The sequence below is a fragment of the Paenibacillus oryzisoli genome (genome assembly GCF_001653565.1).
Classification (GTDB): domain Bacteria; phylum Bacillota; class Bacilli; order Paenibacillales; family NBRC-103111; genus Paenibacillus_E; species Paenibacillus_E oryzisoli.
Window position 1 is genome coordinate 1 of the sequence record NZ_LYPB01000093.1, and the last position, 57,671, is coordinate 57,671.

Consider the following 57,671-nt stretch of genomic DNA (forward strand, 5'->3'; position numbering starts at 1 on the left):
CCCATCAAAGTATGTCTTATATACTTCAACAGAGGTATCTGGAAATCCTTGTTAGTCGATTGGTCAGTCGTAGAAAAAAAAAAAACGACATCCCTAGGATGCCGAAAGTAGATTTGCGTATTTACATCAGATAAACAATTAAAACAACGACTAGGTTCACAACATACAGGGCATTCAAAACCCGACGGCAAAAGTGGCTAGAATGGAGATTACAGACTCTACCTTTCTGTATTTACAAAAAAGTAAGCTGGGCCTTTTAACCGGTCTATAATAATGGCACGCACTTCATTTGAAGGAACAACTTCCTCAAGTGCACTTTGCATGCACGCAAGCCAAGCATCTGCATGATCCCTGGTAATGGGGAAAGGCGCATGCCGCGCTCGCATCATTGGATTACCATGTTGGTCTGTATATAGAGAAGGCCCGCCAAAAAATTGGGTTAAGAACTGAAACTGCTTATCTATCACAGGTTCTATGTCCTCTGGAAATATTGGGGCAAGCAAAGGATGGGCCAGAACTTTGGGATAAAAAGCATTCACAATCTTTCTTATTGTCGTTTCTCCACCGATATAATCATACAGTTCCATACCTGTATTAGCCTCCCTTATCACTGGTTTCACTCCAGTAGTCGGCCTTCTATGAACCGAACTCGACTTTATACACCAATTGAGCCGCTATATCAAATGATCTGAGGACGGTGCCATGCTCTGTACAAGTTAAACTCGTATGCTCTCCCTTGAGGGGGATAGCCAGAAACTGATGTTCATTCATATACATTAGCATGTATTCCCTATCTTCGGAAATGCGTATCTTCTCAAGCTTTATTTTCTTCGGAGGTGCTATAGGATCGAGTCCTACCTGATCCTCGATGTGCACTTCAATGTGAGAACCAAGCCATTTTGACAAGGTTTCTTCCCATTTCATACTGATGCCTCCTTCTTCAAGCGGCAGCAGCCCGCATCTGCTTTGGGCATGACTTTCACTTGATACCCTTGGAGATGAATCCAGCAGTCCAGTTCAGCAGGCAACCCACTCCCCGCGTACTCTTCGATATAGCTCAGAACGTCATCTTCGCTTTCCCAAGTTGACAGCCCTTTGACTTCAGCAACCGCGATGTCGAGTCCCTCTTGTTCCCGATGATCCACATACCAAGTCCCTTTGCCTGCGAAAAGCTCACTCATCTGCTGCTCGATAATCATATAGAAGGGAGACTGCGCATGTTCACGGATGAAGCATAAATCTAAAGCAAACTCACTCGGCATGTCACATCCCCCTCTCTATTTCGCAGATCTTAGTTTGGTGATATCGCTAAACATGCCCGAATAATAGACGACATCTCCCGCATCATTCTTGACTGCGCTGATCGTGAGCCATTCGAGATATACATCGCCGTTCTTCTTACGATTCCAAATCTCACCCTGCCAGAAACCGCGACCGCGAATGTCATCCCACATCCCATCGTAGAAAGCGCGATCCTGTTTCCCGGATTTCAAAATGTTAGGCGTCATCCCCATGACTTCCTTGGCTTCGTATCCTGTCAGCTCCGTGAAGGCAGCATTCACAGAATGAATCTTCCCCGTCGTATCCGTCACCATGATACCTTCGACTGTATTCTCAATAATTCGCGAAGATAACCCTAATTTCTCATTATAAAACATCCAAACAATGAGAATTAAGCTGGCCAACGCCACCTGGGATAAGGCCATGAATCCGATGGCATAATGACCCGTCAGTTTGAAGAGAAAGGTAAGCAGCAGCGGCGGGAAAAATCCACCCAAACCACCCATTGCCGAGATGATACCATTCGCAATACCAGCTTGCTTGATGAAATACATCGGAACCAATTTGAAAATGGTACCATTCCCCGTTCCTGCACATAGGGCAATGGTTAAACAACCGACCGTGTACCACGTCATCGACGGAGCAAATGAAAGTAAAATGCCCGAAACCGTTAAGCCAGCGAAAACAAACATAAGGATTTTGAATGGGTTAAACTTATCCCCGAGGTAGCCCCCGATCGGTCTCATGGCTGTTGCCAGCACGATAAATCCGCCCGTGCGCATCCCGGCATCTACTTTCGACAGATGAAAGCTGCTAACCATGAAATTCGGTAAATACACGGTGAAAGCAACAAAAGAACCGAATGTGAGGAAGTAAAACAAACACAGTAACCATAGCTTGGAATTGCCGGCAACGCCTTTGATTTGCTCAACAAGGGAGGTCTGTACCGGAGGCTCTTTGCGATCCCCGATAACGAAGTTCAATCCTGCCATGACGATCAGTAGAATGCTGTAGAGCATGACCGTTTTGGACCAACCTACTTGATTCGCTATGACAGGTGCGCCAAAGGTGGAGAGCGCTGTTCCGAGATTACCGATCCCGTAAATGCCGTTCACGAAGCCATGCCGTTCTTTCGGATAATATTTAGGCAAGGAAGTCACACCAACTGAGAATACAGCCCCGCCAATGCCCAGGAAGAACCCCCCAATGATTAGATCCCCGAAGGAATTCGCTTGGCTGACCCAGTACACAGGTGCAAGTAATAGAATGAAGGAGATTGCAAACAACTTTCTAGCCCCGTAACGATTCGTCCAATATCCCACAGGTACCCGCATGACGGAACCGAACAAGATCGGAATAGCGGTTACCCAAGTGAGCTGCGAAGGGGTCAGCTTGATCGACTCTTTAATAAATGGCATCAACGAAGAAAGGATGACCCATACCATAAAGCCTAGAACCAGAGAGATCGTTTGAAGCGGCAATTGTACTTTTTTGATAGTCATTCGACATCACGCTCCCGACGATAGATCATAATAGCCGCAGGGAATAACAACATATTCAATACAGCATAGATAATAACGGAGCGATAATGGTCGAAATAGTAGGCATTCACGGCCTTTTGCGTAAACATAATACAGAGGAATAACATGATGCATAATAAAATAACGCCGAAATAACTACGCTTCATATCGTTTCACTCCTGTCGCATATATCGCGCCATTCTCCTGCTTTAGAAGAACTTCTGGCAGAGGTCGCTTGGGTGGACCCGCTGTTGGTGCCCCCGTTCTGGCATCGAAAATGCCGTGATGGCACGGACAGACCATTTCATCCTTCTCTTTGCTCCAAAACACGGGACATTTGAGGTGCGTACAGGCATTTTGATAAGCTCTATATTCGTTCTCGCCAAGACGAATTAATAAGGCAGAGTCATGCTCACCCGGATAAGCGAACTGCGCGGCATCTCCAATTTTCAATGAGCTGATGTCTGTAATCTTGAGTTGTGGATAAGACTTCTTGGATAGTCCCGTCAGTTCCTTAGCTGCAAGTGCTCCCCATGGCAGCGTGGATACGGCGAACACCCCAGCCGCACCAACCAGTGTCTTCATAAAGCCGCGCCGATCCAACCTTCTCTCTTCATTTTTCCTTATATTGTGCGTATAGTTATCTTCTTTAAAGGGACTATGATTATTGTCCTGTTTCATTAAGTCCACCCCATCACAAGCAGATTAGAACAACTTTTGTTGACCTTGTAGAATACCTGGAAGCGAGATCTTCACATTCGTTTCTCCTTCTAATGGATCCCAAGGTTGCTGACTCGCTGTCCATTTTCCCAGCTTATGCTGGGCTTTCTTCTGAGCTAACTCATCCTCTGTCAACCACTGCAGCGTATTCGTCGGGCAAACGGATGCACACATGGGAGGGATACCTTCTCGGGTCCGGTCATAGCAAAGATCACACTTGTACATCAGATTCTGCTCGGTATCAAATTTAGGAATGCCATACGGGCAGGCGATGGTACAATTCTGACAGCCAATACATTTCTCGACCAATGCCGAAAGTACCGCACCCTCTTCAGTGATCTGAATGGCCTGAGCCGGACAGCTTCTGGCACAAGCCGGATTCACGCAGTGCAGGCACATCAACGGAATCGTTTGGCGGTTAACCAGCGGATTCACGTCATAGACATAATTGCGATTTCTCTCATCGTGCCCCCCACATTGCGTACAGGCAGCCAAACAGCTTCGACAGCCGATACAATTATCCATTTCAATATATAAATGTTGTTTCATCCGTTCGTCATCCTCTCTGGATGCTTTGCGATCTGAGCCGCGCAAGCTTTGAATTCCGGCATGCGCGACATCGGATCAAGCGCCGCTATGGTCAGCAAATTAATCGAGAGCTCATGACCGAAATGATAGGGAACGAACACGGTATCCGTACGAATCGCTTCGATTATTTTCACTTTGTAGAAGGCTTCCCCGCGGCGTGTATACAACCTGATGACTTCATCATGTGCGATATGGTAGCGCTCCGCTGTTTCTGGATGCACTTCAACGTAAGGCTCCGGACACATATCCCGAAGGAAGGGAATTCTTCTGGTTTGATTCCCGGACAAGTAATGATAAACAACCCGGCCTGTGGTAAGTCGAAGCGGATATTGCTCACAAGGTTCCTCAGCCGGTGGTCTGTAAGGCAGCGCGCATAGCTCTGCTCTGCCGTCCGCGTGATAGAACTTGTGATCCAGGAACATATACGGTGTTCCTGGGTCTTCTTCGTTGCGGCAAGGCCAGAACACACCGTCCTGCTTATCAATCTTCTCCCACGTAGCCCCGTAATAATCGGCATATCCGCCTTTGGAAGCCAGACGAAATTCATCCGCTACATCTCTGGCTGACTTCAGATGGCCGAAATACTGTCCTCTGCCCAGTCGCTCCGCAAGCTCTATCTCAATTAACCAGTCCGGTTTCGACTCCCCAATAGGCTCTTGTGCTTTATTAATCTTAATGATCCGTCCTTCCAGATTCGTCACGGTGCCTTCATCTTCTGACCAAGTGACGGATGGCAGTACAACATCGGCAAACTCGGCCGATTCGGATAAATACATATCTGAGCAGACCATGAAGTCCAGATTTTTTAAAGCAGCGCGGACGAAATTCAGGTTTGGCGCAGAAACGGCTGGATTTGAACAAAGCAAGTATAAGCCCCGAATCGTTCGGTCTTGCATAAGCTCGAACATTTCATAAGCGGATACACCTGGCTGCGGCATCTCCTCAGGCTTAATCCCCCACACCTTGCACACCTCTTCGACGTGCTTCGGATTCGTAATTTTGCGGTAGCCTGGAAGCGCGTCGGCTTTCTGTCCATGCTCTCTTCCACCTTGGCCATTGCCTTGTCCCGTGAAGGTGGCAACGCCCGACTTGGGCCGGCCGATCTTCCCCGTCACCAAGCACATATTCGTGTAGGCGGATACGTTATCAGACCCTTTAATTTGTTGTTCAATGCCGCGAGCGAACATGACGACAGCGTTCGGCGCTTTGCCATAAATCTCAGCGGCGCGAATCAATTTCTCTGGAGCAACGCCAGTGATTTCACTCGTGTACGCAGGTGTGAATTCTTTCACAACCTCTTTCATTTCCTCGAAGCCGTTGGTATGGTTGGCGACAAATTCTTCATCTATATGACCATGTTCAATCAGTAAATGAACCATGCAATTGGCCAGCGCCAAGTCCGTTCCCGGACGTAAATCAAGATGAACGTCCGCCCGCCTGGCGATAGGTGTTTCCCGGGGATCTGCTACGATCAAATATCCGCCACGATTCTGAACTTCCCAGACTCTGAACATCGAGGTAGGGTGGCATTCGGCTGTATTGCTGCCGGCAATAAACAAGCAATCCGTCTCATGCAGATCGGTCCAAGGTAAGGTAGATCCCCGATCTACGCCAAAGCTGCGAAGGAAACCTGCGGCCGCGCTCGACATACAGAATCGGCCATTGTAGTCAATGTAACGTGTTTGCAACGCGACCCTGGCAAATTTCCCCGTTAGATAGCACTTCTCATTCGTCATCGATACCCCGCTGAAGACAGAAAGCGTATCCTTGCCGAATTCCCCTTGCAGCTCTTGGAATCGTTTCACGATCAACGTATACGCCTCTTCCCAGCTAGCCTCGCGGAAGCCTTCCTTCGTTCCTTTGAGTGATGCATCATCACGGATTAACGGACGCAACAGGCGATCTTCATGGTTGGTTTGTTGATAGGCCGTCACACCCTTAGGACACATCTTGCCTAACGTCACTGGCCAATCGTATCGCGGCTCGACACCGATAATGGTATTGGAAGTCGTATCCACTCGCAAATTCATTCCGCACTGCATTCCGCAGTAGGAACAATGGGTTTTAACTAACTGTTCATTGGGATGTGTTTTATTCGCGATCACTTTAAAGAATTTATCCTTGGGCATTCTGGTTGGCCTCCTTCACGCGAATCTGATGAGTCGGTATCCCTGTAAATCGGGACATTCTATATTTGCGGCGGCATGGCAGGCACAGCTCTGCCAGGTGGAAGCCTTCTTCTGTTTTGAATTCGATTTCGTTTACTTTAAGCACAGCGATGACGTCATTGGACTGCTCGACAGACACAAAGCCTGTTCCACAGACCCTACAGCTCTTGGTCGCTTGCTCTGCGTAATGTTCTCTATAATTTCGAGCCAACACGCTCATTGGACGGAATGGAATGTGAGCAAGCTTGCCGAAAGGGATATAAATCAGGGTCACGATAACGGACCATTGGTGGACTAACGTAACAACTGGATGTCCATAGCCATGAAGGACTAGATTGCAGAAGGTGAGCAGCAGCCCAGTCAAACTTACGAATAGGAGCATATACAGCGGGAGAAAATCATAGACAAATGTCTGTTCTGCACGTGCCTGCATGTTCTTAATCCTGCGATACAAAGCCATGCATACACCGCCAATTACCATAAAAGCTGTAATATTCAGCGCATTATAGAATAGGAATCCGAGAACGCCATCCGCTTGAATCTTCATAAGGTCGATACCGAAGCCAACAACCGTATATTTTCCGTTCTCGGCCATCGTGAAGTACATCCATCCGAATACCAGAGGGAAGGTTACGAAGGCGGATAAGATGCAACCCCAACCAAGGAGAACATGCTGCGTCCAGCGATACCACCCGCGATTCCAGATAAAGCGATATGTGAGGAGATGGTCTGTCGTTGTCTGAGGCGTACTTTTTCGGAATAACAGCTTTAACCCTTTTTTCAAAATAATTTTCGTAGGCGGCCGCTCTCCCCACGCAATAAAGCGATAAAAGAATCCGCAAATGAAAACCACCGTTCCTACCATGTAGCCGTATAAAGCCAAGTCAATATGTGTAAAAAACCTTGAACCGACTCCCATAAGAATAATTAATCCGCAAAGAACCAGAAAGACACATTTGGCGAATTTGGACGCGAACGCTCGATCCATGATTATCATTGCTCCTTCACTCAATCAGATCTGTCATACATACCGCTCCAGCATTTGATTCGCAATCGGGAAAACCATCTCCTCTTCGGATCGCAGATGCTCGGATATGACGGAACAAGCCACACTAAGCAGCGTGATCGCCTTCTTCAGCTTGATACTGTCGGTACCATTGCATTGGTCCACATAGTCAAGAAATGAGCGAACAAACCTTTCCGCTTCTTTATGATCCTCTTCCAAGACCCACGTTGAGGTGAGGAAGGTGGGCTCCATCCCTTGATTCGCATACTCCGTAAGGAGAGGAAGTACTTCCACTTCCTCCCAGTGTTCGTGCGCTTCGAGCTGCTGCATGAAGTTTTCCATTACTTTTCGAATTTCTTGAAGCAACAGCTTGGACTCTTCCGAGCCAAGCACACCAACCAAATGAGTTGTCATTTCCTGGACATGATCAAGCTCTTTTTTTAACGCGCCATGTTCGTCCTTTAACCGCCCTAGAACCTGTTGAACACTAGCAGCTTGATCGTCGTCTAACGGCATTCCAAGATCATTCACCATACCTGATTCCTCCTTATATTGCTATAATCCCATTGTAAGCCTTTATCTCCGCATTCTCTGTGAGGAGAATCACAGCTATTGTTGCTATTTCGTGACTATAACGTTGGTGGATCCCCTTTTCGCCGAGATTGAAAAACAAATAGACCGCAGTCACCGTGTGGGCTGCAGTCCTATTTATAAAGCCTTCTTCGACTCATTTCCTATGAGAAAAGGACTCCTACTCTGTCTTCATCACGAGAGATGCTCCGGAAAGTGTCTGGCCAATGTAAATAAACTACACTTTGAACTGCCTCAACATATCCTGCAAATCAACCGCATCTTGCCTCTGCTGTCGTTACCGCAAGTTCATGACGAATCCAAGCTGCTTTATCCCTCTCACTCAAATGTTCAGCAAAGCGCTTAATCCGGTCGTTCAAGGCTTGATCCCCTGTATAGACGGTTATATTTTTCCCAATAAAGTCGTTCACATCAATGGATGTTTCCCATTCATCAGCAGCTGCGTAGCTTCTACAGAGGGATTCTTCACCCATTGAATGCAATGCTCAAGCGCCCCAGCCTTCACTGCCTCGTCAAGTAAAGTCACTGATGCTGCGGCACTTGATTGCTGCGCAGAAGGATGGAAGGCGAAGACTTGTTGTTCTACCCTTAGATTAAGCTTAAACAGCAACCCAAACTATGGTAAAAATCACACGGTACAGGGTTAAAGCGATTTCTTCCTAGACTAGTCTGTGAATATTTTCACATTATATTCCATCACTTGTAAGTAGAAATATCACACTCACATAACGAATGCACATCTATTCTTACTCTCAGACTAACTGGCCAATCATCCTGCTGTCTTCCTCTGCTGGATTTTCCCTACAATAAGCAGCAGTAAAGGCAACCCGATCATGTTGATAGGAAGTACAAATGGAACCCAATAATGGTTCAAATAACTGCCAGTTGCCTCAGAAACATTTTGGGGGATGAAAGCAAACGCCGTAACCACTGGGGCAATAAACCATATCATGTTCTTCCAATTGTTCACATGTAATAACTGGGCCGTTCCGTAACTGGCAACAAACATATATATAGACAATTTAATGAAAACGCTGGCAATCCAGATGACAACGGCAAGGGCATCCAAATTTTCAATAAAACCGAAGATAGCGATCTTTTTTGTCATTTCGAAAAATGGATACCACATGTTAGAGGAGAGATTGACTCCTAACGTTAAAATGACCATGATCATCGATAACAGCACACCAAAACTTGCAGCAATAACCCCCCAAATCACATAGGGGGATCCCTTGCGGGGCGTAAATAGAAACGGTGAAATCATGACGAATTCAACGGCATGTCCCAAGTAGGACGCGGAGGGTAAAGCACCCTTGAAGATCGCCGCGGTACCGCTGTCCACATAAAAGGGCAGCAGACGATTCCAGTGAATGTTGCCTAGATTTGAGATCAGAACCACTAATATCATCATAAAAATTAAGGGTCCCAATATTTCGCTGACCCGTCCAATCCCATCTATCCCGCCAGAATAGGTCACATAGATAACGATCAGAACCATAGGTACTATAATAAATATACCTGGCGTTGTATTCAGAAGCAGAACGCGAAGCAGATCACTGAATTGGCGCAGAACAATAGGAATGATGGTATACCATTGGACAAGATAAATAACGATGACGATCTTGCCGAGCCATCTCCCCATAATGGTTTGAGTGAATTGGATGAAGGTCTGCTCAGGATGAAGAAGCACAAGCTTTGTTGTCACCACAGCGATCAGCACGGCTATGCCCCCCGCAACAAGCATGGAAATCCATGCATCCTGCTTAGCAGCCTGCAATCCGGACGTGAACGTCATCAGCAAGGTCATGCCTATATCCATAATCGTGATCATCCAGAACACTTGAATTCCGCTCACTTTCATTGTTATCATCCTTTTGGGTTTGATTAGCTTTTTTTCAGATGGGCAGGCGACTGAGTTCGGCCGATACGTTGAATTTGGATATCAATTTTCACAGTAAGCGGAATCCCAGGATAGATGTCATTCCATCGCTCCTTGTTTTGTTTCCAATAAGAGGCGTGATGAATATGAATGTCATCCCCGAAAGCGAAAATGTCTGCCTTTAACTCCTTTTGTGCGCGATGGAGCGTACTTTGTATGAGTTTTTCCATTTCTCCCGTTAGCTTGCCCTCCACTTTTTTCATATTTTCCGCTTTGCTCATATCCAATCTTGTATCGTTATCCAACACTCTCACCTTGGCATGAAAGAACACCGTCATTTCGGGCATGCCATTATTCATCTTCGAGCTCAAGTTCGTTTTAGCTTGCAAAATATCAACGCCAACGGTTCCCTTAAAGCCTTTCTCTTGTGGTTCAACCTGAGCTGTTACCTTGCTACCCTTAAGTTCCCCTCTGTGCCAGAGCAATATCTTTTTTTCTTCTGACGATAAAAATCCGACCAGCTTATTTTCTTGATAAACGGCCGCTTCATCCAAATTGAATTCCCCCTCTCCACTCTTGTTGGTGAATGCCTTTAGGGCTCCCGTTACAGCGGATCTTCCGAAAGAGGATTGCGCATCCAAAAATTCATCCATTTTGACGGATAAACCGAGACCGGTTAATTGCATTTTTTTAAGAGCAATAGCCGGTATAGCTTCCAGTTTGTACTGCGTTTGCAACGCTTCTTTGGCGGTTGTTCCATTTGCAGTCAGGAAATAACTGTTATACCGGCTACCGGGAAAACGCATCAGTTGATCTAAGATCTGATCTATACCATGTCTGGCGTATTTTTCCCCAATGATGACCACCCCTCTGTGCCCAAAAAAGATTTGTCGGGACAGTCGCTTCTGCAATTTATGTAAAATATCTGCACCGTCCCTTCCTCTTTCCGAAATGACCAAGACTGTTTTTTTACCGCCCGTTCTCCCGCCTTGCATGCCACTGGGCATTTCTGTAGGAAGTGCGATTTGCAGTGTTACCTCTGCTTCTCCATTCTCCGTAAGATCGAGACCGCTGGCGAGCACAAACGCAAGATCGTTAACCTCGCTCCGATCCCAACAGCCCGTCATTACACTGAAACAAAGGATGATTGCTATCGCTTTATACCCTTTCATCCAGCTCATTGTTTTCTCAACTCCTATTTCGGACGAACACGACTTTGACGCTTGCGCATGACCCACCACGGTGCTCTTACGAATACATCCAATAGTCCCGATAACTGAAACGGAGCGAGTGGCGACATGTAATAAACACCGAAGGAACGCAGGTTAACGAGATGAATCAGCAGCGCAATCATAACAAAGCTAAAACCGTACAAGCCGAAAATCCCTGCAGATATCATAAGCGGAAATCGCAAAATACGAATCGCCTGACTCATATTGTTACTCGGAATCAAGAAGGAAGCGATCCCCGTCAAAGATACGACAATAACAATTGGCGCTGATACGATGCCTGCCTGAACAGCAGCTTGTCCGATCACTAGCACACCTACGATACTAATCGTCTGGCCAACTTGTTTGGGAAGGCGGATTCCCGCCTCGCGAATCGCTTCAAAAGCAATTTCCATCATCATAATTTCCACCAATGTCGGAAAAGGAACCGGTTCCCTTGCCGACGCAAGAGACAAAATTAAACTTGTAGGTATCATTTCCGGATGAAACGTGTCCACGGCAATAAACAAGGAGGGCAATGTTAGGGCTATGAAGGTAAACAAGAATCGAAGCCATCGTAAAAATGTCGCAATAATAAAGTTCGTATAATAATCCTCTGCCGTTTGGAATGCGTGCCAAAACGTAATGGGAGCGATGAGCACCATTGGAGTTCCATCCACCAGAATGGCAACTTTCCCTTCAAGCAGTGAAGCGGACACAACATCAGGCCGTTCGGTCATTTGGAGCACGGGAAAAGGTGAATACGGCGCATCACGGATCATTTCTTCCATGTAACCCGATTCCAGCATGCTATCCATATCCAGTTGCGATATGCGATTTCTCACTTCATCAATCACCGTAGGGGATGCCACGTTTTCTATATAGGCGACAACGACCTCCGTTTGTGAAATCGCCCCAACCAGCTTCTGTTCCATCTTCAACTGCGGTGTTCGAATTTGTTGACGAATTAAACCCATATTGATCCCGAGATTTTCAATAAACCCAACTTTCGGCCCGCGAATCACCGCCTCCATATCAGGTTCCTGCAGATCACGATGCAGTTTCCCTTTCATACTTATGGACAGAACCTGGCTTGAAGACTCCACAAACAGAACCACTTGTCCCTTGGTAATTTGCTTAATCGTATCTGTCTTATTACTAACGATTACTGTCTGTGCTATAGGAAGCAGTTCACTTTTCATCTGTTCAATGAGATCGGTGAATGTATCGGATACTATTGTTTGATGATTCAAAAGCGGTTTGAATAATTCATCATCCAATTGTTGGGTATTGACCAATTCCCTGAAAAAGACCACCATGCAAGGAATTGAATTAAATAGATGTACCTTTCTCACTACTAGATCGGAACAATTTGAAAAGGTCTGGTTTAGCCAAGTTTCGTTATCCTCAAGCCTAGTAGATAGTTCTCCTTCAATTTCACCTGCAGTTGAAACCTCAAGCTTCTCCGGCTTCATTTTCCTTGGCCAAGGTAGCACTCCTTTGTATGGCATAAGTCTTCACACCCTTTGCGTTTATCCGTAAGAAGAGGTTACTGAGGGTAGGTAGTATCATTCTCAATTCTTCTTAAAGTTTCTCCCTAAAAAGGGATAAATATCATTGGTATATTTGCCCTAAGTCCAAGAAATCTTAATGGATAACATATAGCGGTTTTGAAATAGGAAGGATGTACAATAACATGAGCAAAGGTTTAGTTGGGAAGATCATCGGTTTTTCATGTATTGTTGTTTTATCAGGTCTGGTGCTTTATTATGCAGCTTCCTATGGCTAACAAAATAGCCCCACAACGGATCGTGAGGCACAGAAGCTTTTTTTGGTGAGGGCCCGAAAATGAAAAAACAGGCAAGCAGGATGGTTCACTCCTGACTGCCCGTTTCATTTAACTAAAATAGGTTTTGGCTAACTTCTCAGCCATTCGTGTCGCCAGCGCCTGTGTCGTTAACGTCGGATTAGGTCCTCCAATGCCGTTATAATGAACACTATTATCGGCAATATATAGCCGCTTGACTTGAAAAGCTTCGCAGTTCGTATCCACCACATATCCCATGCGCATCGTGCTTTCGATATGGAGCAACCAGCCAGCCGGGGTATCCGATCTGATGATGGTTTTGGCACCGGCTCCCTTTAGGATTTCAGCCGAATGTTTGGCTAATTGGTCGCGCCGTTGCAGCGTTTTTTTGCTGGGGGCGTAATGAACGACCGGAAGCGGTCCGTGTTCGTCCTTCAACAGCGGATCGACCGTCACCCTGTTGTGATAAAGCGTTTCATCATCCGCAAGAATGAGCATGCTCATCGTTCGGCGATAATTCATCATCAGTTCTTTGAGCTCGGGACCGACGACCCGCCCGCGGATATTCCATGGTGCCCCCGGCTCTGGGGGGTTCAAGGCATTGTAGCCCGCATCGCTGAAGCCATAGGTCACAAATGCGTGTAAGCCTGGACTCAGACCAGAAACCTGCGTGGAGCCAAGCCCTGGGATATCGACTCTGCCCCCGGAGGTGTGGCCGACGAAGGGATCTACAGTCGGAATGCCCATAATATCGATCAGGTCCTTTTCGTCGAATACGCCCGATACCCAGTCGAAATAATGAATCGTTAGCCCTCTGCCCACCCATTCGTTGTAAGGCAGCCCCGAATTCATCCACAGGCGCGGCGATTCAATGCAACCAGCTGCCATTACAACAGCCTTGGCCTTAAGCTCGCCGATTTCTCCTGTCCATGTATCACGAAATTGCACGCCAGTTGCACGAAGCCCTTCTTTCGGATCGTGCCCCGTCAAAACCTTGATCACAAAAGTATTGGGACGAATCGATACGTTTCCTGTTTTGAGGGCAAGGGGGATATAGCTAACAAGCGTACCCCGTTTGGCGATTTTGTCAACGGTGGGACCAGCCGTACAACCATTAACGCAATTGCCCTTCATCGTGCATCCTTCCATCTCATGCAATTGATCCATCGAATATTTCGGATCCATGAGATGCTCGTTTGGGGGCAGAATCGCATTGGGATGCGGGCGATATCCCGGGGTTACGACATCGAGCGTCGGAATAAGTGACCAACCTGCCTTCTTGGCCCCGTAGAAAAACAGTTCTTCTTTCGGAGCCATAGGCGCAAACTGAACAGGCAGCGTGGCCTCAGCCTTCTCATAATAGGGAACCAGCTCCCGATAACTGATCGGCCAAATATTGTCGACCGCTGAAGGAAAAGCTCGCGGTGATTGCGCCCAGTAATGCTGCGTCGTTCCGCCGACTCCCGAGAGCTGCCAAATATCGCCCCTCTGCCGCATAACTCGGTGCCAAGGTGTGCGCCGACGGTCGGCTGGTCCGAAGCGAAATGCGCCGGATATTCCATCATTCATATTATTTTCATAGGCATTGTAGATTTTCTTATAGAGTCCCACATCCAGATCAGCGTGACTGGAACTCCACTCTGCACCTCGCGCTCGATTGGGGTCCGGCCACTTGCTGTTCCCATACCATGGGCCCGCTTCCAAAACCAAAACTTTAAGACCCAGTTCACCAAGTTCCTTAGCCGCAACGGCTCCGCCACCGCCAGACCCGATTACAATGACATCAGCATCAAGCATCTGAGGCCTCCTTTCCATTGCGTTCAATCGTCAGCAAGTAACCGCGAACTGCACGATAGCCCTTCGACACTCCAGGATAACCGACTTGACGCCAGCTAACGGGGAAGTATTCCAAAATCCGGCATGTAGGTGTGTTCAATCGCGTGGAACCGTATGCGGACCATTCCGAATAGAAACCAAACATTGTCCCTCTGTTCAAATAATCAACTATAAATGTAACGAGGCCACCATCATTTTTGTACGGGGGCGGCAAGCATCCAAGATCGACATCAAGATGCTCCAGCATCGCTAGGACCCTTATCCGATCGCGGCACGAAAGACTGGCGAATGGGCCACCTCCCCAAACTACATGCAGCCTGGGATCCTGGGCTTTGCCCGATGCGATCAACTGAGCCGCACCGGCATTGAGAAGCATTGCCGTTGAGGACGCCATAGGAATATTGGCAAGATAGTACCCCACAAAAAGCGAAAGATTGTGATCCAATTCCCAGATCAAATAATCGTGAATACCCAGTTCTACGGCACCTGCGGCTTGCTCTGCCCCATATACGGCTACATCAGGCATATTCGGGACTATCGCTTCAACCAACGCAATAAAAGTTGTCCGGATGTGCTCATTTGCCATTGCATCGTAGGCATGCATGGGGGACATCATCCTTTCTTCATAACCCTAATCCTTATATATATATAAAATGGAATCAATTATGTTGATGGCCCACCTTATTTATAGATTAGTTAAATCACTTCTCCTTTTCAAATTCATCCATAGGTTTACTTTGATAAAATCGCATCACCTGTATGTGCAAAATGTCATACTCCCGTAATACACGATGTGATACATATCACATAAAAAACACCTATTCTTTACCCTCCCAATCCGGAGTAGAAAGTATAGGTGTTAGCAACTATTTAGCATTGAATTATTTCCTCAACCTATCTTAATTTGGGTTTCATGTGGAAGCGTTCTAAGATCTTATCCAACCATTTGTGCAAGTACGGAAGAATCAGATGGTCCACACCAAATTTACCTGCATTTGCGCCAGCCGCTATGATGAAGAATCCCAGGAGAATTAACCATGGATTCGCGCTGACCGTTCCAGCAAACATATACATAAAATTCATCAGTAAGCCGAAGAAAATGGCTGTTGTCGTCAGAGCACCTATGAGCAGGCCCAAACCAACCAAGAGCTCACCCCAAGGGACCATGACATTAAACCACCCGACATGCGGAAGAGCGAAGTTTTTCAGAAAAGCAACATAATTTGCATAAACCAAATCTGTCGTTCCGCTTTCAAGAACAGGTTTAGCAATTGCTCCTTTTAGATATCCTGTAGCGTCGAAAGCTTTATCACCTGTGATCTTGTGCCATCCAGCTACCATCCATTCCCAACCTACATACAACCGGATAATCGTCAACAGCATGGCAGCGTAATTATTTCCCCTTAACCACTTCATCATATGAACCATCTCCTTCGTTCTTTATGATTTTATTATAGATCGAAGAAAACGGCGTGTATGTGAAAAAAATCACAGCTTCCTGCAATTATCTTATTTATAATAATTTTACCATTGATCTTATATGAGAATAGGGAGATGACTCTTGCTATGAAACGAGAATTCACCGTTCATTTCAAAGTAATTCACCAGGATAGAAGTTCCCTTTTAAGGGGCATTATTTACTTAGAGGAGAATCAAAAGCCCACTTTAAATGATTATGCACAATGTCTTAAGGATTGTGGCCATGATGTCATTCTACAAGATAAAGAAAACATCATTTTCAGAGCTTTTAAACCAGATGAAGACCCCTACCTTATTCACATTTTGGAGGAAGACAACGACCATATTAGGGATATCGTCATTGAAAATCTAGTTAGAAATCTAATGAAATAAGCCAAAACAAACAAGGAGCGAACCTAAAATCAGTTCGCTCCTTACATGTAGCCCCAACCTCGTTATTTCTTCATCGCTTTATAAGCATCGGTAATCTCTTTGTCGTAATCTTTGCCTCCAGCTCTTTCCCAAGCGCTTAGCATCTCTGCATAGATCTTCTCGAAATCTGTAGAAATAATTACTTTGGAGACTCCTTCATACAGGCTCTTCTCGATGGCTGCAACCGTCTTCTGAGCTACAGGCCGTGGGGAGTCGATGATCGTGTTCGGTTTACCGAATTTCTTGAAAATATCATAATAAGTAACGAATGAATTAGCGTATTCTTCTCGCTGCTTCGCGTCCGGAAGCGAGAGAGCTACTGACTTCAGCAGTTGTTCTTTGTTTAATGCAGGTCCCCCTTGCTGAACAATGGCAAGATCCCCTGCAGAGGATACCCATGTGGTTTTCTTATTCAGTTCAGGGTCAATCTGGACTTTAACGCCTCCGTCATCCTTCCAGTTGACTCCCTCAATTCCGCTCTGAACGGTCGCAAGATTCTTCGGTTGAACCATCCAGTTCAAATATTTCATGACAGCATCTGGATTCTTGCTGGATTTCGGAACAGCGACAAGCATAGAGAAGTCGGATACCTTGTTCATCACTTGAGTTCCATCTGGACGTTTGAATGGCTCGACAGATACCCAAGTTGCTGTTGGAACTGATTTACGTGTAGCCACATTCATATTCCAAGGTGTGTCGTTGGAATCTACGAAGCCGGCAACCCCACTGTTCACCTGTTGTGTAAATTGCTGTGAGCTCACATCCGTAACGAACTCCTTGGAGATTAGCCCCTCTTTGTACACTTTGTTCATCCATTGGTAATAGGCTTTTCCTTCCGGTGTAGCAACTGCGGAGGTGAAGACACCGTTCTTATAGTTGCCATCTGGCGCATAGAACTGATTACTCGGACCATCCATATTGACGCCGAAGCCAAACATTGGGCCATAATAGAAGGCTTTCATGGATTGATTGATCGCAGGGAGCGCCCATGGAATCACTTTGTCTTTCCCTACATTACCTGGGTCTTTCTCTTTAAAGGCTTTCAATACCTGATACAATTCTTCGTTCGTAGTTGGATTCTTCATCCCTAGCGCATCCAACCAGTCTTTACGGATCTTCATGTTAGGACCAGAATACGTATTAGCCTTCAGAGCAGGAATCGCATATCGCTTACCTTTGTACATGCCCACTTGGTCCAGCGCTGCCTTGTTATTCTTAATCAAGTCTGGATACTTAGCTAGATAGGAATCCAGCTCCCATAATCCACCTTGTTCCGCGTATTTGAAAATTGTATCCATCGAATAGGTTAGAATAATGTCAGGTGCTTCACCGGAAGCCATCCACACGTTCAGTTTCTCCGATTCCTGCGCTCTAGGCAGGGAGACGAATTCTACGTCAAGACCAACCTTCTTCGTTTCATCAATGACATATTTAATAATTGGATTATTGCCGAGGTTCTGCCCCTCAGGCGCATTGGCACGGTCCCACAAAGTAACGCGGATCTTGGCTGGTTTCTCAGGCTCTTTACTTGGTGCTGCTGTGTTACTGCCACTAGGTGAAGTTGTTGCTGTGCTTGATCCCCCATCCTTGCTGGAACAAGCTACCAAGAAACCCGAAAGCATGAGCATCACAGTCATACTTCCTATTACCCCTTTTTTAAATACCTTTACCATACTGCTTCCTCCCTAGTTTAAATTTGCAGACCTACGCGTTGAACTGGGATGTACCCCTATCTTGTTGAAATCACCTATAAATAAAGCGCTTGCATTGTAAATATAGGCCCTTTAGGCCTGTGATTCTATTCGGTAATTTTGACATTTTAGTAGTTTTTTTGTTATTAACACATCCGCTTTATCCCTTCACTGATCCAAGGAAGGACCCCTTAACAAAATACTTTTGCAAGAAAGGATATACGATCAGAATCGGAACTGTTGCGAAGACGATGGTAGCTCCTTTCAGAGACTCTTCAATCACGTTGAGATTATCCAATGACTGCATGGTTTCTAACGAAGTATCCATCTGCGCAAGCAGCAAAATATTCCTCAGTTTCACCTGTAACGTATAGAGCGCCGAATCGTCGATGTACAAGACAGCTGCAAAATAGGAGTTCCAATGACCGACTGCATAAAACAAACTTATCGTCGCTAACACGGCACCGGATAGGGGAAGTACGACCTGTGCTAAGTAGCGCAAGTTCCCACAGCCATCCATGACTGCCGCCTCGCGTAGTTCCTCAGGAAGATCTTGAAAAAAGGTTTTCATGATAATGACGTTAAAAGCGCTGATTAAACCTGGAAGCATTAACGCCCATAAGCTATTCAATAGCCCAAGTGACTTGATCAACAAGTAGCTGGGAATCATACCGCCGCTGAAAACCATGGTCACAATCATGAAATTCATGAAATACTTGCGTCCCTTCAAGTCTTTCCGCGAAAGGGGATACGCCGTTGTAATCGAGAACAGCATGTTAAGTGCAGTACCGACTACGGTAATATAGATGGTTACCCCTAGCGATCTAATGATATTGGAATCTGTGACGACCGATTTCATCGCATCCAACTGAAACTCCACAGGCCACAGCACGACTTTCCCTGTCTGTATGGCATGGCTGGAGCTGAAAGCATTCGCTACCGTATTAATGAAAGGAAATATACATATGAAAGTGAATAGAATTAGCAAGGTATAGTTAACGATGTTAAAACTTACATCCCATCCCGAGTACTTACCGAATAAGCTGCGTCTATTTCCATGTTTGTGTGCAGTAGCCGCCATATCTCTACTCTCCTACTCCTTCGAATTTTACCAAAGTCCTTCCTTACCCAGACGCTTAGCGAAATAATTCGCACCAAGCACAAGAATAAGATTAATGATGGATTGCGACATCCCAATGGCTGTTGTTATTCCGAATTGTCCCTGTTTAATCCCAGAAGAGTACACGTATGTGCTAATAACCTCTGAAATACTTGTAACAACAGGATTCTGTAAGGCAAAAGGATGCTCAAAACCGATGGATACCATGTGACCGATATTGAGAATCAACAGGATAATAACCGTTGGCATAATTCCTGGCAATGTAATATGTACGATTTTCTTCCATCGGCCTGCGCCATCCATGACTGCTGCTTCGTACAAAGAAGGATCGATCATCGTCATCGCCGCAAGATAAATAATCGTTCCCCAGCCCGCTCCTGCCCATACACTGGACAATGTGTAGATGATGACCCACCAGGTCTCCTCGATCATGAAATAGATCTCTTCCATCCCAATGAACCTCATCACACTATTAACGATTCCGTATTTCGGGGAAAGCAGATTATAAATAATCCCGCCCATGATAACCCATGACATAAAGTGTGGCAAATACAGGAGCGATTGCGATATTTTCTTGAAATATTTCGCTCTGATTTCATTCAACATTAAGGCCAAAATAATCGGTGCTGGGAATCCCACAATAAGACCTAGAACATTAAGTAGCAGGGTATTGCGGACGATGCGATAGAAATCCTGAATCTGCAGCATTTCCTTGAAATGATGGAGCCCTACCCAATCTGAATCTAGGATCCCTTTGAAGATGTTATAATCTTTAAAAGCTACAACAAGCCCTAGCATCGGAACATAACAAAATACAAAGAAAAAGATAATGCCTGGGACAAGCAGTAAGTACAAATCGTAATTTTTGAACAGTTCTTTGGTAAAGGCGCTTCTTCGTTTACTGCCCGTCTGTGCAATTATCTGGTGTTTCTGAGATTGTACTTCCATACCATTGCTCCTTTCTTCACTTACTAACCCCTTAACTGAAAGCGTTTTCTACACTGCTAAAATTTCACTTCCCACCCTATTCTTCTAGGTATGTTGCAAGTGTACTTCCTTGTGAAAACGATTGACATGCTAGAAATTTTACTTTTTATTAGTTTTCTTTACTTCCATCTTGATCTATCTAGCTTTCAGTCATCAATTCATCCACCAATAACTCATACATGCCCTGTAAGCAGATTTCGGCATGCTTCATCATATCGTCAATGTAGACGAACTCATCTGCTTGATGAACATGGGTATCAACGCCACCAGGCAGCCCCGCGCCAAATGCGACACCGTTGTTCCGCAATTTGCGGGCATAAGTACCAGCGCCCATACGCAGCAGTACGGCTTCGTCTCCCGTCATTTTCTTGTACGCACGGCTTAACCGGACAATAACGGGGTGGGTCTCTGGCACATATACCGGAAGCAGGTGCCGCGTCAGTTCGATGTGGATGCCATGCTTGCCGGCAAGGCCGTCAACTGTAGCTAATATACCAGCACCGTCATGGCTGACTGGATACCGAATATTGCTTAGTGATTCCGCTCGATGGAGATCACAGGAAATGGTGCGTAAATATACGATTAACGCGCCTGATTCGCTATCACTACAAGCAATACCGAGCGATTGTCCACTTCTCTCCGCGCCAATTTTCTCATTAAGGAAATGTAAGAACGGATCCCAATTGGTCGTTAGTTCTTGCGCACAGAGGAAAGCAACCATATTCGCGATAGCATTGCGCGATCCTGTCGGACTGTCTGCCAGAAACTCACTTCCCGCTGTTAACAGCAAATTGCCGTCTTCGTCGTATGTGAACGACAGATTTTCCTGAAGATTAACCGCATCATGAAAGTATGCCACCTGACTATCGGTGAGAAGGGCCAGCGAAAGCGAAGCCGTGCAGATCTGTGGAATCAGCGTGAGCATGTTGCCACCCTTCAGAGACAAGATCGTCAACTGCGGTTTCGGTCTCGTGGAAGAAGCCTCTTGTTCACTCGAGAGCACTACGTTCATGCTGCCCATTTCCACATTAAAAATAGGATAACCAGCATCAGGCGCAAATGCCATAACTGGGAGCTGCTCTCGCTCGAAATAGTAGTCGAGGTCCCTCATGCCACTTTCCTCGTTCGTCCCAAAGATCACTCGGAGACGGCGATTGCCGGTAATTCCTATATCCATCAATGTTTTTAGTGCATACAAAGCTACTACAGCTGGTCCTTTGTTATCGGACGCACCTCTTCCGATAATCTTGCCGTTCTCGATAAGCCCAGCGAACGGCGAGACAGTCCATCCTTCTCCTTCTTCTACGGTATCCAGATGAACAAGCACTGCAGCAATTTCTTCCCCTTGGCCGTATTCGGCATGGCCCGCATACCCGTCGACATTGGTCACTTCGAACCCTAACGACTCAGCTAGACGGAGCATATGTTGCAGAGCACGATCGACGCCAGCTCCGAACGGCTTTCCTGGTTCCGGGTCAGCCATGATACTTCTTATTTGTACGAGCTCAGAGATACCAGTCGTGATCTCATCCCGATATTTGTGGATTTCATTCCCAATTATCATAGATACATCTCCCACCTTTCCACACTCACTTCCAACTGTGTTAGTCGACATGATGAAGACTTTCTACCAACATCAGCAGCGTCATGGACTGCCCGTAAGGCATTGGGCATAGGGGGATGTCTCGATAGAACTGCAGCGTACGCCCCATGCGCGTTCCGTAAGATACGCCGTGAACGGCTCCTTGCCCATCAACCTTATTCATGACGGCTTGCAGTGCTTTCAGCCCGACTTCTTTGTAGACTTCGCTGATATAGCCTTTGCGAACCGCTTTCAGAATTCCGTACGCAAAGCCCGCAGTTGCTGAGGTTTCCTCGTAAGATGTCGGATCATTCAGCAATGTCGTCCACATCCCGCTCGGTCTTTGCAGCTCAGTCAGTTTATGAATCTGACGCTCTAGCGAAGAAAGCAGGAATACTTCTACACCTAGCGGTATCTTGACGATGTCTAAGTAATCGACCAGTCCTGCCGTGTACCATGCATTACCGCGCCCCCAGAGCGCTTCCGCGAAATTGTGCCCCTCCATGAAACTCCAACCATGAAAGAATAACCCTGTTTTCTTATCCGTCAAATACTTGAGATGGACGAGGAACTGACGGATACTTTCTTGTACGTAGTGATCTTTGGCCAGTACAATACCCATCCTGCCCATGAACAGCGCCGTCATGTAGAGCGTGTCGTCCCACAACTCACCCTCGTTCGCATTATCGATCGTCTCGTGCGTGATCCCGAACTCAAGCGTTCGAGGCATTTCATCTGCCGCATAACTTGCCCACTCTTCGCATATCCGCAAATATTCCGAATTATGTGTTTCCTCGTACAAGTAGCTTAGTGTAAGCAGCGGACACATCGTATTGACGTTCTTCGGTGGCAGCCCCTCGCGAATCCGGCTGTCGAACCAATCGGTTAAATATGTAAACACATCCCGACTCTGGGTTTCCTTGTAATATAAATAGAGGGAGAACAAGCCCACGCCTTGAGACCAGTCCCATTTATCCATCGTAATGATGCTGACAGGCGTATCTTCCTGGATCGTTGCCTCCAGATTTTTCATACCACTAATGACTTTATGAATCATGATCTCTATCTCTTGCCGCTGTAACTGCGTGATCATCACGGTAAGCACCTCCAGATACGCACTATAAAGTGCTTATACCCCTAATGTAACGCACATGCCCAGCAGTTTACATACGAGAATCTTACCCTTTTATTAGATTTCTTTACCTCTGTTCTTATATTCTTTAGGCGATTGACCTTCAAGCCTCTTGAAAACCTGATAGAAATAGGCGTATTCCTTATACCCTACCATTTCGCCTACTTCATTCACCTTATTCTTGGGATCCATGAGCAGACGCTTCGCGGTCTCTATGCGAGCCTTCGATACCAAATCCACGAAATTAATACCCGTTTCTGTTCGCAACAACCTGCTAAGATAACTCGAGCTCAAACCGAAATGCTCCGCGGTTGACGTCAAATTGATGGTGTCAGCAATATGGGTGTTAATGTAATCGATGACCTTCTTTACGACAAGGCTGTAGACTTTCTCCCCGCCTTCAAGCTTCTTTTTGATCGTCCCAATAAACGTTGTCAGGTAGGTAGACGCTTCCTTCATACTCGTCAGGCGATATACATCCTCTAGAATTTGGTCGACACTCTTGCCAAGGCCAAACTCATCGCCAGTTATACGGAAATAGTAGCGTGCCACTGCAAGACATACTTCGGAGAGCAAACCTTTCACGACAAGGATATTCCCTTCGCTATAGGCGGTAATTTGTTTCAGAAAACGCTCCAAATAAGCTATCACATCTTCGCTGGATTTGTCCTCCAACATTTGATTGAATTGCTCCAAATCTTGAATAATCGAGAATTTTCCCAGTTCCTTTTCTTGCTGGCCCTGATCGGGGAATAACACACTTTCCTCCATCCGGAAAAAGCTTGAATCCATAATCTGAGAAGCTTCCCGGAAAGCATCCGGCAGCTCAAGCAGTGATTTATACACGGAACTGACCGCAATATGACAGGAGACTTCCTCCTTCATTTTCGCCACATCTATGAACGCATTGCAGAAGCTCTGCAGCTTCATTCTGAACTCTCTCTGCGAGAGTACCTTAGGAAATAGACAGACAAATATAAGATCATGATTCCGCAGCGACTCAATCACATAAAAATCACGTTTGGCAGTTAGACCATGTGCATGTTCAGTTAGGCGGAGCTGCATCTGCTGCTTAAGCTTGACTGTGTTCGCTGCACCAGACTGGCCCCCTAGATCTGCGGTACGAACAATTTGCACAACGAATCGGCTATACAGAATTTCAAGCTTCTTCACTTGTTCTTGCCTATCGCCTGTTCCTGTCATTAAATCACCGATCAGCTTGCTTCTGAGCGACGGGATGGAATCGCTATGTTGCTTCTCCAACTCGACGTAAGCTGACGTAATCTTGACCGTCTGCTCATTCTCCCTGCGCTTGGAATCAATTTCAGATACAGCACTCCCGATCACCTGGCTTAACTCTTCGTAATTGATGGGTTTGACGATAAAATCGAATACCCCGAGGCGAACAGCTCTTTTCGCATATTCAAAATCTTGGTAGCCGGTAATTAGAATCGTCTTCGCCATTGGATAATTCGCACTCATTTCTTCAGCAAGATCGAGCCCGCTTAAGCCAGGCATTTTGATATCCGTTACCAGAATATCTGGCTGCAGCTCCATGACTAAACGCTTGCCTTCAATTCCGTCCTCCGCTTGACCGACTACGGTGCAATTCAGCTTATCCCAGGCGATCGTTTGCACAATAGCTTGCCGGATCAGCGGCTTATCGTCTATGACCACTACTTTGTATGTCATTTGGGACTCTCCTCCGTTAGGATTGGCAGACGTATCCGAATCGTTGTCCCCTGATCCCTTTCACTCATAATAGTTAAACCGTATTCGTCTCCAAACAAGATTTGAATCCGCTTGTGCACACTGATGATCCCGACGTTTGTATGCTTATCCTTCTGTTTCAGCTTTGAATGCTCTGGTGGATTGAGCAAGTGCTCCTTCGTTTCCTCATCGATGCCTACACCATTATCGGACACTTCGAGATATAGAACGTCTTCCTTGATCCATGAGCCGATACTCACAATCCCTTTGCCTACTTTCTCTTCAATGCCATGCTTAATCGAGTTTTCTACGAGCGGCTGCAGAATGAATTTAGGAACCCTAAAGGCCATCAAGCTGCTGTCAAAATAGTAATTAACCTCTATTCGATTGCCATAAATAATTTGATGAATCGATAAATAACTTCGAATAAAGTCCACTTCTTCCTGCAGGTAAATAATATCCCCCTTCTTGCTGATGCTCTCTCTGAGCAATTTACCGAGAAGGTAGATCATTTCACTAACTTGTTCATCACCACGCAGCTTGGCTAAACTATGGATCGACTCCAGAGTATTGTATAGAAAATGCGGATCAATCTGGGCTTGCAGCGCTTTGTATTCGAATTGCAGCGTGCGATACTCCGCTTTCTGCTTCAGTAGTTTCTCCTCGTAGACAGTGTGAATTAACTCGCTGATCTTCGTAGCCATTGAATTGAATTTCTCCGCAAGCAGCCCTACCTCATCTCTGCTTCTAGGAACGATGACCTTATGGGTGAAATCTACCGAGAAGTGCGTCATACTTTGGAGTAGGAGTCGGACGTTTCCTGTAATGTTGCTAGAAATGATGACCGCTAAAATGAATGCTAGGCATAGTGAGACAAGAATGGTGCTTAATGTCCACAATTTGATGACTTCTGTGCCGCGTGTTAATTCGTTAACAGCGATGACTTGGATAATCATCCACTTATCATAAGGTGTTGAAATTATAGTAGAAATGTACGTTTGCCCTTCAAATTGAAAACCATGATTGAGACTAGGCTTGCCAGCGTACATCTTATTTTCAATGAAATAGCGGGTCGGCTCCGAAACAAGCCTATCGTACAACAGCGGCTCGAGTTCCTCGTTCAAGATGACGATGTTTCCCTTCGTCAGTTCGTCCACATTGGTGTAGATACTGCCGATTAGATTAATGTCGACACCGACGATAATGATACCCACGTAACGGCTAGATGTAACGTCATATACGGCCTTCTCCATGAAGATAACGTTGCTCTTTCCTGGAACCCAGGAAGTGCGGCCACGCTGATCTTTAATTCTCTCCACATCCAGATCCACCAATTGTTTATTATAATTTTGGGTTGCACTGCGTTCGAATCCGAATGGGTTGCCCCCCGTATCGATAACCATGACCGACAAGTAGTCCTCTTTGGAGAACACTAAATCTTTCATGAATTCACTAATTACCTTATTTTTCATATACAAATCTAATTCACTTGCATCCTCCGAAATACCCAGCGTCGTATTAAGCGTGGAATTACGGAACTGTTGAAAGACATGCTCCTCAATATCCTTAGTCCGTTTCTCGAGGTTAATCCCGATTTGTTCAATTAAATATTGAGAGAAAACGGACGTATTCTGTTTAATTACACGGACAGATACATAGTAATTAACGATGCTAATCATCAGCACGGTTAATAAGATGATCACTGTAAAGGACAGCAGAAACTTCGTACGCAGCTTCAAACTCAGAAATTTGGAAATGACATTAGACAAATCCTTCACCTGCATTCGGATGGAATGGCAAGTGCGTGAGCCGCCAGCTCACGCACTGATTGTTAGCATTATAAACCTTTCCACAGTAATCGGCTATGGATTAGGTTCATTAGTACTTATCGTAATTAAGTTCCATCGTTGCAAATCCGCAAAACTCTGGAAAACTGTGCAGCACTTTATTAATCTCTTCCTGGCTGTAGCCCATTTTGCGCAGATGCATCTGTTTAACGGTTTCAGCGGCATTCTGGGCAGATATGAAATCATCCATATGCTCGAATAGCTTTGCGCCCCATTTCTGCCCAAACCCTACATGGAGGCGCTCATCCGCAATATCATATTCGGATTGGATGGAAGATAAGGGATCACCGTGCTTCATGAAAGCAGTTATCGACTTCCGCTTCTTGATAAAGGAACAGGGCTCCATGACCATGGTCAGACTGGAATAGAACTCTGGAAACACTTGCTTCATTGTTTCCGGTGTCGGCGCTGTGGACGGATGCCAAGAGAAATCCTCCGTGCGATAGCCCATCTGATTCAATCGGCGAACGCCCATCTGACTGTGGCGAACCTCATCCCAGGTATGCCGTGCAACATCAAAGTAGAAATCTACTGGCATTTTCTGTACGCCATAGTACAGATAGGTTAGGCTTTCTACAGCCGACATTTCACTGGCATTGATGAAGATCATATGTTTCAAGCTATCGTATGTGGGCGATTTCGGGTCGAACATCGCGCTTTTATATTTAGTTAGATCGACATGCGGATATTTCGGATCGTTAGCAGGCTTCAGTGGGATCGGGCCCGCCGGCTCCAGAACTGGATGGTCAGGCCAATCAATTCCTTTTCCCGACGATGACTTCTCAAGCACCTTCCATACGTGATCAATATAAACCAGCCAAGTCTGATACGCATCACGCTTCTGCGCATCTTCCACATAAGCAAATTTCACATAAGGAATGCCCCAGGAAATCATCTGCTCCTTATCCAGCTCGATATATCGCAGTTTATCAAATGTCGGTCCGTCAAGAATTGGATCCAGCGTTTCATGAAATGCGGTATACTGCTCATAAAGCTTCTGGACGATGAACTTATAGCCCGCAGCAAATTCAATCAGCCCTGCCGCTTGCGTAATACGCTGGCAAGCTTCTTGAAGACTGCTCGGCGTCCATGCTTTATCATTGATATCCGCTCCAGGCAACTCGCTAATCCGTTCACGCAAATGGATCATATGCTGCGTGTGCAGGTACGACATTCGCACAAGTTCCCCTTTTAGTTCCCAATCAGGCACAGAAGAGACCCACCCCATCGTCATGCGAGACAGCTCGAACTCTAACCAGAAGCACATCTTCAGTAGCTTTGCGGTATCTATCGGCCGCAGCAGTGAGCCTTTATAGGAGGATGCAGCTTCAAGGAAGCTGTAATCCGTTACGTCCACTTCAATTCTCTTCGCCATTGATGATTCCCCTCCATAAGAAGAAATGACTTTCGTTTACTCTATCGTATAAAGGGCTCGGTATACGGCACCACGCCCACGCCTTCTCACCAAAACCCCAGCTCGCTTCTTAGCCGTTGTATCTTCGTAGCCCTCGAATACATAAATCTCAGTACCTACGCATCCTTCCATTCGAAGCGTTAACGTGCGTTCTGCCATAACCCAGCGTATCGACCAGCTATCATCTGTCGAGCCTACACGTAGATTCATCAAGTGCTGGTAGCCGAACTCACTCCCAATGGGTGCACATGGCTGCGTTTCGAACGCTGTCTCCATCTCTCCCTGACAGTGAAACAGCCAGTCTGTCTGATGTTCGTCTGCGCTAATGACCTCAAACGTATCCGAGAGGCATCCTTCTTGCAGCTGAATATCGCGCATATAATCGACACCCGGATATACGTCCTTGGCTTGGGCACGAATCCGGTTTCTCTCCGGTTCGAATTGTTCCACAACTCCCCGTTCCACATAGACCTGGTCGACACCATCGACGATGACCGTATTATGAGCAATTGTCTTCCGCTGCCACTCTAGGAATAAGAAAGAGCCATAGCCGTTGGAAGAAATATCGTGGGACCATAGGCAATCCGCATCGAATAGTTCAATATTCATGACGTCCGGGTGCGCATGGCTCCGCGTATTCAGTCCATATTTCATAAATAAGGCCGTTTTCCCCGCGCGTAACGAGCAGATTTGAGAAGTCGGATAATTCTTGGTTATGCGGATCATCTCTTCCCCCGCATACTTCCCTTTGCCGAAGAGGAGACGCTGAACCCACCCTTGGGGTGAATTCTCGATCATCCCTCCATAAGCCATAGTTGGCCGGTAATAGGTCTCGTAAGATCTGGAAAGCGCGTACTCGAAGGCTTCATCAGGAAACAATTGATTCGCATACTCATACTGACCTGCATAGTGAGTCAGAGCGATATTCGGCCAGCCGTCATTCGGATTGGGGAAAACACCGTTATCAAACGCAAGCTCAGCCGGGAACACATACATCCGTTTAACGATTTCTTCCATCCCATTGCATGCTACATTATAAATACGAGCGAACAGTAGGAAGTAAGTGAACGGTTCTACGCAATAGAAATGATAGTGGAATGAACCTTCGTACCAGAATCCTTCCGCTGTTACGCCTTGCTGCAATTGCTCCAGCAAGCCGAATGGCCCCTCCAAGGCTCTCTCCACGTAACTGTTGTCACCGAAGAACATCCCCGTCATGCCCACGGCCGCCTTCATCCAACACGTAATGTTGTGAATATTCGTACAGAGTTTTTCCAGCAGCTCTACTTGGGGATCGAATAAACGACTTTTGTAGCGCCACAATTCATCTGTGCTTAACGTCTCCTTGATTAGCTCCATTCCCTGCAGCAGCCAAATCATACCAACTGCATCGCAGAGATTAATACCCGCTATTTTACCAACATAACCGGCGGGAACATCTACTTGGAGCTCCTCATAATGATCGCAATAAAATGACAGTACCCTACGGATGTAGGCCGGATACCTTACGTCGCCTGTGAGCCGATACAACACGCCTGCGTAAAAAACATGCTTATGCGCTTCATCCCGGTACAAATAATTCCATGCTTGATCAAAGCGCGCTCCCTTATTGGCATGGCCACAGCTTTGACAGATATTCGCATGAGGGGCTTCCCGCTCGAAATCAATCCTGCTTCCGCAAGCTTCGCAGAAATAGTTGTGCCCCCATCCCGTAATTCTCCCTGGATCATCGGCGTAATGATTAACCCACCACTCCGTGGTCTCAAGAAGGTTGTCATACACCGTCTTCGCCCAAGCTTCCCTCCGAATTTTCTCTTGAACAGCCTGCCAATCCAGAACATAACTCACGTTAACTCGCGTCCCCTCTATTCTTCGTACAATTAACCATCGACGGTTCTAGCCGACCCTATCGTGTCATTCCGATTAGTGCGCGATCCAAATCTTCAATAATTGAATCTACATGCTCCAGCCCAACCGAAATGCGCATCAAACCGATCGGAATTCCTGATAGGAGAGATGTCTCCTCGTTGACCCACAACCCTGGTGAATTAATGAGACTCTCAAAACCACCCCAGCTTGGGCCTTCTTCGAAATAGCGCAAGCCCTTCATCATCTTCATAATCTGCCCTTTGTCACCCTTAGGCACGAAACTCATTAATCCAGAGTAACCGGACATCTGCTTGCACCCAAGCTCGTATTGCGGATGGCTGGGCAAGCCTGGATAGTACACAGCGGATACGTGAGAATGACCTTCAAGGAAAGCGGCAACCTTCTTGCCATTCTCCTCATGCTGCCTCATCCGCACCGCGAGAGTCCGCAGGCTTCGGATGAGCAACCAGGATTGGTGGGGATCCATAACAGCCCCATACAAACTTCTTTCGTTATTCGTAATGGATTCCAGAATTTGCTTGCTGCCAACGATGACTCCACCCAAAATATCGCTGTGTCCACCCAAATACTTCGATGCGGAATGAACGACGAGATCAATACCATAGGCAAGGGGGTTCTGATATAACGGCGTTGCCCATGTATTATCAATAATCGTCGCAATCCCGTAAGATTTCGCCAACGCAGCGATGGCCTGCAGATCCTGGAGCGAGAAAATGTTCGATAGCGGGCTCTCCAAATAAATCACTTTCGTATTCGGTCGAATCGCTTGCTCAAATTCCTCGATGCTTTCCCCAGACACGAGCGTAACCTCACAGCCGAACTTCTTCATGTATGTTTCTAGGAAGGCTTTCGCAGGTACATAGGCCGCACGAGGGCATATGACATGGCTATCTTTCTCGAGATAATAGGACAAGGCAGCACTGATAGCCGCCATTCCTGAAGAGAAACATCGTGCTTCCTCCCCACCTTCGAGCGCTGCAATTTTCATTTCAGCAATCTCCGTCGTCGGATTGGCAACGCGCGTATACGTATAACCGTGATTAACCGTCTTCCTTGTGAAGAGTGAATTTTGGAAAATAGGGGGCACAATGGCTCCCAAATAGCGGTCATAATCGTCACCGAGATGAGCAAGCAGATCTTCCTTACTCGTGATATCATCCTTATCCATAGCTGACTTCCTCCTTATGCTCTAGAGGCCAATAGAGGGAACATCCGACCTGCCAGCGGTTGGTTTTCCTGCACATTCAAATCCATCGTGATCGCATGCTTCTTCCCGCTGAATGTCGTTCCGTCCGGCATATAAATGATCGCTAGCGCACGCCTCGGTTTATCCGTTACATTCGAGTGAGCATAGTGAAAAGTAAGTCCATTATGGAATGTACAGCTACCTGCTTTTAACGGTACCTTCACAGGTTTCGCATTCTCATAATCGGTCCCCTTCACGAACTCGAATAAATCCTGAGGGTTAGCCAAATCAATATGGTTCAGCTTACCGGCATTTTGTGATTTCGGCACGAACATCATGCAGCCATTCGACTCATCCACGTCATCAAGTGCGATCCATATCGACATGGCTCCCTGCTCTGTCATCGGCCAATACGGGTAATCTTGGTGCCACGGGGTCGGCTTCGAATCGCCTGGCATTTTCCAGAGGGCATGATCGTGAAAGAGGCGAATGCCGCTAGCTCCTGTAAGCTCAAGTGCCATTTGCGCAAAGCGCGGGTTGAAGGAATACTTATGCATGCCGCCATGATCCCGCCAAACGTTAACACGCTGGTTGAGCACGCGGTAATAGCTGCCGCCTTTTTTATCCGTTTGCAATGAAAGCGCTCCCGAGTCCTCGATCATCACTTCTTCCATGTATTGGCGAAGCTCAATTAATTCTTGCTCGTTCAGAACATTATCCACTTGTACGAATCCGTTTTCTTGATAAAATGCGCATTGCTCTGCGGTTAAAAGCGATTGTATCGCGTTGGTCATGGCAGCCAGCTCCTTTTGTACTATCTGTTCTTTAATCTCACTTTATCATGCGTACGAGGGGGCATACTTGGTGAATCCGTCAGAGTTTCAAGGTGATTTGCCAACTTCCCTTCTTTCCGAATATCCTCTATGATAAAAAGAAATGAAGCACTTATCTTCCTTACCGGAGGTCTTGTCCGATGACCCGATTTGACAATGAAAGTTACTTGGAAGCCTACGAATTTCCTTTTCATCTCGAACAGTACACGTTCAGAAAAAAAGAATCCGTCAAGCCACATTCACACGAATTCGTCGAGTTTGTGTATGTGGTAGAAGGATCAGGTCGCCATAGCTATGCAGGATCGGAATATCTGATTCAAGAAGGGGATGTCTTCGTCATCGAACCTGATGTCGAGCATGCTTACTTCGTGGATGAACATCTCATCGTGTACAATATTCTGTTTGCCCCATCCATCTTGAGTCACGAGCTGCAAACGTTATCCAACGTCACATCGTTCGTCGACTTTTTTTATGTGGAGCCGTTTCTGCGGCAGTCCGTCCATTTCCAGTCCCATCTCAGGCTGAATCCACACCAACGAATTGAGATGAAGCAGCTGCTTGACCGCATCCTCAGCGAGTACACTGAGAAGATGCTCGGTTATCGCCTGCTCGTGAAGACCAGGCTCATCGAGATGTTCGTATTCCTCAGCCGCTGCTACGATCAAATGCTGCATAAACCAATGACAGCGCTTGCTTCTGAGCATAAAATCATTGAACGTGTAGCCGAATTTATCGAGCTGCATCATGCCAATCCGCTGTCGCTTGCCCAAGTAAGTCAGATGTGCGGAATGAGCCAGTCTGCTTTCACATCTCGATTTAAGCTCTACATGGGCAAGACTTTCATTGAATTCCGCAATGAAATTCGCATTCGGATCGCGAAAGAGCTGATGCTTTCTACGAATAGCAACATTTTGCAGATTGCCCAAGAAGTCGGTTTCGACGACTTGAGCTTCTTCAATAAACTTTTTAAACAAATGCATGGCATCTCACCTGGGAAATTCCGTAAGAGTCAGAAGGCGGATTAATCGCAGCAATACTAGCAACTACTGCACCTGCCTGAGCAGAGTCCTTCGAGTCTATCCGATCCTATGTATCTGAATATCCCAATCGGCGAACTGATCTTGGACCGCCTCTATTTGAATTTCTAGCGGAACAGCTGCGTGCATCACGTGTTTTCCCGCTTCCTTCGACCACGATACATCGATGCGCCCATAAGCCGTCGGAACGCTCCCTTCTGCCCAGAGCAGTTCAGTTACTGGCGGGACGATTCGAATTTTCCGATAGCCATCTTCTACTTTCGCAATGCCTAAGAGCTGATTCCCAAGGACATAAGCCGGAGCAGCCGACCAGGCATGCGCATGACTCCTTGGGAATACTTGAAAGCTTTCCCACGTGGTTGTAGCCCCATAACGAATCATTTGACCCCAATCCGTCTTGATCTGCGCCAGAGTGCGGTCCAGTTCACCGAAACGTTTCCACACTTCAAACAAATAGAACGAGAAGAAGGGCGTACCGATTTGAACCCATTCCTTCGGTGGATTCAGCAGTTGAGGTTCGATAATGGCCGCCTGCCGCTCTCCTATGCAATCCGCCAGATACAGTAACACATGCGTTTGGAGACTTGTCGTCGTCGAAGGCTTACCGTTACGGTGGATACCGTCCAGGTAGACCTGAGCCTCTTCGTTCCATAGATGCTCATCAATGGCTCGCTTCAGTTGCTCTGCACGCTGTAGCAGATCCTCCGCTTCGCCTTGTAATCCCAGCGATTCCGCCATCTCCGCTGCGATTCGGTGGCATTGCGCCAATTGCGCCTGCTGCGCAGTAACGACGCCAACAGAGGGAATATCGATTGGCGCCCAATCGAGCATATTCCAAGAGCTCGTATCAAACAGTCCATCCCCGTTGAGAAATCCCCTGTACGCTTCCAGTGTTAACCGGATTTCCGGATAGATGGCCTCGAAGAAGGAACGATCGTCGCTGTAGTCGACATACTCCTTACACGCGATAATCCAACTGAAGGTCCACATCGGAATCGCCGCCTGCCAATCCGTAGGGAACAAGGCAAGCAGAAGCGGACTTTGACTCCGCGATCGCGGCACCATTTCCAAGCAATGCCTGACAAGCTCATAGGAGCCGAACAACTGATAGTTCACCAGTGCGCTCACTCGGCAGTCCCCTACCCAGAAGACCTGCTCATAGGTGGGACAATCGACGAACATATCCTCCATGCACATGTGCGACGTATGCCTGGATATTTCCCAAATGTCATTCAACAGGGGATCTGAGCAGCGGAATAACGCTTTATCCGTAGCCGGATAGCTAGATTGGTGCAGTTGAATTTGGTGGATCCGAATCTGCGTATCCGCTTGGCGCACCGCCACAATCACATACCGGAAGCCCATCCGGGTGAAGCTCTTGAACACCTGCCTACCTTCACGGCAAATATACCGGAATGCATTATTACAGCCCGATGTATAGGCATTGACGCCATTGACACGGTTTTCGAAGCCGTAGACATCGATCACTGTCCCTTGAGGTGCATCAACTTCAAGTTCAATGGTGCCTACGTAAATTTTTCCGAAGTCCAATACGATTTCGAGATCCCCGCCTTCTACGGTATGAGGAAGTTCAGTCGGAAGCAGGTGGTCATGGAGCATTCGCTCCAGACGGTTCGTAATGGGATAATGCTTGACCACTCGTTTACGCATCATCAATGAATAGATCATTTGGTTAACGAGTACATGTCTCGGATGAACATCCTTCCACATCTCATGGTACGCCTCGAATGCTTCCAAGGTGGAGCAAGCTCCGATTTCCAGCAGCAGCGGATGCTCATGATTCAGACCCGTACTCTTCTCAACGCCGCCGTACACAGGCTGAAAGCCGTCCGCATATGACTCGATTGTTTCAAACGGCCCCATGGTTACGAAGGCGGCATCTTGCTCGACATCCTTAGGATGAGCGAACCGCAGTTCCCTATCGAAATCGAATTCCATATGGCAGAACAAATCATTATGCACGCCGCAAATCTCCATCAAGAACAGGTGATCACCAGCAGCCAGCTGTATCGCGTCCTGATGAGCATACCAGCGGTCATCGATCTTGAATCGTCCCTGAACACCGTTCCACTTGGAATGTGCAAATGTTATTCGACCGTGTGTTTCTGCCTCAACCACCAGCCTAACGGCCAAAAACCCACTGAATATCTTAGCATTGGCATCCCGTGAGTCTGGATACAGATTATCCCGCATTTGAACGGATATCACTTGGCGGATGGGTATAATTTCACTCAGTGCGAGGATCTGCTTCGGCCTAACCATCTGTCTTGATAACGGCTCAATAACTCGGGGATGCAGTTCTCCCCAAGGCGCGCCTCCGTAAGGAGCAACGACTTCACTCTGTACCCAGCTCCTATCATTGTAGACAGGAAGGACCCATTGTTCGCTCAGCGCATTGGCATCGTATATTTCCATCCAACCCAAATTCACATTACGCTTAACGACATCGACTTCATGTCCTTCATGCCTGCAACAAAGCCATGTTTCATCTGTGCCGATCACTTGGGTACCGTTGGAGCCGTACAAGGATAATTCAGCAATAAGTCCCGCTTCATTCTCAATGTATTGATAATTAGAATGCCCGTAGTGCCAGACTTGCGCGGCAATCACATTCGTTCCAGTCAGAAGTAAGTGAGTCATCTCAAACTCATCGTAATACCAGTGATCCGCGGTCGAACGAATAGGTCCTTCTCCCAGCTCCGTTCCATTTACCCATAACCTAAACTTGGTGTCCGCAGAGATAGACAGTATCGCTTGATTGCATACCACTTCCTCATATGTAAACGTTTTCCGAAAAAGGATGTGCGCATTAATCGGTCTCCGTTCTCCCGACTTCCATATCCAATTCGCCTGTTCGAACATGCGGCTCTCCCACTTTCTGTTGAAGTTATTCGTGTCCTTCAAATATCCGAGCTTCGATCCGTTCAGCCATCTGGGCATGTAGTTCGCGATCGGGGTGATTGATGCCATTGGCTAATCTAGCATGAGGTGCTTGCCCTTCCAGCAACCTTGCCTCGAATAGCGCATATATGTCCACATAAGCTAGCTTTTCTTGCTGCAAATATGCCCTCAAAGCATGGGTATACAGCTGTAAATACCCCTTCTCTGATGTATCTGAGAAACGAGGTAAGACAACTCGATCATTCGCATGAATGGTATCGTTGTCGTGCATCATCATCATGTTTGGCGTAAGCACTAGGAGATCTGCTTCTGTATCTCGCTTCACAGTTCGCACGAATGCATCCATTTTCTCCAAATATGGCTCAAGCCCCGCCTCCCCCGCATGACAATCATTCACGCCGAAGCCAATCGTAACGAGATCCGGTTGATACGCAATCACATCCGGCTGCCACCTCGGCTCCGACTTAACAGCCGTATCTCCCGATACGCCAGCATTGATGACATTTAGAATTGTCGTCGGATACCTTTGCACAATTCGCTTCTTAAGCAGATTGTGGTAGACTTGCTCGTGCTCGATAGCAGCGTATTCCATGCATCCTTGGGTCACGCTATCACCGAAAGCCACGTAAGTGACGGGGCGAGCTCGGACATCGTCTGCTTTCTCCTTCAAGCGCTTATGGAATCTGGCAAAAGCACTCATAACGGATCCACCACCGTATCTGGATTATGATAATTGCGTGGCCAATTGAACGGTTTCAATTGCTCCAATAGCTCCTTCGGCAAGACATTGCCGTCAGAAACCTTGAGATTAAGTTCCACTTCCTGAACACTGCGCATTCCCGGAATGACACAGCTTACAGCTTCATCTGACAGACAGAAACGAAGCGCAACTTCAGCAAGCGTCATCGTCGCATCGTACTCACGAATCATTCGTTTAATCGCATCCACCTTCTCCAGTGTCCGCAAGAAACGCTCCCCCTTGAAATACGTCAGCCTTACATCGCCTGGCGCGAAGGTAGCGTAGGTTTCTGGTACCCAGTTGCCGATGAGCGAACCTTCATCAAAGGGAACTCTAGCAAGAACAGCCACGCCATTCTTCTTACAGGCAGGTAACAGTGCCTCCGCAGGTCTCTGCTCAAAAATATTATAAACAACCTGCTGGGCCTGAATCAGCCCCGCCTCAGCAAGTGCAATACCGTCCTGCGGACGATAATCACGAATGGATACGCCGAATTCACGGATTTTGCCTTCCTTCTGAAGCTCCGTCAACGCCTCATGCCATTCGCGATCTTCCATTCCCTGAGGGAACCAGCCATGCAGCTGATACAGATCAATGGTATCCACACCTAGCCTAGTTAAGCTGTCTTCACACTGTTTGCGGATGTGCGCTTTGGGATAACGCCCTGTCATCGTAGGATCTATCTCATTGGGATGCGGCCACTGAACGGGCTGCACCTTGGAAGCTATATAGATATGATTGTGATGCCATTGCTTGAGTGCCATGCCGATGACTTCCTCGGAGTGACCTTTCCCATACATTTGAGCTGTATCTACGAGATTAATTCCCCGATCCCATGCTGCAAGCAAGGTTTTAACTGAATCACGGTCATCTACTTGCCCGAAGGCTCCACCACCGCCGATCTGCCAACCCCCGAAACCGATCTCCGAGATATCCCACTGGGTATTGCCAAATTTCCGATACTTCATAAGAAGCATCCTCCTCTCTCGAATCACCTTTCAGTATAAGGGGGTTACGAAGAGGCTTTCTTGGTCGATCTGCCAGAAAAAACACGCCAAATTCGCGCTTCACAGCTCCTAAAGGATGCGGTAAAATGTAGGAAATTCTGGACATTTCCACATATCCGCGTCCGAGTGCATACAGAGACGAAACGTATAAGAAGGAGAAATGAATGGCTATGCGAGGAGAAAATCATTCGAGTTTTACCGAAGATGGGGCGTGGTGTTTCTTCGCTGACCCACGGGCCGTCCGCTTTGTCGGTGAGCAGGATCGTACGTATGTCGGTTGGTTAACGCGGCAGGGTCATGTCATGATCGGTACCTACGATCATCGTGACGGGTCCGTCCATTCCATCCTGATCAAGCCAAGTCTACAGCAGGATGACCATGCGAATCCCTCGCTGTATATCCCTGCCAATGGGCGTGCCATTATCTATTACTCTGCTCATAATGGGAAGACGATGTATTACCGTCAAATGGAAACGGCAGAGGATATCACATCCTTTGGCACTGAGCAAGAACTGCCAGAGAATACAAGCGGTATGCATGGCTATACCTATCCCAATCCGATATATCTTCGTCAGGAACAGCAGCAGTATTTGTTCTGGCGTGGCGGTAATTTCAAACCTAATTTCAGTTCCTTACCTGATACAGAGGGGATATGGTCGGAACCCCAAACCTTAATCATGGGAGAAGGCGCCCGTCCCTACGTCAAATACGCCAGCAATGGGGAGGATGCCATCTGGTTTGCTTTTACGGACGGACACCCCAATATAGAACCGCACAACAGTATCTACTGCGCTTGCATCCAAGGTGGCTCTCTCCAGCATGCGGATGGTTCAACCATTAAACCACTAGCCAACTTGCCTATGCTTCCTCGTGAAGCCGATGTGGTGTTCGATGGAACCCAGCACGATGCGAAGGCTTGGATCTGGGATATTGCGGTAGACGCTGACGGTCGTTCGGTCATTGTGTATGTCGTCTTTCACGCCAATACGGACCACCGCTATTGGTATAGCTATTGGAACGGCGACGCATGGACGAATCATGAAATAACAGCCGGCGGCTCCTGGTTCCCACAAACCGAGCAAGGCGCTGTAGAGCGGGAGCCTTTCTACTCCGGCGGTATTATCCTCGACCATGCCAACCCGACCCATGTGTATCTGTCTCGCTCGGTCAATGGGATATTCGAAATCGAGCATTGGGTTACGGCCGATCATGGATCAACGTGGGTGTCCACTGCCGTCACCAGCGGCTCTTCGTGCAATAACGTGAGACCCGTCCTCGCTCGGAGCAACGCCCAAGATGAAGCTCTTCTTCTGTGGATGCAGGGGGATTACGTGCATTTTACGAACTATGCGACGGCTTTGAAGATGAAATTGATTAAACGGACACAATCAAAATAAACGGCTACGCCGTCCTTTGAAGGACAGGAGCGTTTATCTAGAAATTCAGCATAATTAGTAAGTAAAACTTATAAATTCTGATATTTGAACAAAAAGAGGCTGTCTCAATAGTCATGTAGACTGATTGAAACGCCTCTTTTTCGTATTGACTCATAAATAATAAAACGACTTCCCATAGTTTAATTGTATTTTCTCCATCTATTTGAAGCGGATGGAGCGAATTCGGAAGATTAACTGTATTTCCTGAAGTTAAATTCTTCTAATTGTATCAACTTATCAAATTTCATAGAATTTACCTGTATCTTTTCCATCTACTCACGAAAATACCTCAAATTCGAGCACATTAGCTGTAGTTTTTACATCTAAATGTGATAAGGCAGTGGGACATCCCCTTATTCATGCGCTAATAAGGACTCATTTCACCTCAACGACGAAAGGCACTGTAAACACTTCTCCGTTATGCTGGAACTGTCCCCACAGCTTGTAGATGCCCGCTTCTGGAAATGAAGTAGCGAACTTCGCGACAGGACCCGTCGCCTTCTCCTCAAGGGGATGGACATGAATGTACTTCTCGGCATCAGCCGACAGAATCACAACATGACCTACAGCGCCTAAGTAGGGCTGCAGATTCGTGATCTCCTTGTTCGTCACAGCATCTCGAATTGTAAAGCTGAGCGTTACCTCTTCCTTGGCCTTCGTACTGCTCAAGGAAAGTTCGACGGCTTTACCGCTAACCTCTTGATGCAGCTTGGCATCGGCTTGGAGCACGGTATGTTCGGCCTCTTTACCAGAGACTTTCACCCATTGACTAAGCGTAGTGCTCGTTCCGCCACTAGGAATGAAGTCGGCGATGAGCTTATAGTCACCGCCACCGTCGAAACTCGTACTAATCGTAAACTTACCATCCCCTTGGTAAGCAGGATGGACATGTTGAAAAGACGAGAGACTGTGATTCACTATAATCAAGTGCAGCAATTTCTCATGATTCACTTGAAAATCAGAGACGGGTTTTCCGGTATCATCCGTAATTTGGATCGTTAATTCCGACGTCTCCTTCGCTTTCAGACTCACCGAGCCGAAGGTGAATGATGCTTTCAGATTCGTGGATGCCTTCGGCATTTCGCCCCCATGTCCGCTATGTTCATCGGCACTTGCTGGGCTGGAGGCTGCCTCGTGACTGCCATGCTGACTCTTGCTCGATGAGGCCTCCCTCACACTGCCGCATGCGCTCAGAAACAGTACGGCGAGCATGGCTGTGATCAGCCCTATTTTCTGAATATACACACGCTATTCTCTCCTATATCTAGGTCAATTCGTTACGAATCTTGGCACGTTGAAGACGAAGTGCATTAAGAACAACGGAAACCGAGCTTAATGCCATGGCTAAGCCAGCAACCCAAGGCGCCAATAAGCCAAGCGCAGCAATAGGTATCCCTAACGTATTGTAACCGAGTGCCCAGACCAAATTTTGTTTGATATTGCGCATCGTTAAGCGGCTCATATAGATCGCATCCGGTATGCTGGATAACTCCCCGCGCATCAGCGTCACGTCAGCAGCTTCCATCGCTACATCCGTGCCCGTTCCGATTGCCATCCCAATGTCAGCCGTCGCGAGCGCCGGTGCATCGTTAATACCATCTCCAACCATCGCTACTTTCTTTCCTTGCGCTTGAAGTTTTTTCACTTCTTCCGCTTTGCCTTCGGGTAGAACCTCCGCGAAAACATGCTCTATACCCACTTGTGCTGCGATCGCTTTGGCCGTCCGTTCGTTATCGCCGGTAATCATGATGACCTCAATGCCCATAGCTTTCAATCGGCTAACCGCGGCATGCGACGTTTCTTTGACGGTATCCGCAACAGCTACTATACCCCCGTACCCTTTATTAATGGCAACAAGCATAGCTGTTTTACCTGACTCCTCTAGCTTCGACATCGTGTCGCCATCAGTAGCTTTGACATCTACACCGAATTGCTCCATGAGTCGTCGTGTTCCGATGAGCAGCTCTTTTCCTTCCACAAGGGCTTTAATACCATACCCAGGGATGGCTTCGAAAGATTCTGTCGCTGGGAGTTCAATGCCCTTCTCTCTAACGCCTGCTGCTATCGCTTCTGCGAGGGGATGCTCCGAGTTTCTCTCTGCGGCGCCTACAAGACGTAGGAATTCCGCTTCGTCACCCTCAGCGTACACATCGGTAAGCGCTGGCTTTCCTTGGGTGACTGTTCCTGTTTTATCCAAAATGATTACATCGATGAGATGCGTCTTCTCCAGATGCTCGCCGCCTTTGAACAAAATGCCCAGTTCGGCCGAGCGCCCTGATCCCGCCATAATCGAAGTCGGTGTCGCTAAGCCTAGCGCACAAGGACAGGCGATGACTAAGATCGCTATGGCTTTCTCTAACGCCCCTGCAAAATCGCCCGGTGTCACCAAGAAATACCAGACTAGGAAAGCGATGACGGAGATCCCCACTACAATAGGGACGAAAATCCCCGAAATGACATCGGCCACCCGCTGAATCGGTGCTTTGGAGCCTTGAGCCTCCTCGACGACTTTTATAATTTGTGCCAGCGCTGTTTCTTTGCCGACCTTCGTTGCTTGGATGCGGAGCATGCCATTCTTATTGATCGTTGCCCCAATGACAGCATCACCGGGCTTCTTGCCAACCGGCAGACTTTCTCCTGTGAGCATCGATTCATCCACCGAGGAAGAGCCTTCAAGCACTTCGCCGTCTACCGGTATTTTATCTCCCGGACGAACGAGCACGATATCCCCGGTCATAACTTCGTCGATTGGTATATGAATCTCTTGACCTTCACGAACGACCATCGCTGTCTTCGCCTGCAGCCCCATCAAAGACTTAATCGCTTCCGATGTCCGTCCCTTGGCTAGCGCTTCAAACAATTTCCCCATGATGACTAACGTAATCAACACAGCACTCGTTTCATAATACAGAGAAGGTCCGTGATGTATGCCGGCGCCACCGATAACCCAGTCGATCGTCAAATACAGACTATAGAAGTAAGCGGCTGACGTTCCTAGTGCAACCAGTACATCCATGTTGGCAGAGCCATTCCTCACCGCTTTATAAGCACCTTCATAGAATTGTCTTCCGATATAGAATTGAACCGGCGTTGCCATGAGCAATTGAAACCATGGGTTCATGAACAATTCGGGTATCCAAATCCAAGTAGTGAACGAGAAGTGGCTAACCATCGACCACAGCAATGGCAGTGATAAGAGCGCAGATAGCAGCAGCTTCCGCTTCTGCTTACTAATCTCTTGCTGCCTATATTCAGCCGGGTCGCTCTGCTCTTGCTTAGGGACAGCTTTGTAGCCGATCTTCTCCACGCGCTTCTGCATATCCGATACCGTAAGTTCGGACGGATTGTACACGACATGGGCCGTTTCCATCGCCAAATTAACCGTAGCCGCGCTCACGCCAGGCAACTTATTTAAAGTCTTCTCAATCCGCTGCGCGCAGGCCGCACAAGTCATGCCTTCAAGCTGGAAATCAACGGCTTCCTTCACGGTATCGTAACCTAACTTCTGAATGCTTTGTTCCATCTTGGCCGCATCGATGCGACTAGGGTCATAAGTTACCGTTGCTCGCTCCATCGCGAAGTTGACATTAGCTTCCGTGACCCCGTCCAGTCTGTTCAAACCTTTTTCAATTCGATTCGCACAAGCGGCGCATGTCATGCCTGTGATCTGCAGGGATGTTTGCTTTGTATTTGTTGCAGCATCCGCCGTTTCCATGATCTACACCCCGTTTAGTTGACGTCGTATCCTTGCTCTTCAATCGCTTCTTTAATCGCAGCTTGCGTCAGCTTATTTTCATCAAATTCCACATTCACCGTTCCGCTCGCTAAGTCCACTTTCCCTGAAGCACCTATTGTTTTCAAAGCTCCCTCAACAGAATTCACACAGTGGTTACAGGACATGCCTGCTACTTTCAACGTTACATTTTGCATGGTTCATTCTCCTTTATATGTTAGATTTACTTCATCTTTGCGAGAAAACCTATATCGAGGCCATTCAATGATGAGCGACCGCGTTTATATGTAGGTTTTATCGCCAATAAGAAAGCTGTCTTCGGGAGCCGAAAACTTATACTTTCTTATGTGGTAAAAGGTTACCGACTACTTCAGTAGTGCTAACTGGAATTGTTCAACAACCTGATCTTAATTTTAGTATACCCCCCTACCCTATATTAGTCAAGATGCAAACTAATTTTCTGGGGTTTCTTCCTAGCCGTATGATTTATGGCCCAACTCGCTGTTAATTCGGACTTAAGAGGATGAATTCCTACCCTTGCGCATATCTTATCCATAAAGTACCTTCGGAAATCTTACCTAACTCGTTTAATACGCATTAGATCCGTGTAATTAAACACAGGAGGTGTTGTACGATGAAGATCATGATCACAGCTGCGGAGGCTATGGAAAAAGGGGTATGGCTAGAGCTCCTTCGCCTCTTCGGCAGAGATGCAGATGAGGATATCTGGCCTCAGCAGGAATTTATTCTTACGGAACAGCAGGCCCTTCATTTGAAACTTATTAAGAAATAGACATATACGATTAACTCACATAGGGACCTCATCTATATGGTGAAGTCCTTTTCACATGGATTGTTAGGAAATTTCAGCCCTATTTCATAAGTTTATTAATCGTTGTTAATAATTCCGTTATCACTTCTTCATCGCCTTCTTGAATGCGATCAATGACACAACTTTTCATATGATGCTCAAGTAATTGCTTACTTACTCCATTCAGCGCGGATTGGATCGATGAAATCTGATTAAGCACATCATCACAATACGTATCCTTTTCAATCAGCCCTTTAACTCCACGAATTTGCCCTTCGATCCGGTTCAATCGCGTGATCAAATTACTCTTGGCTTTATCGGAATGGTGACTCTTTCGTTCACTTGAAGTTGCACACATATCGTGTGAGTGGCTCTCCTCCGTCATCACAATCACCCCTTATTGATTGCATTTTATCATAGCCCCCCACCCTATGCAAACAAGAAGAGCCGAGAGCAACAACTCTAAGTAAAAGTTTCTATCCACAATCCATGCCCCCGCCAATACGAACGTGCCCACGATACGCAAAATATCCCCTTGAATTTCACTCCCACCTCTTATTTCACAAGGGCTTTGGAGTGGTTATTCAAGGGGATACTATGAATTTAGACGCCTGATCTTACTCGCATTAAACTCGATTTTTAAAGCTATCTCTATTTATTCTCAAAAAAGATCATCCAATCGGTTTAGGCGAACGAGATGCTGGCACCATGGCTATACGATTTTTCACCGAAAGGTATAAGGTAACGAGCGCTAGGAAGGCCACAACAATGGCTAGAATCCAAATCGCATTGCTAAAGCCATAAGCCGTCGATATCACCCCTCCGCCATAAGCGCTGAGGCCTTGGAATAAATACGCGATAACCAGTACCGCAGAGATAAATTGTACGCGATATTGAGCTGATGCGTTGATGACGACAATCCCAATTCCACCGGCTGCTGAGAAACCATAGCCAAGTCCTCCAAGGATCGACGAGACGAAAAATAGCGCAAAGGAATGCAACTCCGAAGCCGTTACCAGCATAATCACAGTCAGAAAGGCGGAAACCATCCCAACCCGGATCGACGTTCTAGGACTCATACGCCCAGCTATCGTTGCGCTAACAGCACCAAGCAGATACGATATCGACAATACGGCTCCAATAATAAGAATATCATTCGTTCCAATGACATCACGTGCAATCTGGGCGCCTAGCGACAGAAAGACTGCGCCATTCGCGAAACCCGTTCCTACTGCTAACGCAGCTAATGCATACAGTCCCCATTGTCCTGGCGGAATTTGAATGCCTTGCGGCTTCCAACCCGTTTTACGGACGGAGTTATTCTGAGGAATGAAGAAGCATAGGATCATGCTGATGACCACAATCGCGGTCAAAACCCAGTAACTGAAATGCAGCGGTGATGGGGCATATTTAATGAGAACTGCACCGATAATCGTTGCAAAAAATAATCCGCCAGCTTGTGTAATGGTATTAATGGATCCAGGGAATTTCTGATTCGACTTCGGATTAAATTCGACAAGTGCCGCGGCTCCCGATCCTGCCGTTAAACCAACTCCGATGCCTTGCAGTATGCGGCCACCAAATAGCCAAAACACATTCGGAGCTGTAGCAAAAGCTAATGCACTTATGAGTAGAAAACTAAGTCCAATAAGTAACGTGTTACGACGGCCGATGTAATCCGAAATATTTCCTAATAGAATAAGGACCAGAATAAGTACAATCGGATACGTTGCAAAAATCCCCGTCGTTACCGCCTTAGATAAATGCCATTCCGAAGCATAAATGGGAAAAACAATTGAAGGAGCTGTACTTGCCCACAAGCTTACGGTTAAGATCCAGGCTACTGCCCAGAATGCCGCTTTCGTTGACAATGTTTTCATTCACGTTTCCTCCTTCAATCCTATTTTTGTTTCACCCTATCGCAATAAATGATTACTCCTTAACGTTGAACAGTTGAGGATACAAGCTTACGACTCCACCTGCTAGGCCTTTCTGCACGTTACGACTCGTTTCGTCAGCTACGATTTCCAAGCTATCGGCCTCAATGCCATCAATCGCAATTTTTGCGATATCCGTAGGATTAACTTTTGGCGCATTAATATTCGCAGTCATATCCGTATCCATGAACCCAACATGTAAACCAGCAACTTTGATATTTCGTGGTGCCAAATTCAATCTCAGTACGTTAGTCAATCCCCACTCTGCTGATTTAGCAGCTGTATATGCTCCAGCGTCTCCGATACTGAACCAGGACAGGGCTGAGAGTATGTTCAGAATGCTTCCTCCCCCATTCTTCTCAATAATCGGTGCAAAGCTACGGACCATAGCCAGTGTACCGAATACATGCGTGTCGAATTCAAGCTGAATGGTTTCCCAATCCCCTTCGAGCAGCGATGCACCAGTTGATGAGCCTGCATTATTGATCAATACCGTTACATCTTTGGCAACTTCAGCCGCCGCGGCCACTGATTTCGGATCCGTAATATCTAATTGAAGCGGAATTGCTCCAGGAATATCTACAGTTTCAGGATTTCTAGCACCTGCATACACTTTAACCCCTCTAGCAATCAATTCAAGTGTCAAATGACGGCCAAGACCTCTGTTCGCTCCAGTAACTAACGCAATTTGATTTGTCATATTCATCGTAATTTCTCCTCTGCCTATTTATTTTAGTTTAAGAATGAACGTTCTTTAACTATCCAAAAAAAATGCTGCATACCATTGCCATCCTTGTAATTCTTCTGCTGCACGTTATTTTAGCCTTCGCCATTAACAAGCGTGCTTCATCTCCTCTACGTCTAACAGCATACATCATTTAAGAATGATCAGTCAATAACTTTTTTAACCATTTCCTTTTAACATATAGAGATTTCCTTTTAAATATCCTTTCATACTTTATAAAAATAAGAATTTTACAAGAATAACCGTTCTTTAAAATGTAAATAATTACGGCGACTATGTCCGCATTTACACTAAGATTGACATAGCCACCGCTGCTGCATCCTCTAACATTTTACGATCTGTTGCTGTTTTGGCCATAACATGAAGACCATGCCTTGTGTTTACGAGAAACCGCGCAAGCTCTCGAATCCCAAACTTGCTCTTGAGCGCCCCTTTTTGTTGTGCACGTATAAGGAAATCATAGAATTTCATCTCCAAATCGAGTGAATGAGCCTCCACACGCAGTGATATAATAGGATCCTTGCTAGCAATGTCCATGGCCGTGTTGGCTATGAAACAACCGCGGCGCTGATTCTCATCGCTTAGTGAAACGTCGATCAGCTTCGTAAAGAAGCGCTGCAAAACCTCTTTCGGTTCGCCTTCCTCTTCCAGAATGTAATACACATGTTCCTTCGCAATCATTCGGAAACGATCCAAGCAGGTTAAGAATAATTTATGCTTATCCCCGAATGTATCATATAAGCTTCCACGATGAACACCTGTATGCTCCACCAAATCTTGAATCGATGTTCGTTCATATCCTTTCTCCCAGAACACCTCCAAAGCTTTATCTAACGCAGCCTCCTGATCGAACTCCCTAGGTCTCGCCATCCCTCTCACCTGCCTTCTTAGCTTATCTTACACGTTTAAGAATGACCAGTCAAGAATGGTTATTTCCATTTCGACCGGTCTCTGCCTGTTAAATTCGTCAATGTACTAAGCTTTCCAATTCCGGCTGCAATTTGTTTCGCAGAACATATAGCATAATGGCACCAACCAGGAATGTGACGGCATCCGCTATGACTATCGACCAGACTACACCGTGAAAGCCGTTCATGCGATTGGCGAAATAGAGCACAGGAATCAGAGTAATTCCTTGAATAACCGACATAACGAATGCCGCGGTTCCTTGCGCCGTTGCTTGAAAGATCCCCGTAAACAATGTGGTCATTCCTGTAATGAATAGGGATAAGAATGTAACATGCAGAATATAGCTACCCATTTCGATTAATTGCGGGTCATTCGTAAATAATCCGATTAAGTGGTCGGAGATTAGATAGACAATGAGTCCGAATACAGTGGCCAACGCCACGATGACTTTGATCGTAAATCCAATCGTATGCTTCATGCGCAATTTATTCGCCGTATAAGAAAAAGCAATGAGCGGTACAACGCCCTCGCACAATCCCATTAGAATAAATTCAGGAAACTGCAATAGACGTGATGAAATTCCGTAAGCTGCTACAGCTGGATCGCCATATTCAACAAGAAAATGGTTAAAGATAAGCGACATCGCACCCAGAAAAATGCTCATAATAAAGACGGGAACACCAATTTTAAATACATTGCTCATAATTTCTTTGGTAGCCTTAAACCATTTTAGGGAGATCGTTAAGAATTGGCTCTTACTTCTCATGTGGAAAGCGTAGAAGACAATCGCAACCAAGTTAGAAATGATCGTAGCAGAAGCAACGCCCTTTACGTCCCAATGGAACACGAAAATAACGAGCACATCGAGAATAATATTCACGACCACGCTGAGAATCATCCCAGTCATCGACGTGATTGCCGCCCCTTCCGCTCGAACGATATTTTCCAGCGTGAAGAATAAAACGACGATTGGCGAACCAATAAGCATAATGGTGACATAGTCCTTGGTGAATGCGAAGGATTCAAGTGTGGCTCCCAAGCCATGGACGATTGAATCGATCATTGGAAGGCTAACGGCCATTACGATAAGACCGAGAACTAAACTGCTGTAAAAGGCGAATGACGACACATGTTTGACATCCTCGTATTTTTTTTCACCTAGCAAACGGGAGATGAATGTACCGCTGCCCATTCCAATCAAGTTACCCAACGCCATAATGACCGCGAATAACGGCAAGGTTAGTGCGAGTGCAGTTAACATAGCCGTATTGTGGAGCGTGCCGAGGAAATAGGCATTCAAGATGGAATAGATAACACTCATTGACGTGCCTAACATCATAGGAACTGCGAAATGAGCAACGGCTTTGGCGATTGGAGCTTTCTCAAAGTAATGGAGATTTTCTGTATCCATACTATCACTACTTTCATCGTGTATTTGGCCTCTATCTAACACCGTAAGGTTGTGCCTTACAGTGTTAGATGATATCATGATTCTATAGACCTGTAAAGTGAAACCTTACACTGTTAGATGGAAAGGTGAGTAACGATGAAAAAGCAGCAGCCTCAGATCTCTGAGGAAAAGATTTTGGATACATCGTGGGAGCTTCTGAGGGAGGATGGTATCGAGAAATTCAGTATGAGACGCTTGGCTGACAAACTAGGAATCCAAGCTCCCTCTCTGTATTGGTACTTCAAGAGTAAGCAAGACCTCTATCAACGACTGGCCAACCAGGTATCCAAAATAACCTTAGAGGAATTCGACTCCAAGGGAGATTGGAAGGTTCAGCTAACCGGATTTGCGATAACAACACGGAACGTGCTGCGCAGATACCCTTGTTCCACACAGCTAATGATGCTTACGCTCCCCCACGAGCCGGATATTATCCGCTTCACCAACCGTATGCTGCTCTGCATGGAATCGACCCCACTTGAGCAAGAGCATCAATTACAAGCGATCCTTACGGTCATGAATTATGTCTTCTACTTCGTTCTTGATGATTACGAGCATCAGCGGAATGTCGCGGCTATCCTCAAAGAGCAGGGAGAGTTTCCGAAAAGGGAGATGGATCACCTCCTGGACGCCATGAGTGAGGGTGATGCAGGACTATTCCGTAGGATGTTCAAGAGCGGGCAGTTCGAGTTGATGGGGACCGACCGATCATTTGACTTCGGCTTGAAGCTGATCCTGTTAGGAATTGAGCAAGTGATAAAGGAACAGGAAAAGTAGCATGATAACCAGAAAAGAGGCTGTCTCAAAGTCTATGTAGACTTATTGAAACGCCTCTTTTTTCTATGGACCCATAAATATAAACTGACTTCGCAATTTAACTGGATTTTCTTCATCTATTTGTTACGGGATTATCGAATTAGGGGTTATTAACTGTATTTCATGTAGTTAAATTCCTTCAATTGCCTTGTTTTTTCAAATTCCATAGAATTTATCTGTAGTTTTTACATCTAAATACGATTCGGCAGCGGAACAGGCCCTTTTTCCACATATGACCAAAGTTTAGTTTGACATAAACTGACTACTCGCATATCATATGAACATATAATCATATGTTAACGAAAGAAGGGTTCACTATGAGTGAATATCGCGTGAAAGGCCTCTCTTGCGGTAATTGTGCCATGGGACTGGAACAGCAGATTAGAACGTTGGCATACGGTGAGTCCGCTACACTTAGTTATAATTCCGGTAAGTTAAAACTTGATCCCCGCGTCTCTTTAACAGATGTAGAACGAATTCTTAAATCAGATCGTGCTTTTATTGATCGCAGTCAAGAGAATCATAGCCATCAAGGACATGATCACAGGGATCATGATCATGAGCATAACCCTAACCCCCCTCACGATCATCAAGGTCATGACCATGGGGATGGACATTCACATAGTCACGATCACGGCAGTGCAAAACAATTAATGAAGCTGCTCATTGTTTCCTTTCTTATTTATGCCGCGGCATTTGTTTTTGACAATCAATTAAGCGATACACTGCAAATTGGCATGTATGTTATTGCTATCATATTAAGTGGATACGCCACGTTTATCAAAGGGCTTAAAAACCTATTGGTTCTACGTTTTAATATTGATACGCTAATGACGATTGCTCTTATTGGAGCTGTTTCCATAGGTGAATGGAAGGAAGCCACACTGGTCGCGATTCTATTAGGACTGAACGAATTGCTTGAAGGGCTTGGGATGGATAAAGCTCGCCGCTCTATGGAGACGCTGCTTAAAATAGCACCCAAAGAAGCCACCATTTTGGATCATGGCATCGAGTCCGTTGTTCCTATTTCATCTTTAAAAGTTGGAGATCTGGTACTTGTAAAGCCGGGCGAGAAAATTCCTTCCGACGGTACGGTAAGTGAAGGAAAAAGCTCGGTCAATGAAGCCGCTATAACTGGAGAATCTTTGCCCGTTGATAAGTCTAATGGAGAACCTGTCTTCGGCGGTAGTATTAATAACGAAGGTATTCTTCATATCCTGATTGAGAAAGCATATAAGGATTCTTCATTGGCCAAAATATTGCACCTTGTTGAAGAAGCACAAGAGACCAAAACACCTACCGAATTATTTATTAATAAGTTTGCCAAATACTATACTCCTATTATTATGGCGATTTCAGCCCTTGTTATTTTGATTCCCCCACTGCTACTTGGTGGCGACTGGAGTACATGGGTTTATCAAGGTCTAGCTGTCCTAATTGTAGGTTGTCCTTGTGCACTTATTCTATCTTCTCCCATCGCCATCGTCTCTGGCATTACCCGGAATGCGCGCAACGGTATTTTGATTAAAGGCGGCGTGTTTTTGGAGCAGCTTGGGAAAATTGATACACTCGCTTTTGATAAAACGGGGACATTAACGAAGGGTGAACCACACGTCGAAACGGCCATCGTGTTCGATGAAGAGCGATTCTTTATGGTCGCAGGGTCCATAGAAAAATCATCCTCCCACCCTCTAGCTAAAGCAATCATGAAGAAAATTAACGAAAGTGAAATGGATGTACCATCACCGGATGAAATTCAAACCGTTTCTGGCCGCGGCATCGTGGCTCTCATACAAGGAAAGCAATACTGGCTCGGCAATGAAAAAAGTATAGAGCATATTGACATTCCTAAGGATATACAACAACAAATTAACGATTTGAAAGAACAAGGGTTAACACTTGTATTAGTTGCTGATCATCAACAAGTTCTCGGCATGTTCGGCATCAGTGATGAGATCCGAGAAGAAAGCAAATCTGTTATTGAAGCCTTACATCGTGCTGGTATCCAACGTACCGTCATGCTGACGGGTGATCATCAAAAGACAGCTGAAAAAGTCGCCAGTCTGGTTGGTGTGACTTCCTACTTCGGCGGCCTTCTCCCTGAAGATAAAGTTAATAAAATCAAAGAGTTAGCTACTATCGGTCGTGTCGCAATGATTGGCGATGGTATTAACGATGCCCCAGCCCTAGCGTCCGCTCAACTAGGCATAGCGATGGGGAAAGGAACCGATAGCGCGATTGAAACGGCAGATATCGTGCTCATGCAGGATCATTTAGGAAAACTTCCTGAAGCCGTCTCTATATCCAAAAGAGTTAATTCCGTCATCCGGTTTAATATCATAGTAGCACTTGGATTAAAACTTATTGCCTTATTACTCACGATCCCTGGATTGCTTACCTTATGGATTGCTATCTTGTCTGATATGGGCGCTACGATCTTTGTTACGCTTGTCAGTTTAACCGTATTGATACAGAAGAAATCATAAAAAAGTGGAGATTGTTTATACAATCTCCACTTTTTTATCTTATTGAAAACATCAGCGCCAATTTTCCGCAAATTACGAAAAACACGCCTGCTGCAATCTACTCTGCTTACCATATTGCCGTGTTAGTTGAATAATGCGTTGATAGATCAGGCTTTTTGTTAATCTAAGCTAGTCAAGAATAATTTTCAAAGGAGATTCTCATCGTTTTCTAATATAGTGGGCTCGTCCCCTCCAAACCCACGGTTTTCTTCGCTTCTAGCAAATTATAGGAGACTCCTCGTCTGCTATACTAGGCTTAGCTAAGAAAACAGCACTCAAAAACAGAGGAGGACAACAACTATGAAATTACAACATAAATGGAGCAAACGCTTGGCAATTATGACAATTGGAGCAACCGTGGCGATCTCAGGAGGAGTAATCAGTAGTCCAAAGCCTACTCAAGCTGCTACTGCAACAATAACCTCGACGACGAAAGCTGATAGTATTATTTCTTTAGGGAAAAGATATCTAGGCACACCGTATAAATTCGGTGCGAAAGTTGGACAAACGCGCAATTTCGACTGCTCGACATTAACGAAATACATTTTCGGGAAATACGGGATAAGCCTGCCGCGGACAGCTGCTCAGCAATCGAAAGTCGGTAGTTATGTTTCGAAAAAAAATTGGAAGAAAGGCGACCTGCTATTCTTCTCCGTCCCTGGCAGACCAGGAGTTGGTCATGTAGGCGTTTACCTTGGAAATAACAAAATGTTAAACACGTATGGTGCTGGCGGTGTGAAAATCACTACGATTAATTCCTACTGGAATTCTCACTACATGACAGCTCGACGCGTGATTAAATAGTCAAAATAATAAATATTATCACAAACAGTTGACGAACTATTGATCTCTTTGAGATTAGTAGTTCGTTTGTTTACAGATATAATAACAGCCTTTTATCATGCGATAGCCCACTTTTTCATCTAAGAATTCCCCTTAATCATGTTTGATGTGTTGCAGCATCTGCAAGAAAATTTGCTCGATATGTTCATCATCTAATGTGTAATAGACGGTTTTTCCTACTTTACGACGTTTAACAATTCGAAAATTGCGTAAATATCTCAACTGATGTGAAATCGCAGACTGACCCATTTCTAGGACCTGAACAATGTCGTGAACACACAGTTCTTTATTTAACAAGGTATGAATGATCTTCAATCTTGTAGGATCTCCAAGAGCCTTGAATACCTCGGCAACCCCTGTAACCGTTTGCTCCGATATCAGTTGTTCTTTTAATAGATCGATATTTGAAGTCCCATTACAAGTATCCTCACAAAGATCCTGCACAGGTTTTGGCATCATTTCTTCCATAATCGCGCTCGCTTTCTGATCATAAAACTTACGATTTACTCCTATTATAACAGAAAATGAGCGGATTACTCTGTAAATCCTATCACAATTAAGATCTACTTTTGACCGGCTCATAATGGACATGCACATCAATCACTTCGGAAGATTTCTTTAATTCATTCTCTACATTCGTTGCAATCTCATGTGCTTCATGAAATTCCAGTTCTCCTTTAATCGATAAAACAACATCCACAACTGTATTACTGCCATAGTTTCTAGCACGCAGTTCTTTTACAACCTCAACCCCATCAACCATTTGAACCGTATCTTTATAAACTTGCAAGGCTTTCTCATCATACCCATCAGACAAGTGGTGAGAAGCTTCACGGAAGATGTCCCAGGCCGTCTTGCAAATCATCAATCCAACAATTATAGCGGTCACAGGATCCAGCCATGGCAATTGAAACTGTGAACCTATGATGCCAACCACCGTTCCTAAACCCACTAAAACATCAGAGAAATTATCCTTAGCCGCCGCCATTACGGCTTGGCTATTTATCTTCTTGGCAAGATTCCTATTGTACCGATATACAAGAAACATAATCACTGCGCAGAATAGCCCTGTCCAAACAGAAATAAGGTCTGGTGATTGCTCATTCGTTCTGAAGATCGACATGATAGCCGTAAATAAAACTTCTAATCCAACAGCCATCATGATAAAAGAGGCAATTAATGAGGCTATCGTCTCTGATTTCCAGTGGCCATAAGGATGATCCTCATCAGCGGGTCTTTGAGCTAACCTTAATCCTATTAGCACAGCAATTGAAGCCACGATATCTGTTGCATTATTTAGACCATCAGCACTTAAAGCTTCCGATCCTGATAACTTCCCTACTATTAGTTTAAGAAGAGAAAGACATATATAAGCAATAATGCTGATAATTGCTCCACGCTCACCCATTTTTAAATTTTCGTATCGCTGATGCTGCTCCATCGTTCCTGTACTCCCTTCAATTTCGAGTGCACATTTATCGTAACAGCCGAGGTGGAAGTGGGTCTAGAGAAACGTTTTTTCATGCGGATTACAAATTGGTACGAGCCAAACATGTTTGCGCTAGGTCAACAAGATTGCCAAATACCACAAATAAGGTTAAATGCAAAAGAAGCCCCGATGAGTGATTACACTCAACGGGACTTCTTTTGCATTTCTCGCCTACTCCACCGTCACACTCTTCGCCAAATTTCTCGGCTTATCCACGTCATTCCCACGCGCCAACGACGCGTAGTAAGACAGCAACTGCAAAGGAATTACGGACAACGCAGGCGTCAACACATCCAACGTTTTAGGAATAATGAACGTGCTGTCAACCGACTTCTGCAGCTCCGTCTCGCCTTCCACGGCAATACCTAACACATTCGCGCCGCGCGCCTTCACTTCTTTGATGTTGCTCACGGTTTTCTCAAGCAGCTCATGCTGTGTCGCTAATGCGATTACCGGGATATCATCCTCAATCAACGCAAGCGTACCATGCTTCAACTCACCCGCTGCATACGCCTCGGAGTGAATGTAAGAGATCTCTTTCAGCTTCAATGAGCCTTCCAAAGCGACCGCATAATCTAATCCTCTCCCGATAAAGAACAGATTATCATGCTTCGCCATCTCTTCCGCAACAACTTTCAGCGCTTCTGCTTGCTCTAAGATCTCGCTAACCTGCTCAGGAAGCTCCTTCATAGCTGCAATCACTTCCGCGATTTCTTCAGGGGTTTGCGTGCCTAGCGTTTGCGCCAAGTGTAGACCCAACAGATAAAATCCGATCAATTGCGATGTGTAAGCTTTCGTCGAAGCTACCGCAATTTCAGGCCCTGCCCATGTTGTAATAATATCGTTCGCTTCACGCGCAACAGAACTTCCTACAACATTCGTAATCGCCAATACGTGTGCTCCGCATCGCTTCGCTTCACGCAGTGCTGCCAATGTATCCGCCGTTTCACCAGATTGGCTCACAACAATCACGAGCGTATCCTTTGTGATAATCGGGGAACGATAACGATATTCAGACGCAACATCCGTTTCCACGGGAATACGCGCCATTTTCTCAATCACATACTTCCCAACCATACCCGCATGGAACGCAGTTCCACATGCGACGATATGCACACGGCTTATGTTACGAATCGCCTCAGGGGTAATCGTAAGCTCATTCAACGTCACACTCTTACCATCAGGGGAAATGCGACTTCCCATTGTATCGCGGTATGCTTTCGGTTGGTCATAGATTTCTTTCAACATGAAATGATCAAATCCTGCTTTTTCCGCCGTAACAATGTCCCAATCGACATGGAACATTTCCCTGGAAATAAAATTCCCCTCTAACGTCATTAATTCGACAGCATCCCGCGTCAATAGCGCCATTTCGCCATCATTTAGAATGAACACATTACGTGTGTACTCTAAGATCGCTGGAATATCTGAACCAATGAAATTCTCGCCTTCGCCAATTCCGATAATAAGCGGGCTAGCTTGACGCACAGCAACAAGGCGGTCCGGTTCGAACTCTGTAAGGACACCAAGCGCAAACGCACCTGTCATGTGCTTCACGGCCTTCTGAACAGCTTTGAGGATGTCTCCCTCGTACAAGCTCGCGATCAAATGCGAAATAACCTCTGTATCCGTCTCCGATACGAATACATGGCCCTTCGCAATCAATTCTTCTTTCAGCGTAATATAATTCTCAATAATCCCGTTATGCACAACGGAGAATTTCAAAGAATTATCAGTGTGAGGATGGGAGTTCACGTCAGAAGGCTTACCATGTGTCGCCCAACGTGTATGCCCGATGCCAACGCTTCCGTTCAATGGCGTTTCACCAAGCTTCGACTCCAAGTTCGCAATACGGCCTTTAGCTTTCTTAATTTGCAAACCATCCGCTGTATACACCGCTACCCCAGCAGAATCATAGCCTCGATACTCTAGCTTTTTGAGGCCATCCAATAAAATCTCCTGAGAATTACGCTTTCCAATATAACCAACAATACCGCACATAGTTACAACCTCCAAATTTGTATAAGCCTCTTTTATAAGGGCTGTTTGTCAAGGATCTGATTTTCAATCAGTCATAAATCATAATGAAATAAACCATCTATAAGGGCGTTCTTTACGTGTAAGATTCAATACATCATTAATAGATGTTGGATACTTGTCTGTCCGGTCGCCCGAACGATTTTGCTCTCCAACTTAACGGCACTCCTCGTGCCGGAAGGTCCCCGCCGAATGTTTCGAACACCTTCACCTCGTCAACTCACCACGTAGTAGCAGCCGTCTGGCTACATTTCCGTCCCGCTTGCGAGTTCTGGCGCTATTTGTTGCGTATAACCTCTGCCCTGCCTTTCCTTCTTGAGTAACTTCATCATATGCATTTTCACCCAGTAATGCAACTTGTTTTGGCATAACTGATCCCTCATCTCGCCATCTTCTAGCATAGATGAGGGAGTAGTTGCCTATGATTATACCAATTGCTCTTGAATAACCTTCGCAATATCATGTACGTATGCTTCTACTTGCTCTTTGTCTGGTCCTTCTGCCATAACACGAATCAAGGACTCCGTACCTGAAGGACGAACTAATACGCGGCCGTTATCGCCGAGCTCATCTTCCACCTTACGGATCGCTTCTTCAATTACAGCGTTGTCCTTCAGCTTGCTTTTATCGGCTACACGGATGTTAACAAGCAATTGTGGGAATTTACGCATAATCCCTTTCAATTCACTCAGCTTACGCCCCGATTCAACGAGGGTATTCACCAATTGTAGCGCAGTTAGAATGCCATCACCAGTGGAGATGTAATCCAAGAAAATGACATGACCCGATTGCTCCCCGCCTAAGTTGTAGCCGCCTTTACGCATTTCTTCCATCACGTAGCGATCGCCTACAGCTGTTTGCAGAGCCTTCAAGCCCGCTTTTTCAATCCCTTTGAAAAAGCCAATATTCGCCATCACCGTCGTCACAATGGTGCCGTGGTTCAGCTTCCCTTGGCGATTCAGCGCATCGCCCAGAATGCTCAAGATGAAGTCGCCGTCGACTTCATCGCCCTTCTCATCGATCGCGATCAGACGATCCGCGTCCCCGTCAAAAGCCAGCCCGATGGCTGCGCCATGCTTAACCACCTCGGCGCGTAGCGTCTCAGGGTGGGTGGAGCCGCAATCATCGTTGATGTTGCGCCCATTCGGCTCCGCGCCGATGGTGATCACTTCCGCTCCGAGCTCGCGGAAAATCAAAGGCGCCAGCTCATAGGCTGAGCCATTCGCACAATCAAGAACAACCTTCACGCCGTCGAACGATTTCGACACCGTTTCCTTCAAGAACGCCAGATATAGGTGCTTCGCATCTGGCTGATCCGAAACCGTACCGATCTCGCCGCCTACCGGGCG

General features: G+C 46.2%; 50 protein-coding genes (1 of these 50 running past the window's edge). 7 read left to right on the top strand and 43 right to left on the bottom strand.

Going from position 1 to position 57,671, the window contains the following annotated elements:
• Positions 1-218: 218 nt before the first annotated feature.
• The 17 genes from A8708_RS33045 to A8708_RS33125 form a co-directional block, all read right to left on the bottom strand.
• Positions 219-587: a globin domain-containing protein gene (locus A8708_RS33045; RefSeq protein WP_068671087.1), complete on the bottom strand. Its 369-nt coding sequence runs from the start codon at positions 585-587 to the stop codon at positions 219-221.
• A gap of 49 nt (positions 588-636) precedes the next feature.
• Positions 637-924: a hypothetical protein gene (locus A8708_RS33050; protein WP_068671097.1), complete on the bottom strand. Its 288-nt coding sequence runs from the start codon at positions 922-924 to the stop codon at positions 637-639.
• On the bottom strand, positions 921-1,262 hold the full coding sequence (locus tag A8708_RS33055; RefSeq protein WP_068671099.1) for a hypothetical protein: 342 nt from the start codon (positions 1,260-1,262) through the stop codon (positions 921-923). Before A8708_RS33055 ends, A8708_RS33050 begins: the two co-directional genes overlap by 4 nt.
• A gap of 15 nt (positions 1,263-1,277) precedes the next feature.
• Complete coding sequence (locus A8708_RS33060) at positions 1,278-2,783, bottom strand: MFS transporter (protein ID WP_068671101.1); 1,506 nt, start codon at positions 2,781-2,783, stop codon at positions 1,278-1,280.
• A complete protein-coding gene (locus A8708_RS33065; protein ID WP_068671103.1) occupies positions 2,780-2,968 on the bottom strand; it encodes a hypothetical protein in 189 nt (62 codons plus the stop codon). Before A8708_RS33065 ends, A8708_RS33060 begins: the two co-directional genes overlap by 4 nt.
• On the bottom strand, positions 2,958-3,482 hold the full coding sequence (locus A8708_RS33070) for a Rieske 2Fe-2S domain-containing protein (protein ID WP_068671105.1): 525 nt from the start codon (positions 3,480-3,482) through the stop codon (positions 2,958-2,960). The genes A8708_RS33065 and A8708_RS33070 overlap by 11 nt, the downstream gene beginning before the upstream one ends.
• A gap of 24 nt (positions 3,483-3,506) precedes the next feature.
• A complete protein-coding gene (locus tag A8708_RS33075; RefSeq protein WP_068671107.1) occupies positions 3,507-4,070 on the bottom strand; it encodes a 4Fe-4S dicluster domain-containing protein in 564 nt (187 codons plus the stop codon).
• On the bottom strand, positions 4,067-6,238 hold the full coding sequence (locus A8708_RS33080; RefSeq protein ID WP_068671109.1) for a molybdopterin oxidoreductase family protein: 2,172 nt from the start codon (positions 6,236-6,238) through the stop codon (positions 4,067-4,069). Before A8708_RS33080 ends, A8708_RS33075 begins: the two co-directional genes overlap by 4 nt.
• Positions 6,225-7,265 carry a hypothetical protein gene (locus tag A8708_RS33085; RefSeq protein WP_068671111.1) on the bottom strand — a complete coding sequence of 347 codons (1,041 nt, stop codon included), beginning with the start codon at positions 7,263-7,265 and terminating at the stop codon, positions 6,225-6,227. Before A8708_RS33085 ends, A8708_RS33080 begins: the two co-directional genes overlap by 14 nt.
• 33 nt (positions 7,266-7,298) lie before the next feature.
• Complete coding sequence (locus A8708_RS33090) at positions 7,299-7,817, bottom strand: hemerythrin domain-containing protein (RefSeq protein WP_068671112.1); 519 nt, start codon at positions 7,815-7,817, stop codon at positions 7,299-7,301.
• 308 nt (positions 7,818-8,125) lie between these two features.
• Positions 8,126-8,347, bottom strand: a complete 222-nt coding sequence (locus tag A8708_RS35730; RefSeq protein ID WP_068671114.1) for a hypothetical protein — start codon at positions 8,345-8,347, stop codon at positions 8,126-8,128.
• A gap of 296 nt (positions 8,348-8,643) precedes the next feature.
• On the bottom strand, positions 8,644-9,744 hold the full coding sequence (locus A8708_RS33100) for a GerAB/ArcD/ProY family transporter (RefSeq protein WP_239696923.1): 1,101 nt from the start codon (positions 9,742-9,744) through the stop codon (positions 8,644-8,646).
• A 14-nt stretch (positions 9,745-9,758) separates the two neighbouring features.
• The gene (locus A8708_RS33105) at positions 9,759-10,934 is read right to left on the bottom strand and encodes a Ger(x)C family spore germination protein (RefSeq protein WP_068671118.1); all 1,176 of its coding nucleotides are present in this window, start codon (positions 10,932-10,934) and stop codon (positions 9,759-9,761) included.
• A gap of 14 nt (positions 10,935-10,948) precedes the next feature.
• Complete coding sequence (locus A8708_RS33110) at positions 10,949-12,472, bottom strand: spore germination protein (RefSeq protein ID WP_068671119.1); 1,524 nt, start codon at positions 12,470-12,472, stop codon at positions 10,949-10,951.
• 386 nt (positions 12,473-12,858) lie between these two features.
• A complete protein-coding gene (locus tag A8708_RS33115; RefSeq protein WP_068671121.1) occupies positions 12,859-14,565 on the bottom strand; it encodes a GMC family oxidoreductase N-terminal domain-containing protein in 1,707 nt (568 codons plus the stop codon).
• Entirely contained in the window at positions 14,558-15,190 is a 633-nt protein-coding gene (locus A8708_RS33120) for a hypothetical protein (RefSeq protein WP_239696924.1), read from the bottom strand. The genes A8708_RS33115 and A8708_RS33120 overlap by 8 nt, the downstream gene beginning before the upstream one ends.
• Positions 15,191-15,498: 308 nt before the next feature.
• Positions 15,499-16,023, bottom strand: a complete 525-nt coding sequence (locus A8708_RS33125) for a DoxX family membrane protein (protein ID WP_068671125.1) — start codon at positions 16,021-16,023, stop codon at positions 15,499-15,501.
• A 147-nt stretch (positions 16,024-16,170) separates the two neighbouring features.
• On the opposite strand from A8708_RS33125, the gene A8708_RS33130 reads away from it, so the two are divergent.
• Positions 16,171-16,455: a hypothetical protein gene (locus tag A8708_RS33130; protein WP_068671186.1), complete on the top strand. Its 285-nt coding sequence runs from the start codon at positions 16,171-16,173 to the stop codon at positions 16,453-16,455.
• 62 nt (positions 16,456-16,517) lie between these two features.
• On the opposite strand, the gene A8708_RS33135 is transcribed toward A8708_RS33130, so the two are convergent.
• From A8708_RS33135 to A8708_RS33185, 11 genes are all read right to left on the bottom strand, one after another.
• Complete coding sequence (locus tag A8708_RS33135; RefSeq protein WP_068671127.1) at positions 16,518-18,167, bottom strand: extracellular solute-binding protein; 1,650 nt, start codon at positions 18,165-18,167, stop codon at positions 16,518-16,520.
• 178 nt (positions 18,168-18,345) lie between these two features.
• Positions 18,346-19,266: a carbohydrate ABC transporter permease gene (locus A8708_RS33140; protein WP_082927965.1), complete on the bottom strand. Its 921-nt coding sequence runs from the start codon at positions 19,264-19,266 to the stop codon at positions 18,346-18,348.
• 27 nt (positions 19,267-19,293) lie between these two features.
• Entirely contained in the window at positions 19,294-20,253 is a 960-nt protein-coding gene (locus tag A8708_RS33145) for an ABC transporter permease (protein WP_068671129.1), read from the bottom strand.
• Between the two features lie 178 nt (positions 20,254-20,431).
• Entirely contained in the window at positions 20,432-21,856 is a 1,425-nt protein-coding gene (locus A8708_RS33150; protein ID WP_068671131.1) for a Sapep family Mn(2+)-dependent dipeptidase, read from the bottom strand.
• 40 nt (positions 21,857-21,896) lie between these two features.
• Complete coding sequence (bglB, locus tag A8708_RS33155; RefSeq protein ID WP_068671133.1) at positions 21,897-22,967, bottom strand: beta-galactosidase BglB; 1,071 nt, start codon at positions 22,965-22,967, stop codon at positions 21,897-21,899.
• Positions 22,968-23,063: 96 nt separating this feature from the next.
• Complete coding sequence (locus tag A8708_RS33160; protein WP_068671136.1) at positions 23,064-24,698, bottom strand: response regulator transcription factor; 1,635 nt, start codon at positions 24,696-24,698, stop codon at positions 23,064-23,066.
• Complete coding sequence (locus A8708_RS33165; protein WP_082927967.1) at positions 24,695-26,500, bottom strand: sensor histidine kinase; 1,806 nt, start codon at positions 26,498-26,500, stop codon at positions 24,695-24,697. Before A8708_RS33165 ends, A8708_RS33160 begins: the two co-directional genes overlap by 4 nt.
• 94 nt (positions 26,501-26,594) lie before the next feature.
• On the bottom strand, positions 26,595-27,938 hold the full coding sequence (locus tag A8708_RS33170; RefSeq protein WP_068671140.1) for a DUF455 family protein: 1,344 nt from the start codon (positions 27,936-27,938) through the stop codon (positions 26,595-26,597).
• Positions 27,939-27,974: 36 nt separating this feature from the next.
• A complete protein-coding gene (locus A8708_RS33175; RefSeq protein WP_068671142.1) occupies positions 27,975-29,825 on the bottom strand; it encodes a heparinase II/III domain-containing protein in 1,851 nt (616 codons plus the stop codon).
• Between the two features lie 58 nt (positions 29,826-29,883).
• Positions 29,884-31,035 (bottom strand): trans-sulfuration enzyme family protein, encoded by a 1,152-nt coding sequence (locus A8708_RS33180; RefSeq protein ID WP_082927968.1) that lies wholly within the window; start codon positions 31,033-31,035, stop codon positions 29,884-29,886.
• A 14-nt stretch (positions 31,036-31,049) separates the two neighbouring features.
• Positions 31,050-31,847 carry a phytanoyl-CoA dioxygenase family protein gene (locus tag A8708_RS33185; RefSeq protein WP_068671144.1) on the bottom strand — a complete coding sequence of 266 codons (798 nt, stop codon included), beginning with the start codon at positions 31,845-31,847 and terminating at the stop codon, positions 31,050-31,052.
• 179 nt (positions 31,848-32,026) lie between these two features.
• Here A8708_RS33185 and A8708_RS33190 point away from each other — a divergent pair, with 179 nt between their 5' ends.
• Positions 32,027-32,911, top strand: coding sequence for an AraC family transcriptional regulator (locus A8708_RS33190; protein ID WP_068671145.1), 885 nt, complete (start codon positions 32,027-32,029; stop codon positions 32,909-32,911).
• A 51-nt stretch (positions 32,912-32,962) separates the two neighbouring features.
• Here the strand turns inward: A8708_RS33190 and A8708_RS33195 are convergent, their stop codons facing one another.
• From A8708_RS33195 to A8708_RS33205, 3 genes are read right to left on the bottom strand one after another with little or no spacing between them, the layout of a single operon-like run.
• Positions 32,963-35,914: a family 78 glycoside hydrolase catalytic domain gene (locus A8708_RS33195; RefSeq protein WP_082927969.1), complete on the bottom strand. Its 2,952-nt coding sequence runs from the start codon at positions 35,912-35,914 to the stop codon at positions 32,963-32,965.
• Positions 35,832-36,545 carry an SGNH/GDSL hydrolase family protein gene (locus tag A8708_RS33200; RefSeq protein WP_068671149.1) on the bottom strand — a complete coding sequence of 238 codons (714 nt, stop codon included), beginning with the start codon at positions 36,543-36,545 and terminating at the stop codon, positions 35,832-35,834. Before A8708_RS33200 ends, A8708_RS33195 begins: the two co-directional genes overlap by 83 nt.
• On the bottom strand, positions 36,542-37,552 hold the full coding sequence (locus A8708_RS33205; protein ID WP_068671151.1) for an aldo/keto reductase: 1,011 nt from the start codon (positions 37,550-37,552) through the stop codon (positions 36,542-36,544). The genes A8708_RS33200 and A8708_RS33205 overlap by 4 nt, the downstream gene beginning before the upstream one ends.
• A 203-nt stretch (positions 37,553-37,755) precedes the next feature.
• On the opposite strand from A8708_RS33205, the gene A8708_RS33210 reads away from it, so the two are divergent.
• The gene (locus A8708_RS33210) at positions 37,756-38,988 is read left to right on the top strand and encodes a BNR-4 repeat-containing protein (protein ID WP_082927970.1); all 1,233 of its coding nucleotides are present in this window, start codon (positions 37,756-37,758) and stop codon (positions 38,986-38,988) included.
• Between the two features lie 414 nt (positions 38,989-39,402).
• Here the strand turns inward: A8708_RS33210 and A8708_RS33215 are convergent, their stop codons facing one another.
• Genes A8708_RS33215 through A8708_RS33225 form a run of 3 tightly spaced genes read right to left on the bottom strand, consistent with a single transcriptional unit; the run spans position 39,403 to position 42,957 of the window.
• The gene (locus tag A8708_RS33215; protein ID WP_239696925.1) at positions 39,403-40,272 is read right to left on the bottom strand and encodes a hypothetical protein; all 870 of its coding nucleotides are present in this window, start codon (positions 40,270-40,272) and stop codon (positions 39,403-39,405) included.
• 19 nt (positions 40,273-40,291) lie between these two features.
• On the bottom strand, positions 40,292-42,742 hold the full coding sequence (locus A8708_RS33220) for a heavy metal translocating P-type ATPase (RefSeq protein WP_068671153.1): 2,451 nt from the start codon (positions 42,740-42,742) through the stop codon (positions 40,292-40,294).
• Positions 42,743-42,756: 14 nt separating this feature from the next.
• Positions 42,757-42,957, bottom strand: coding sequence for a copper ion binding protein (locus tag A8708_RS33225; RefSeq protein WP_068671155.1), 201 nt, complete (start codon positions 42,955-42,957; stop codon positions 42,757-42,759).
• 437 nt (positions 42,958-43,394) lie between these two features.
• Here A8708_RS33225 and A8708_RS35965 point away from each other — a divergent pair, with 437 nt between their 5' ends.
• On the top strand, positions 43,395-43,553 hold the full coding sequence (locus A8708_RS35965; RefSeq protein ID WP_167355952.1) for a hypothetical protein: 159 nt from the start codon (positions 43,395-43,397) through the stop codon (positions 43,551-43,553).
• 79 nt (positions 43,554-43,632) lie between these two features.
• Here A8708_RS35965 and A8708_RS33230 read toward each other — a convergent pair whose 3' ends face one another.
• From A8708_RS33230 to A8708_RS33250, 5 genes are all read right to left on the bottom strand, one after another.
• The gene (locus tag A8708_RS33230) at positions 43,633-43,956 is read right to left on the bottom strand and encodes a metal-sensitive transcriptional regulator (protein WP_056618141.1); all 324 of its coding nucleotides are present in this window, start codon (positions 43,954-43,956) and stop codon (positions 43,633-43,635) included.
• Positions 43,957-44,242: 286 nt separating this feature from the next.
• Entirely contained in the window at positions 44,243-45,451 is a 1,209-nt protein-coding gene (locus A8708_RS33235; protein ID WP_068671157.1) for an MFS transporter, read from the bottom strand.
• A gap of 52 nt (positions 45,452-45,503) precedes the next feature.
• A complete protein-coding gene (locus A8708_RS33240; protein WP_068671159.1) occupies positions 45,504-46,214 on the bottom strand; it encodes an SDR family oxidoreductase in 711 nt (236 codons plus the stop codon).
• A gap of 324 nt (positions 46,215-46,538) precedes the next feature.
• The gene (locus A8708_RS33245) at positions 46,539-47,123 is read right to left on the bottom strand and encodes a TetR/AcrR family transcriptional regulator (RefSeq protein ID WP_068671161.1); all 585 of its coding nucleotides are present in this window, start codon (positions 47,121-47,123) and stop codon (positions 46,539-46,541) included.
• Between the two features lie 97 nt (positions 47,124-47,220).
• Entirely contained in the window at positions 47,221-48,573 is a 1,353-nt protein-coding gene (locus A8708_RS33250; protein WP_068671163.1) for an MATE family efflux transporter, read from the bottom strand.
• Between the two features lie 135 nt (positions 48,574-48,708).
• Here A8708_RS33250 and A8708_RS33255 point away from each other — a divergent pair, with 135 nt between their 5' ends.
• From A8708_RS33255 to A8708_RS33265, 3 genes are all read left to right on the top strand, one after another.
• Positions 48,709-49,389: a TetR/AcrR family transcriptional regulator gene (locus tag A8708_RS33255; protein WP_068671165.1), complete on the top strand. Its 681-nt coding sequence runs from the start codon at positions 48,709-48,711 to the stop codon at positions 49,387-49,389.
• Positions 49,390-49,745: 356 nt separating this feature from the next.
• Positions 49,746-51,914, top strand: a complete 2,169-nt coding sequence (locus tag A8708_RS33260) for a heavy metal translocating P-type ATPase (protein WP_068671166.1) — start codon at positions 49,746-49,748, stop codon at positions 51,912-51,914.
• Positions 51,915-52,253: 339 nt separating this feature from the next.
• Positions 52,254-52,757, top strand: coding sequence for a C40 family peptidase (locus tag A8708_RS33265; protein WP_068671168.1), 504 nt, complete (start codon positions 52,254-52,256; stop codon positions 52,755-52,757).
• Positions 52,758-52,889: 132 nt separating this feature from the next.
• Here the strand turns inward: A8708_RS33265 and A8708_RS33270 are convergent, their stop codons facing one another.
• The 4 genes from A8708_RS33270 to glmM form a co-directional block, all read right to left on the bottom strand.
• Positions 52,890-53,252 (bottom strand): ArsR/SmtB family transcription factor, encoded by a 363-nt coding sequence (locus A8708_RS33270; protein WP_068671196.1) that lies wholly within the window; start codon positions 53,250-53,252, stop codon positions 52,890-52,892.
• 100 nt (positions 53,253-53,352) lie between these two features.
• Entirely contained in the window at positions 53,353-54,237 is an 885-nt protein-coding gene (locus tag A8708_RS33275; RefSeq protein ID WP_068671170.1) for a cation diffusion facilitator family transporter, read from the bottom strand.
• Between the two features lie 219 nt (positions 54,238-54,456).
• Positions 54,457-56,286, bottom strand: coding sequence for a glutamine--fructose-6-phosphate transaminase (isomerizing) (glmS, locus tag A8708_RS33280; protein WP_068671172.1), 1,830 nt, complete (start codon positions 56,284-56,286; stop codon positions 54,457-54,459).
• A 461-nt stretch (positions 56,287-56,747) separates the two neighbouring features.
• On the bottom strand, positions 56,748-57,671 hold the 3' portion of the coding sequence (glmM, locus tag A8708_RS33285) for a phosphoglucosamine mutase (RefSeq protein WP_068671174.1). The gene runs 417 nt beyond the window's last position; the window shows 924 of its 1,341 coding nt (coding positions 418-1,341); the start codon falls outside the window, past its right edge — the gene reads right to left on this strand; it ends in the stop codon at positions 56,748-56,750.

Coding starts and splice junctions, on each gene's coding strand:
- A8708_RS33235 (WP_068671157.1), bottom strand. CDS start 45,451: ATGAAAACATTGTCAACGAAAGCGGCATTCTGGGCAGTAGCCTGGATC.
- A8708_RS33115 (WP_068671121.1), bottom strand. CDS start 14,565: ATGCTTGATGCTGATGTCATTGTAATCGGGTCTGGCGGTGGCGGAGCC.
- A8708_RS33075 (WP_068671107.1), bottom strand. CDS start 4,070: ATGAAACAACATTTATATATTGAAATGGATAATTGTATCGGCTGTCGA.
- A8708_RS33100 (WP_239696923.1), bottom strand. CDS start 9,744: ATGATAACAATGAAAGTGAGCGGAATTCAAGTGTTCTGGATGATCACG.
- A8708_RS33275 (WP_068671170.1), bottom strand. CDS start 54,237: ATGGAGCAGCATCAGCGATACGAAAATTTAAAAATGGGTGAGCGTGGA.
- A8708_RS33055 (WP_068671099.1), bottom strand. CDS start 1,262: ATGCCGAGTGAGTTTGCTTTAGATTTATGCTTCATCCGTGAACATGCG.
- A8708_RS33230 (WP_056618141.1), bottom strand. CDS start 43,956: ATGACGGAGGAGAGCCACTCACACGATATGTGTGCAACTTCAAGTGAA.
- A8708_RS33255 (WP_068671165.1), top strand. CDS start 48,709: ATGAAAAAGCAGCAGCCTCAGATCTCTGAGGAAAAGATTTTGGATACA.
- A8708_RS33045 (WP_068671087.1), bottom strand. CDS start 587: ATGGAACTGTATGATTATATCGGTGGAGAAACGACAATAAGAAAGATT.
- bglB (WP_068671133.1), bottom strand. CDS start 22,967: ATGATCACGCAGTTACAGCGGCAAGAGATAGAGATCATGATTCATAAA.
- A8708_RS33190 (WP_068671145.1), top strand. CDS start 32,027: ATGACCCGATTTGACAATGAAAGTTACTTGGAAGCCTACGAATTTCCT.
- A8708_RS33165 (WP_082927967.1), bottom strand. CDS start 26,500: ATGCAGGTGAAGGATTTGTCTAATGTCATTTCCAAATTTCTGAGTTTG.
- A8708_RS33205 (WP_068671151.1), bottom strand. CDS start 37,552: ATGAAGTATCGGAAATTTGGCAATACCCAGTGGGATATCTCGGAGATC.
- A8708_RS33090 (WP_068671112.1), bottom strand. CDS start 7,817: ATGGTGAATGATCTTGGAATGCCGTTAGACGACGATCAAGCTGCTAGT.
- A8708_RS33120 (WP_239696924.1), bottom strand. CDS start 15,190: ATGGCAAATGAGCACATCCGGACAACTTTTATTGCGTTGGTTGAAGCG.
- A8708_RS33265 (WP_068671168.1), top strand. CDS start 52,254: ATGAAATTACAACATAAATGGAGCAAACGCTTGGCAATTATGACAATT.
- glmS (WP_068671172.1), bottom strand. CDS start 56,286: ATGTGCGGTATTGTTGGTTATATTGGAAAGCGTAATTCTCAGGAGATT.
- A8708_RS33270 (WP_068671196.1), bottom strand. CDS start 53,252: ATGCCAAAACCTGTGCAGGATCTTTGTGAGGATACTTGTAATGGGACT.
- A8708_RS33070 (WP_068671105.1), bottom strand. CDS start 3,482: ATGAAACAGGACAATAATCATAGTCCCTTTAAAGAAGATAACTATACG.
- A8708_RS33110 (WP_068671119.1), bottom strand. CDS start 12,472: ATGCCATACAAAGGAGTGCTACCTTGGCCAAGGAAAATGAAGCCGGAG.
- A8708_RS33170 (WP_068671140.1), bottom strand. CDS start 27,938: ATGGCGAAGAGAATTGAAGTGGACGTAACGGATTACAGCTTCCTTGAA.
- A8708_RS33130 (WP_068671186.1), top strand. CDS start 16,171: ATGAAACGAGAATTCACCGTTCATTTCAAAGTAATTCACCAGGATAGA.
- A8708_RS35730 (WP_068671114.1), bottom strand. CDS start 8,347: ATGGGTGAAGAATCCCTCTGTAGAAGCTACGCAGCTGCTGATGAATGG.
- A8708_RS33065 (WP_068671103.1), bottom strand. CDS start 2,968: ATGAAGCGTAGTTATTTCGGCGTTATTTTATTATGCATCATGTTATTC.
- A8708_RS33250 (WP_068671163.1), bottom strand. CDS start 48,573: ATGGATACAGAAAATCTCCATTACTTTGAGAAAGCTCCAATCGCCAAA.
- A8708_RS33080 (WP_068671109.1), bottom strand. CDS start 6,238: ATGCCCAAGGATAAATTCTTTAAAGTGATCGCGAATAAAACACATCCC.
- A8708_RS33245 (WP_068671161.1), bottom strand. CDS start 47,123: ATGGCGAGACCTAGGGAGTTCGATCAGGAGGCTGCGTTAGATAAAGCT.
- A8708_RS33240 (WP_068671159.1), bottom strand. CDS start 46,214: ATGAATATGACAAATCAAATTGCGTTAGTTACTGGAGCGAACAGAGGT.
- A8708_RS33185 (WP_068671144.1), bottom strand. CDS start 31,847: ATGACCAACGCGATACAATCGCTTTTAACCGCAGAGCAATGCGCATTT.
- A8708_RS33150 (WP_068671131.1), bottom strand. CDS start 21,856: ATGATAATTGGGAATGAAATCCACAAATATCGGGATGAGATCACGACT.
- A8708_RS35965 (WP_167355952.1), top strand. CDS start 43,395: ATGAAGATCATGATCACAGCTGCGGAGGCTATGGAAAAAGGGGTATGG.
- A8708_RS33195 (WP_082927969.1), bottom strand. CDS start 35,914: ATGGCATCAATCACCCCGATCGCGAACTACATGCCCAGATGGCTGAAC.
- A8708_RS33220 (WP_068671153.1), bottom strand. CDS start 42,742: ATGGAAACGGCGGATGCTGCAACAAATACAAAGCAAACATCCCTGCAG.
- A8708_RS33140 (WP_082927965.1), bottom strand. CDS start 19,266: ATGGCGGCTACTGCACACAAACATGGAAATAGACGCAGCTTATTCGGT.
- A8708_RS33145 (WP_068671129.1), bottom strand. CDS start 20,253: ATGGAAGTACAATCTCAGAAACACCAGATAATTGCACAGACGGGCAGT.
- A8708_RS33210 (WP_082927970.1), top strand. CDS start 37,756: ATGGCTATGCGAGGAGAAAATCATTCGAGTTTTACCGAAGATGGGGCG.
- A8708_RS33180 (WP_082927968.1), bottom strand. CDS start 31,035: ATGGATAAGGATGATATCACGAGTAAGGAAGATCTGCTTGCTCATCTC.
- A8708_RS33105 (WP_068671118.1), bottom strand. CDS start 10,934: ATGAGCTGGATGAAAGGGTATAAAGCGATAGCAATCATCCTTTGTTTC.
- A8708_RS33200 (WP_068671149.1), bottom strand. CDS start 36,545: ATGAGTGCTTTTGCCAGATTCCATAAGCGCTTGAAGGAGAAAGCAGAC.
- A8708_RS33260 (WP_068671166.1), top strand. CDS start 49,746: ATGAGTGAATATCGCGTGAAAGGCCTCTCTTGCGGTAATTGTGCCATG.
- A8708_RS33135 (WP_068671127.1), bottom strand. CDS start 18,167: ATGGTAAAGGTATTTAAAAAAGGGGTAATAGGAAGTATGACTGTGATG.
- A8708_RS33085 (WP_068671111.1), bottom strand. CDS start 7,265: ATGGATCGAGCGTTCGCGTCCAAATTCGCCAAATGTGTCTTTCTGGTT.
- A8708_RS33125 (WP_068671125.1), bottom strand. CDS start 16,023: ATGATGAAGTGGTTAAGGGGAAATAATTACGCTGCCATGCTGTTGACG.
- A8708_RS33225 (WP_068671155.1), bottom strand. CDS start 42,957: ATGCAAAATGTAACGTTGAAAGTAGCAGGCATGTCCTGTAACCACTGT.
- A8708_RS33160 (WP_068671136.1), bottom strand. CDS start 24,698: ATGACATACAAAGTAGTGGTCATAGACGATAAGCCGCTGATCCGGCAA.
- A8708_RS33060 (WP_068671101.1), bottom strand. CDS start 2,783: ATGACTATCAAAAAAGTACAATTGCCGCTTCAAACGATCTCTCTGGTT.
- A8708_RS33050 (WP_068671097.1), bottom strand. CDS start 924: ATGAAATGGGAAGAAACCTTGTCAAAATGGCTTGGTTCTCACATTGAA.